This is a genomic window from Cupriavidus oxalaticus, from assembly GCF_016894385.1.
Classification (GTDB): Bacteria; Pseudomonadota; Gammaproteobacteria; order Burkholderiales; family Burkholderiaceae; genus Cupriavidus; species Cupriavidus oxalaticus.
Window position 1 is genome coordinate 1,576,867 of record NZ_CP069812.1, and the last position, 55,443, is coordinate 1,632,309.

A 55,443-nucleotide genomic window follows, 5' to 3' on the forward strand; every position below is an offset into this window, starting at 1 on the left:
CACCGCCTTCATCAGGCCAATGTTGCCTTCCTGGATCAGGTCCAGGAACAGCAGGCCGCGGTTGGTGTACTTCTTGGCGATCGAGATCACCAGGCGCAGGTTGGCCTGCGTCATCTCGTGCTTGGCCTGGCGCATCTGGCGCTCGGCGGCCAGCATCTTGCGGTTGACCGACTTCAGCTCGGCCAGCGACAGCGTGGCGCGGGCCTGGATGTCGATCAGCTTCTGCTGGTGCGATTCCAGGTCGGGCAGGGCGCGCGCCACGGCGGCGCTGTACGGGCGGTTTTCCGCCACCAGTTCCTGGCCCCAGGCGAGGTTGGTTTCATTGCCCGGGAAGCGGGCCACGACGTCCTCGCGCGGCATGCCGCAGCGCTCGACCAGCAGCTGCAGCACCTGGCGCTCGACGGCGCGCACGGCATCGACCATCGACTGCACGTCGGCGCACAGGCGCTCGATGGTCTTCGCGGTGAAGCGGATCGCGCGCAGTTCTTCGCGCACGGTATCGCGGGCGGCCAGGAAGGCTTGCGACTGGGTGCCGTCGGTCGTCTCTTCGCTGCGCATGATCTCGAACTGCGCGGCCACGCGTGCGAACCGCTTCAGGCATTCGTCGCGCAGCTGGGCCAGGTCGGTATCGGCGCCGCCGGCCTGCTGGGTCGAGCCTTCTTCGGCATCGTCCTCGCCGCCGTCTTCGTCGTCGGCGCTGACGCTGGTGTCTTCGACCTCGTCGTCGGCGGCGGGGGCGGCGGCCTCGGCAATGCTTTCGTCGCTCAGGCCGTCGACCAGGTCGTCGATCGCCATGTCATTGGCGGACACCCGCTCGGACAGTTCCAGGATTGTCGCGATCGTCGACGGGCACGCCGAGACCGCATGGATCATGTTGTTCAGGCCGTCTTCGATGCGCTTGGCCAGCTCGACTTCCTGCTTGCGCGTGAGCAGCGTGGCCGAGCTCATCTCGCGCATGTACATGCGCACCGGGTCGGTGGTGCGGCCGAATTCGGAGTCGACCGTGGACAGCGCCACCTCGGCCTCTTCTTCGGCCTGGTCGTCGGAGGCGACCGCCGGGCCGTCGCTCAGCAGCAGCGTTTCGGCATCCGGCGTCTGCTCGTAGATCTTCACACCCATTTCGGCGAACGTGTTGACGATGCTTTCCATCGCCGCCGTGTCGGTGAAGTTTTCCGGCAGGTGGTCGCTGATGTCGGCGTGGGTCAGGTACCCGCGCTGCTTGCCCAGCTGGATCAGGGCGCGCAATTGCTGGCTACGCGCGGCAGCCTCGGCCGAGGGATCGAGCTGCGCCGCAGGCCCGCCGGGGGTCTGGCCCAGGCCCTTGATCGCTCCTGCATCTCGTGATTTGGCTGCCGTACGTTGTGCGCCGCTTGTCATTGACTGCTTTTTCCTTCGTGAATGGCAATTCGACGGCAGCGCGCACGCTTCGCGTGCATCGGGTCCTGCTGCCGAGGCTAAAGAGGGGGTTCGCTATGGCGAGGGGCCGCAACTAGGGGCGCGCCATGGCCTTCGAATCGGGGTCCGACATTGTACAGCCATTGCTGCGTCGCAGCACCTTGCAGTCGCAAGGAAGAGACTGTCGACTTGCCGGAACGGCGCATTCGGTGTACGCACCGGCCCGTTTTTCGGGTGCTCAGAAGGCCATGAGAGGGCAACATGCGACACATCGATGTCGGCTCCGGAGGCGGATCGCGATTATAGCTTAGGCGACCCGGCTAAAATCAGGCACGCGGCGCAATGGATTGCCGCGTCGAAAAAGGCCCCCGAATGCCCATGAACCCCAGAACGATCACAATGATGCTGCTGCTGGCCGCATGCAGCGTCCCGGCCTACGCGAGCCTGGCGTCCGACGCGCGCGCGTTCAAGCACAACGTCAAGGCCGCCGGCAAGCAAGGCGGACACGCCGTGCGCGATGCGGCGCATGCCGTCGGCCGCGGCGCCAAGGAGGCCGGCCATGCCGTCGGCGGTGCCGCGAAGCAGGGCTGGCATGCGACGAAAAAGGCAGTAAAGGGCAGCGACTAGCCAGTGCAGCCCGCTCACCAACGCCCCGACATGAATGCCGGCCTTGCCCAGGACTGGCTGGTCTTCAGTGCGCCAGTGGCCGCCGCGCGGGCCGCGGGCCGCCCCGTGGTCGCGCTTGAATCGACCATCATCGCGCACGGCATGCCTTATCCCGAGAACGTGCGCACCGCCCGCGAAGTGGAGGCGCTGATCCGCGGCCTCGGCGCCGAGCCGGCGACGATCGCGGTGATCGGCGGGCGCATCCGCATCGGCCTGTCCGACGACGAGCTGGAACTGCTGGGGCGCTCCGGGCGGGCGCACAAGGTCAGCCGGCGCGACCTGCCGGCGGTGCTGGCCAGCGGCGAACTGGGCGCCACCACCGTGGCGGGGACGATGATCTGCGCGGCGCTGGCGGGCATCGAGGTCTTTGTCACCGGCGGCATCGGCGGCGTGCACCGCGGTGCGCAGGAAACCTTCGACATCTCGGCCGACCTGCAGGAACTGGCCAGGACCTCGCTGGCGGTGGTCTGCGCCGGGGCGAAATCGGTGCTGGATATCGGCCTGACGCTGGAATACCTGGAGACGCATGGCGTGCCGGTGCTCAGCTGCGGGCAGGACAACGTGGCGGCGTTCTACAAGCGCGACAGCGGCTTCCGCGCGGACTACCGGCTGGATGACCCGGCGCAGCAGGCGCGCTTTATCCGCGCCAAGTGGGACCTGGGCCTGGCAGGCGGCGTGGTGCTGAGCACGCCGGTGCCCGAAGCGGCGGCCATGGGCTCGGCGGAGATCGATGGCCTGACCGCGCAGGCGCTGGCCGAAGCCGCGGCGCAAGGCATCACCGGCAAGGCGGTGACGCCGTTCCTGCTGGCCCGCATCAAGGCGCTGACCGGCGGCCGCAGCCTGGCGACCAATATCGCGCTCGTGAAGCACAACGCCGAGGTCGGGGCGCGGCTGGCGCTGGCGTTGGCCGCCACCGGATCGCTGGCCAACGCGGGCACGCCATGAACGCCAATGCCCCCGCACCGCTGAATTCCGAAGATCTGGGCCACGCTGCTGCCGTTCGCCGCGGTGGCGGACCGCGTGGCGCAGGGACGGCTGCGCTGCGCCCGGCTGGTTTGATCAGTGCTCCGGGTCGGCGTGTGAGGCGGTGCTCAGCGCGCCAGCCGCGATAGCGGCCCCGGCGAAGCGCCGCGGACCGACTGCACGCGCGCGGCGGCATCATCGAGCTGGGCCAGCGTGCCGCTGTCCACCGGGATGGCTTCGGCACGCTCGCGCCGGCGTTGCCGTTCGGGCTCGCCGGGCAGGGCGATGCCGGCGTGGCCGGATTGCTGCCGCGACGAGCGGATCCAGTCGGCAAAGGCCTGGACCTCGCCGCCAAAGCTGGTGCTGGTGCCGAGCCGCTGCGGGTCGAACACGATCGCCAGCATGTTGTTCCAGACGGCGTGGCGGTGCGTCAGCGTTTCGGGCCGGATGGTGTGGCCGCCGGTCACCGCGGCGCCCAGCAGTTCGCACATCACCGCCAGCACATGGCCCTTGTGCTCGCCGAACGCCTGCAGCGCGCCCTGCGCGGCGCCGTCGGCGGGGAACATCACCTCGGGGCGCGTGGTCGGCACCCCGTCTGCATCGATCAGGCAGCCGGCCGGCACCTCGATCCCCTTGTTGTGGGCCACGCGCACCTTGCCCAGCGCGATCGCGCTGGTGGCGAAGTCGAGCACCAGCGGCTGCGCGCCCGCCACCGGCAAGCCGATCGTGAAGGGATTGGTGCCGAAGCGCGCTTCGCTGCCACCGTGCGGGGCGACGATGGGCTTGGACAGCACGTTGACGAAGTGGATCGAGATCATGCCGGCCGCGCACGCCTGCTCGGCCCAGTGCCCGACACGTCCCAGATGGTGCGACTGGCGCAGTCCCATCACGCAGACGCCGTGCTCTTTGGCCCGGCCGATCGCCAGCGCCATGGCTTCCTCGGTCACCGCCTGGCCCATGCCGCGGTTGCCGTCCAGGCTCAGCATGCTGCCGCCGTCGTGCAGCAGGCTGACGTTGCGGTTGAGCTGCAGTTCGTCGGCCTGCCACGACAGCACGTACTTGGGGATCATGCCGACGCCGTGCGAGTCGTGCCCGCTCAGGTTGGCGCCGACCAGGTGGTCCGCGGTCAGGCGCGCCTCGCGCGTGTCGGAGCCGGCGGCAAGCCAGAGATCGGTGACCCATTGGTGCAGGGCAGGCGTGGAAATGTAGTGTTCGCTCATGTCTGTCTCGATTTGTTCTTGGATGGCGCGCCTTCGGGGTGGCGAGGCGCGGGCCCGGCGAGCGGACATTCTGGCAGCAATCTACCTGCCGGCGGTTGCCCGGGCCTTGCATTTTCTGCATAGGCACGCCGACGGGTTTGCCGATGCCTTCGAACGCGCGCGCGCCGCCGGCACGCCGGCCGTGATCGAACTGATGACCGATCCGCGCCAGCTCACGCCGGCCATGTGGGTGCAGGAGTGAGGCGCCGAGCAAGAGCGCCGCCGTCAGCGGAAATAGTCGGTGAAGCGCCCGCGGATCTCGTCGATATTGGCCAGCGTGCCGGACAGGTGCGCACGTAGCGCGCTCTCGGCGCGCGCCGGGTCGCCGGCCGCGATCGCATCGACGATGGCGTCATGGTCGCGCAGCACCGCCGTCGCCTTGCCCGGAATCGGCAGGTGCAGGCGGCGCAGCCGGTCGAGGTGGCCGCTCTGCCGGCGCACCAGCGTCCACAGGTCGGGCACCCGGGCCGCTTCGTAGAGTTCGCGATGGAAGGCCTGGTCGTTGACGTTGAATTCATCGAAGTCCTGCAGCTCAAGCATCAGGCGCTGCCGCGCGATCGTGGCGCGCAGGCGCTCGACCAGCACGGGGTCGGCCTGCAGCGCCAGCGTGCGCACGATCTCCAGCTCGACCGAGCGGCGCAGGAAGTGCGCCTGCGTCACCAGGGCGACGTCGATCGGGCTGACCACGGTGGCGTGCTGCGGAAAGATGTCGACCAGGCCTTCTTCGCCCAGCCGGATCAGGGCGTCGCGCACCGGGGTCTGGCTGATGCCGTACTGGTCGGCCAGCTCGGGGCGCGACAGCACGGTGCCCGGCGGCAGGGCCATCGAGATGATCTGGTCGCGCATGTGCTCGAACACCTGCGGCGCCGCGTGGCGCGTGCGGTCGAACTGGAACTTGGCGGCGGTAGGAATGGTTGCGGATGGCATGGGAAGGCTTGGCGCATGCCCGGATCGCCACACCGGTGGCGCCGAGGCGTTGCTGATGCGCTGGATTCTAAGGGATTTCACCCGCCTTCTCTCGCGTTGACGTACTAATATATTAGTGCTTTAATGTTTTCAAACGAGGCCAGGCAGCGCGGTTAGCCCGGCACCAGACAACAAGGTGGAAGAGACACATGACGGCTCGCAAGAAAACGCCGGACGCGCTGCGCAGCGCGCGCTGGTTCGCACCCGATGACCTGCGTTCGTCGGGCCATCGGTCCCGGATCATGCAGATGGGCTACTCGCCGGGCGAGTGGCTGGGCAAGCCGATCATCGCCATCATCAATACGTGGTCGGACATCAATCCCTGCCACGCCCACTTCAAGCAGCGCGTCGACGACGTCAAGCGCGGCATCCTCCAGGCCGGCGGCTTCCCGATCGAACTGCCGGCGATCTCGCTGTCGGAAAGCTCGGTCAAGCCGACCACCATGCTCTATCGCAATTTCCTCGCGATGGAGGCGGAAGAGCTGATCCGCTCGCACCCGATCGACGGCGCCGTGCTGATGGGCGGCTGCGACAAGACCACGCCGGGCCTGCTGATGGGCGCCACCAGCGCCGGCGTGCCGGCCATCTTCGTTCCCGCCGGGCCGATGCTGCGCGGCAACTACAAGGGCAACGTGCTGGGCTCCGGCTCGGACGCCTGGAAATACTGGGACGAGCGCCGCGCCGGCAACATCACCGACGCGCAGTGGACCGGCATCGAGGCCGGCATCGCGCGCAGCCACGGCACCTGCATGACCATGGGCACGGCCAGCACGATGACGGCGATTGCCGAAGCCATCGGCATGACGCTGCCCGGCGCCTCGTCGATCCCGGCGGCCGACGCCAACCATATCCGCATGTGCTCCGAGGCCGGCCGCCGCATCGTCGGCATGGTGTGGGAAGACCTGACGCCGCAGCGCATCCAGACCCGCCAGGCGTATGAAAACGCGATCGCCGTGGCGATGGCGATGGGCTGCTCGACCAACGCGATCATCCACCTCATCGCCATGGCCCGGCGCGCCGGCCATGACATCGGCCTGGAAGACTTCGATGCGGCCAGCCGGCGCGTGCCGGTGATCGCCAATATCCGGCCCAGCGGCGACAAGTACCTGATGGAGGATTTCTTCTACGCGGGCGGGCTGCCTGCGCTGATGCAGCGCATCAGCGACCGCCTGCACCTGGACGCGCTCACCATCACCGGGCGTCCGCTGGGCGAAACCATCGCCGATGCCGAGGTCTACAACGACGACGTGATCCGCACGCCGGAGAACGCGCTGTACCAGGAAGGCGCGCTGGCGGTGCTGAAGGGCAACATCGCGCCGGACGGCTGCGTGATCAAGCCCAGCGCGTGCGAGAAACGGTTCTTCCGGCATACCGGCCCGGCGCTGGTGTTCGACGACTATCCGTCGATGAAGGAAGCGGTGGAGCGCGACGACCTGGATGTCACCGCCGACCACGTGCTGATCCTGCGCAACGCCGGCCCGCAGGGCGGTCCCGGCATGCCGGAGTGGGGCATGCTGCCGATCCCGAAGAAGCTGGTGAAGCAGGGCGTGCGTGACATGCTGCGCATGTCCGACGCGCGCATGAGCGGCACCAGCTACGGCGCCTGCATCCTCCATGTCTCGCCCGAATCGTATGTGGGCGGACCGTTCGCGCTGGTGCGCACCGGCGACCTGATCTCGGTCGACATCGAACGGCGCAGCATCCACCTCGAAGTCTCCGATGAAGAGCTGGCGCGCCGCCGGGCGGAGTGGGCACCCCCGCCCGCGCGTTTCGGGCGCGGCTATGGCTGGATGTTCTCCCGGCATATCCGCCAGGCCAACGAAGGCTGCGATTTCGATTTCCTGCAAACCGACTTCGGCGCGCCGACCGGCGAGCCGAGCATCTACTGACGCCACCACACCGGCAAGGATCACCATGACCCGACTCAGCCCCGCGGTACGGGACCAGCTCAAGACCGTCAGCACCGCCACGCTGTGCACCGCGCTGTTCAAGCGCGGCCTGCGCAACCAGTTCATTCAGGACGTACGCCCGCTCAACCCGGAGGGCGGCACCATGGTGGGCGAGGCCTTCACGCTGCGCTATATCCCGGCGCGCGAAGACCTCAACCCCATCACCGTGTTCCAGGATCCCGCGCATCCGCAGCGGCAGGCGATCGAGCAGTGCCCGCCCGGCGCGGTGCTGGTGATCGACAGCCGCAAGGACGCGCGCGCGGCCTCGGCCGGCTCGATCCTGGTCTCGCGGCTGATGCAGCGCGGCGGCGCCGGCATCGTCACCGACGGCGGCTTTCGGGATTCGCCCGAGATCGCCCGCCTGGCGATTCCGGCGTACCACCAACGGCCTTCGGCGCCGACCAACCTGACGCTGCACCAGGCCCTGGAATTCAACGTGCCGATCGGCTGTGGCGATGTGGCGGTCTTTCCCGGCGACGTGATGGCTGGCGATGGCGAGGGCGTGATCGTGATCCCGGCGCACCTGGCCGAAGAAATCGCCGCCGAGGCCGTGGAGATGACCGCGTTCGAGGACTTCGTCACCGAGGAAGTGAACAAGGGCCGCTCGATCATCGGGCTTTACCCGCCGACCAGCGAGCAGGCGCGCGAGGACTTCGCGGCATGGCGCAAGACCAACGGGCGCTAGCCGAAGTCGGGGGCGAAGGCGGAGCGAAAGAGCAGGAAGTCACCCCGCAAACCTCACGAGCGGTAGCAAAGCCGCAGGTTTCCGATTTACCGATTGGGTGCTCCCTCTCCCGCAAGCGGGAGACGGGAGCAACCCGGCAGTTCCACAAATAAATCCAGGCAGGAGACACCATGAACACCAAGCTCCGTTCCCCCCGAATCGCCACCGCGCTCGCCGTGGCAGCGCTCTGCATCACCTTGGCTCCGACCGCCGGCATCGAACCCGCCGGCGGCAGCTCCGCGCAGTTCTCGGGCTTTATCCAGACCGAGATGGCCAAGTGGGCCAAGGTGGCCAGGAACGCCGGCATCCAGCCGGAATGACAAGACGCACACGACGACGCTCATCCCGACAACGCCAATCGAACGAGACAGCCATGCCAGACCGCATTCCCTCCACCGGCCGGCGCCGCGCGCTGCTGGCCCTGTGCCTCTGCGCCGCACCGCTCCTTGCACCTGCCGCCCACGCGCAAGCCAATCCCAACTGGCCAGCACGGCCGGTCACGATCATCCTGCCGTTCACACCCGGCGGCGGCACCGACATTGCCACGCGCCTGGTAGCGCAGCGCCTGTCGCAGCTGTGGGGCCAGCCGGTGCTGGTGGACAACCGGCCCGGCGCGGCCGGCAACGTTGGCCTGGAGCTGGCGTCACGCGCCAGGCCGGACGGCTATACGCTGGTGGCCGGCAACGTCGGCACCCAGTCGATCAATCCCACGCTGTACACCAAGCTGTCCTACGATCCCAACCGCCTGATCCCGATCACCGAGATGGCGGAGCTGCCGTTCGTGCTGGTGGTGACGCCAAAGCTGCCCGCCAGGACCCCGCAGGAGCTGGTGACGCTGGCCAGGGCGCAGCCGGGCAAGCTGTCGTTTGCCAGTTCGGGCACGGGCGGGTCGCCGCACCTGTCGGGCGAGATCTTCAAGGCCGCGACCGGCACCGACATGCTGCACGTGCCCTACAAGGGCGGCGGCGCCGCCATGAGCGACCTGATGGCGGGCAATGTCGACATGCTGTTCGCGTCGGTGCTGGAAACCGCCGGGCACGTCAAGGCGGGCAAGCTGCGCGCGCTTGCCGTCACCGGCACGGTGCGCTCGCCGGCGCTGCCGGACGTGCCCACGCTGGCGCAGGCCGGCATCAGCGGCGCCGAGTCCGGCTCATGGGTCGGCTTGCTGGCGCCGGCCGGCACGCCCAAGGACATCGTCGACAAGATCGCCGCGGGCGTGAAGCAGGTGGTGGCGCTGCCCGAAGTGCGCCAGCAGCTGGTGGACCAGGGCGCGATTCCCGTCGGCAGCACGCCGCAGCAGTTCACCGAGCTGATTTCCACCGACCGCAAGCGCTACGCCAAGGTCATCGTCGACAACAAACTGCGCGCCGACTGACGCGCGCGTCTCTCCTCAAAGGATCCCTTGCGCATGAAACCCCGCCTGTTGCAGCACGGCCGCCTGCCCGACGCCACCGAAGCGCGCCTGGCCGAGCACTATGACGTTCATCCGTTCTGGACCGAAGCCGATCCCGCCGGCTTCCTGGCCCGCCGCGGCAGCGAGTTCGTCGCGCTGACGACGCGCGCCGCGCTCGGCGCCGATGCCGCGCTGCTGGCCGCGCTGCCGTCGCTGCGCGTGATCTCCAGCTTTGGCGTCGGCCTGGACAAGCTAGATCTCGACACCGCGCGTCGGCGCGGCATCGCCGTGGGCTATACGCCGGACGTGCTCAACGACTGCGTGGCCGATACCGCGTTCGCGCTGCTGCTGGATGTCTCGCGCAAGGTCAGCGCCGCGGACCGCTTCGTGCGCCGCGGCGAATGGCCCAAGGGGCAGCCGTTCCCGCTGGCGACGCGCGTCAGCGGCAAGCGGCTCGGCATGATCGGCATGGGCCGCATCGGCCGCGTCATCGCGCACCGCTCGGTGGGGTTCGACATGGAAGTGCGTTATCACAGCCGCAACCCGGCCGAGGACGCGCCTTATCCCTATGAACCGTCGCTGGAAGCGCTGGCGCGATGGGCTGACTACCTTGTTGTCGCCACCGCCGGCGGTCCTGCCACGCGTCACCTGGTGTCCGCCGCTGTCCTCGATGCACTGGGCCCGCGCGGCTTCCTGATCAATATCGCCCGCGGCACGGTGGTAGACGAGGCGGCGCTCATCGATGCGCTGTCACAGCAGCGCATCGCCGGAGCGGGCCTTGACGTGTTCGAGGACGAACCGAACGTGCCCGAGGCGCTGTTCGGACTGGACAACGTCGTCTTGCTTCCGCATATCGCCAGCGCCACGCATGAAACACGGCAAGCGATGGCGGAGCTGGTATTCGAGAACCTGCAGCAGTTCTTTGCAACCGGCGCGGTGAAAAAGTCGGCAATCTGATGCAAGACTGCCGACTTGAAGTAGAAGCGTAAAAGGTTTGCCACCGCTGCTGCCTTTGGTCCGGGCCCGAGGCATGGCCTGGCGCACCTCGTTGCAAGCCTTGCGCCGGCAAGGCTGAAATCCTTACCTGAGAGCACATCGGAGGGCGGTGCTAAGGAAAGATGTTCTCCTTGGCTCAGAGCCGGGATGATGGCAAAGCGTCCGGCACACCGCTTGCTTGAGACAGTCTGGGCGGAGCAAGGTCCGCAGTCATCTTTCGGGGGCATGGGATGGACGCGCCGGCAAGCGACTTCAGGAAATACAAGGGGCTCAAGGGACGCATGCTCATCGTCGGCTTCGGCAGCATCGCACGATCCGCGGTGCCGCTGCTGCTGCGCCATTTCGACATCACGCCTGACCGGATCACTGTCGTCTGTCCGGCCGGCAACGATACCTCGGTCGCGGCCTCGTTCGGCATCCCGGTGCTGGAAAAAACGCTGACCGAGGCCAACTACAAGGACGTCCTGCAACCGCTGCTGGGCGAGGGCGACTTCCTGCTGAACCTGTCGGTCAACGTTTCCAGCGAGGCATTGGTGCGGTATTGCTGGGAGCACGGCGTGCGCTACCTGGATACGTCGATCGAGCCCTGGGCGGGCGCTTGCGCCGATCCCGATGCCTCGCTATCGCGGCGCAGCAACTATGCATTGCGGGAAGGCGTGCTTGCCTTCCGCCTGGACAAGCGCGACGGTCCTACCGCGGTCCTGACGCAGGGCGCGAACCCGGGGCTGGTGTCAGCCTTCGTCAAGCAGGCGCTGGTCAACATGGCCGCGGACAACGACCTCGAATACGATCCGCCGGCGTGCTTCGAAGACTGGGCGGCACTGGCACGGCAACTGGATATCCGCGCGATCCACGTGTCCGAACAGGACACGCAGGTCGGCGAGCAGCGCAAGGCTCCGGACGAGTTCGTCAATACCTGGTCGGTCGACGGCTTTATCGAGGAAGGCATGCAGCCCGCGGAACTCGGCTGGGGCACGCATGAGCGGCACTGGCCCGATGAAGCGAGGCGCCATGGCTTCGGCTCGGATGCGGCGGTCTACCTGACGCGCCCCGGTTTCGCGACGCGCGTGCGCAGCTGGACACCGCTGGGCGGGCCTTACCAGGGTTTCCTGATCACGCACGGCGAATCGATCTCCATTGCCGACCACCTGACGCTGCGCGAGAACGGCGAAGTCGCCTACCGGCCGACCGTCCACTACGTCTACCGTCCCTGCGACGACGCGCTGCTGTCGATCGACGAACTGGCCGGCAACGGATGGCGCAGGCAGGCGCACCAGCGCATCCTGCGCGACGATATCGTTGGCGGGATGGATGAACTCGGCGTGCTGCTGATGGGCAATGCGCGCGGCGTGTACTGGTATGGCTCGCGGCTTGCCAGCGAAGACGCGCGGCGGCTGGCGGAACACAATACCGCGACCAGCCTGCAGGTCGTGGCGGGAATCCTGGGGGGCATCGTCTGGGCGCTGGAGCATCCGCGCGCGGGCGTGGTCGAGCCCGAGGACCTGGATTTCGAGATGGTGCTGCGGGTGGCCCGGCCTTACCTGGGCGAAGTGGTTGGCGTCTATGGCGAATGGACGCCGCTGGCGCAGCAGTCCGGCCTCTACCCCGAACCGAGCGATGAAGACCCCTGGCAGTTCATAAACGTGCGCGTACCTTAGGGGTCCCGCTCAACCGAGCCTGGCGGGCCGAACGGAGCCGAGACGATGGCGGGGCTGCTGCAGAAAGAACTGGGTGTCATCGAGAACTCGTACTATGAGGCGAGCGTGGTCCGCCCTCCGCCCAGCCCGCCGCTGCAGGGGCGCCTGCGTACGCAGGTGTGCGTAGTGGGCGGCGGCTATGCCGGCTTGTCCTGTGCGCTGGAACTGGCGGCGCTGGGCTTCGATGTCGCGCTGCTGGAAGCGCACCGGATCGGATGGGGGGCCTCGGGGCGCAATGGCGGACAGGCGATCGTCGGGTTCGGATCGGAAGGCGAGGGCGCCATCGAACGCCAATGCCCGGAAGAGCTGGCACGCGCGGCCTGGAATGCCTCGGTCGAAGGCATGCGCCTGCTGGAGCGGCGCATCGACACTTTCGCCATTGCCTGCGACCATGTGCGCGGCTACATGACGCTGGCGCCGCGGCAGCGCAAGGTCGACGGCCTGCGCCGATGGGTGCGCCACATGCGCGAACACTATGGCTATCCGCTTGAATGGGTCGAGCGCGCGCAGCTTTCGCGCTATGTCTGCAGCGACCGCTTTGTCGCAGGCGCCTTCGATCCGCACTCGGGCCACCTGCATCCGCTCAAGTATTGCCTCGGCCTCGGCGATGCGGCGCGCCGGCAGGGCGTCAAGGTCTTCGAGAATTCGCCGGCCTATCGCGTGGAGCGCGACATGGCGCCCGTGGTGAAAACGGCGGAAGGCGAGATCCACTGCGAGCAGGTCGTGCTGGCGGGCAATGTCTACCTTGGCGAATTCGGCGACCACCTGGCGCCGGAAATCGCCGCGCGCATCATGCCGGTGGGGACCTACATGATTGCCACGGAGCCCATGGAGGCCGGCCGTGCCAACGCGCTGATACCGGGCAGGGTGGCGGCCTCGGACAACAACCTGATCGTGGATTATTTCCGCCTGAGCGCGGACAACCGCTTGCTGTTCGGCGCTGGCGAGACCTTCAATGCGCGCCCGCCGCAGAACCTGGTGCAGCGCATCCGCGCGCGCATGGTGCAAACGTTCCCGCAGACCGCGGACCTCAATATCGACTATGCCTGGGGCGGTTTTGTCGATGTCACGATGAACCGCGCCCCAGACCTCGGGCGCATTGGTTCATGCCTTTACTACGCGCAGGGATTTTCGGGCCATGGGCTGCTGTTCGCCGGCATGGCAGGCAAGCTGATCGCGGAAGCGATGAGCGGCGATGCGTCGCGATTCGACGTCTTCACGCGCATCCGGCATCACCAGTTCCCGGGCGGTGCGTGGTTCCGCACGCCGGCGCTGGTATTGGGGATGTGGTACTACAGGCTGCGCGACCTGCTCTGAGGGCGGCAGCGGAGCAGGTCAGACCGGGGTGTTCCTGGCTTTTTCCGCCGTCGCCGGCTGTTCCGCCGGCACCGGCGGCAGGGTGATGCATTCCGGCTGCGTCATGGAGTCCGCCGGCGGCATGGCGTGGGAGCAATCAATACGCTGGGTGATATCGCCGTTCTTGTCATGCACATAGAGCATCGCTTGCCGCTCCACCGCGAGCGACGTGGCAAGGGCAATGGCGCTGGTCAGATCGAGGCCGACCTGAATGCGCCCTTCACCCTCTGCTGCGATTGCCCAGTGTCCATCGAAAACAACATGCACATTGCAGTTCTGAACAGGCATCGGCTGCTTCCTCAATGGATGGCCCAACGGGCCCTTCAAATATTGTAGACACAAGCTGGCATGAGACCGCCCCGAACGGGGGCGCCCGGAAGTCGCGCAATCCGTACAGCATGGCAGGGCTGTCTTTCCTCGCAAGAAATGATCCTGCAAGGGCCATACCCGCGCGCACAGCGGTTGCCCGTCACGCGCCCAGACCCCGGAACTCCGGGAATAAGGCCAGGAACTCCGTATCCGCTGGCGCGGGCGCGCTTTGCAGAATTTGCATTTGTCGCCCTGGCGCGGGTAGTAATTTTACATGGGCTGAGGGGCCCTGTTCACGTCCGATGGCAGCTGTGCCGCAAGCGGCATTTGCCAGTGGCGACCGGTCCGGCCCCAGCGCTGCGCGCAGGCGGCACTTTGCCGTTCCGCCGTTGCCGTCCTACAACTGGAGAGTGGGCCGGAAAGGCACCGGGCCGCACTTGTGAGGAGACCCATCATGTGCCGCTGGCTGGCGTACTCGGGCAGGTCCGTTCCTCTGGAAGCGGTGCTGTTCCAGCCGGAACATTCATTGATCGACCAGAGCCTGAATTCCAGGCTCGGCCATACCACCACCAATGGCGATGGCTTCGGCGTCGGCTGGTACGGCAGGCATTCCGAGGTGCCATTCCGCTACCGCTGCCTGCATCCGGCATGGAGCGACACCAACCTGCGCGAGACCGCGCGCGCGGTGCGGGCGCCGCTGTTTCTGGCCCATGTGCGCGCGGCCACCGGCACGCCCACGCAGGAGACCAACTGCCATCCGTTCCGCTTCGGCCGCTGGCTGTTCGTGCATAACGGGCTGATCCGCGAATATCCGCAGCTGCGGCGCGACCTGATGATGGCCGTGGCGCCGCACCTGTTCCGCTGGATCGAGGGATCGACCGACTCGGAGGTCATGTTCTTCCTGGCGCTGACCTTCGGCCTGGAGCGCGACCCGAGTGGCGCACTGGAGCAGATGGCGGGGCTGATCGAGGACGTCGGCCATCGCTATGACGTGCAGTTCCCGCTCAACATGACGGTGTGCGTCACGGATGGCCAGCAGGTCGTGGCGGTGCGCTATTCGAGCGAGACGGCGTCGCGCTCGCTGTTCCACAGCACCTCGTTCCGGCAGCTGCGCGAGCTGTATCCCCAGGATCCGCGCATCATCGCCGCCGGCGACGATGCGTTCCTGGTGTTGTCGGAGCCGCTGATCGATGTGCAGGGGGTTTGGGAGGAGATCCCGGAAGCGACTATCCTGGTGGCCCGGAATGGCCAGATCGAGCACAAGCGCTTTGTGCCGAGAATGCCTGAGCCGTCCGCGTAGCCACCGGGGAAGGGTGCCTTGCCAGAAGGCGCCGGGATAGTCAGGCGGGCTTGTCGGCCTGTGACGGTTCGGTCGCCTGTGCTGGCTGTTCCGGCTGCGTTTGCTGGGCCTGCTGGGCCTGCCGGGCTTGCTCGGCTTGCTGCGCTGGTTGCTTCGGTAGCGGCCGGGCAGTGCGGCTGCGCTGCAATTGCCGCGCGCGCCGGGCATCGGCCTCGGTGACCTGTCCGGCGGGCTCGCCGGCAAGGTCCACGCGCGCCGCGCCTTCCACCATGCCGTTCCAGTAGCGTGCGCCGCGGCACCAGGTCCGGATCGCGTCGCGCAGCTCGGCCTCGGTCAGCTTCAGTTCCTGTGCGTGCTGCACCAGGTCCTGGAAGATGCCGACCTTGAGCGGCACTTTCGGCGCCGGGTTCTTCGGGAAGACGGCAGGGAAACGCTTTTGCAGCCTGGAGATGGCGAGGACCACCGGATCGACCGGCTTTTCCGGCACAGCCGGGGCGGCATCGCGTGCGCGCGCGGGCTTGTTGCCCTTGGGACCCTTGGCGCCCTTGCCGCCGTTAGTTCCCTTGCCGTCGGTTGTTCCCTTGTTGCCGTTGGTGCCCTTGGTTCGCTTTGCAGACTCGGCCGCCTTTTCGGCCTTTGCCTGTTCCACGAGTTTTGCCTTCAGCGCCGCCAGTTGTTCGAAGCCCATTGTGTCAAGACATGTAAACGTGGCGGCATTGTATCAGGGTGCCGTCTGACTCACCGATCAGCGCTCGCGCGACAGGTTTTCAAGCCACAGGCTCATCAACCCGGCACGGCCCCTGACGCCGAATTTGCGGAAGATCGTGGTGACGTAGGAATGGGTGGTGGAGACGGCGAGGCCGAGGCGCTGGGCGATCTGCTTCTCCGAAGCGTCGGTCAGCAGCAGCTGCAGGACCTTCTGCTCATGGGGCGCGAGCGGCACCGGGGAAAACGCCAGGCCCAGTTCGACCACGCTTTTCTTCCTCAATGCCGTGACATCGCGCGCGACCCCGACGCGCATCCGTTCCGATTGCAGCCATCCGGCCGACCACATGATATGGACCGCGTTGCCGTCCTTGTGCCGGTAGCGGTTCTCGAAGCCGATCCGCTTCTTGCCGGCCATGACTTCCCTGGCCTCGACGAGGGTGCGGTCGCGGTCGTCCTGCACCACCAGGTCGATGATGGACTGGCCGGTGATTTCCTTTGGCGTGTAGCCGAGGATGCCCTCGCAGGCCGCGCTGACATACTGGATGCGGCCGCTGGTATCGACCAGGAACATGGCATCCAGCATATGGTCCGCGAATTCGGCGCGGTCCTTCCCGATCTCGTTCCCCATGGCAGTCTGGAATAAATACCGCAGCTGCTGCGCTGCGCCGACCCGCGTGCCGCCGGGTTCCCATGGAAGTGAAGACTAGACGACGCTCCCGCACCTGTAAATAACGCCAAGGGAGGTACGCCAGATCCGTTCACATCACTTCACCTCGCTTCAGCGCCCCTTGAACACCGGGTGCCGCGCGCACACCGACAGCACGATGCGCTCGGATTGCGTCAGGTAATCGTTCAGCGCCACCGCGCATTCGGCCAGCTTGCCCGCCTCGAACAGTTCCAGGATGTGCTGGTTCATCTCGACGTAAGGGCCATGCAGGAATTCCGGGTCATGCAGCATGCCGAATGCCAGGCGCAGTTCCGCGAGCAGATGGGAGAACATCACGTTCAGGCGCTCGCTGTCGGCCAGCTCCACGATCGCCATGTGGAATTCCATATTGGCGGTGCCCGCGCCCTGCCAATCGCCGCTGTCGCGGCAACGCAGGCCCGTCTCCACCGCCGCGCGCAGGTGCTTGCGGGCCGGATGGCTGGGGTAGGCCTGGGCAATGGCCTGGCATTCGATCAGCCGTCGCACCCGATAGATGTCGATGATCGACGCAATGCTCGGAATCGCCACCGACACGCCGCGGTTGGGCTCATGCTTGAGCAGGCCTTCCTTGGTCAGCACGCGGAAGGTCTCGCGCAGGGTGTTGCGGGAAATCTGCAGGCTTTCGCTCAGCGCCGCTTCCGACAGGCGCTGCCCCGGCTCGAACTCGCCATGCACGATGCGCTGGCGGATCTGTTCGGTGACCCGCTCGGCCAGGTTCTTGACGTCAGGTGTGGAGGACATGTTGGCTGGATCGGGCACCGGCTCATTCCGGTGGGGCCCGTGACTGGATGTTAACGCACTTTGTTCAACAATTTGCACTGGATTGGTGCGGGCACTGGCCCGGAAGGTGCCTTAGGTGTATACCATGATCGATCAACGCCAAAGATTGTTCAACAATACTAGTGCGGTGGTTGAGTGATACGTGCCGATAGGTCAACATGGCATGCGATTTGCTAAACAACGCCGATGAAAACGAACATCGTCGTCAGTCAATGCGGCGAGCTTTTTCCCACGCTTTGTCCTTGTCCTAGTGAGCGCAACCATGTGGCTTAAAGAAACTACCGGAGAAGAGCGCAAGACGCTCTTTGCCGCCTTCGTCGGCTATGGCGTCGATGCCTTCGACTACATGATCTACACCTTCATGATCCCCACGTTCATTCTCGTGTGGGGCATGACCAAGGCCGAAGCCGGCTATATCGCGACCGGCGCGCTGATCAGCTCGGCAGTCGGCGGCTGGCTGGCCGGCATCCTGGCCGACAAGTACGGCCGCGTGCGGATCCTGCAGCTGACCGTGCTCTGGTTCAGCTTCTTCACTTTCCTGAGCGGCTTCACCAATTCTCCCGAGCAGCTGTTCGTCACGCGCATGCTGCAAGGCCTGGGCTTCGGCGGCGAATGGTCGGTCGGCTCGGTGCTGATCGCCGAGATGATCCGCGCGCGTCACCGCGGCAAGGCCGTGGGCCTGGTGCAGAGCAGCTGGGCGGTCGGCTGGGGGCTTTCGGCGGTCGCATTCTGGGCGGTGTATGCCCTGGTCGAGCAGCAATACGCCTGGCGCGTGCTGTTCTGGATCGGCGTGCTGCCGGCGGTCTTCATCCTCTACATCCGCCGCAATATCAGCGAGCCCAAGGTGTACCGCGAAACCCAGGCCAAGCTGGCGCGCACCGGCGAGAGCAACAACTTCATGCTGATCTTCAAGCCCGGCGTGCTGCGCGTGACCGTGCTGGCCAGCCTGCTGGCAACCGGCATGCAGGGTGCCTACTATTCGGTGACCACGTGGCTGCCCACCTACCTGAAGATGGAGCGCAACCTGTCCGTGCTCAACACCAGCGGCTACCTGATGGTGCTGATCGCGGGCTCCTTCGCCGGCTACCTGACCAGCGCCTGGCTGTCCGACCACCTGGGCCGCCGCCGCTGCTTCATGCTGTTCGCCGTGAGCGCGGCCATCCTCGTGGTCTGCTACACGCAGCTGCCCATCACCGACGCGGCGATGCTGGTGCTGGGCTTCCCGTTCGGCTTCTTCCTGTCGGGCATCTTCTCGGGCATGGGGGCTTACCTGACCGAGCTCTACCCCAGCCATATCCGCGGTTCGGGGCAGGGCTTCTGCTACAACTTCGGCCGCGCGGTCGGTTCGATCTGCCCGGCCATGATCGGGCACATGAGCGCAAAGATGTCGCTGGGCGTGGCGATCGGCTACATGGCCGCCGGGGCCTATGCACTGGTGGTGATCGCCTGCCTGATGTTGCCGGAAACCCGTGGTCGCGAACTGCTTGGCGAAGCCGAGGCAGCGCACTGAAGCACCGCAGCCCTGAAGCCCTGAAGCCCTGAAGCACCGGACCACACTATGCATATCGATCTGAACAGCGACCTCGGCGAGAGCTTCGGCGCCTGGAGCATGGGCAACGACGCCGCCATGCTGGATATCGTCAGCAGCGCCAACGTGGCCTGCGGCTTCCATGCCGGCGATCCGGCAGGCATCCTGCAGACGCTGAAGGCCGCGGCGGAGCGCGGCGTCGCGGTGGGCGCGCATGTGTCCTACCCCGACCTGCAGGGCTTCGGCCGCCGCAACATGGACTTGGCCAGCGCCGACCTGGTGGCCGACGTGATCTACCAGGTCAGCGCGCTGTCGGGCATGGCCGCCACCGTCGGCACCACGGTGCGCTATGTCAAGCCGCACGGCGCGCTCTACAACACCATTGCCAGCGACGAACGCCAGGCGCGCGACGTGATCGCCGCCATCCGCGCGGTGAACCCGGAACTGGCGCTGGTGGCGCTGGCCGGCTCGCCGCTGGTGGGCTGGGCGCGCGGGGCCGGCCTGCGTGTGATCGCCGAAGCGTTCGCCGACCGCGCCTACACGGCGCAGGGCACGCTGGTGTCCCGCCGCGAGAAGGGCGCGGTGCTGCACGATGCCGCCGACGTGGCGCAGCGCATGCTGCGCCTGGTGCGCGAAGGCACGGTGCTCGCCATCGACGGCAGCGTGGCGCGCGTGGAGGCGCAATCGATCTGCGTGCATGGCGACAGCGACGGCGCGCTCGAGATGGCGCGCGCCGTGCGCGCCGCGCTGGAGCGCGACGGCATCGCGATTCGCACGTTCGCCGCCTGAACACACTGGAGAAACCCATGCAAGCATCCGCACTGGAACGCGCCCGCATCGCCGCGGTGAATGCCGCCCGCGAAGCGCGCGCGAGCTATCGCGCCGGCACCGTGCAGCCGACCGCGGGCATCGCGCCGGGCATGACGCAGGCCAACATGATCGCCTTGCCGCGCGACTGGGCCTGGGATTTCCTGCTGTACGCGCAGCGCAATCCCAAGGCCTGTCCCGTGCTCGACGTGATCGAGGCGGGCGCGCACCAGACCCAGCTGGCCGAAGGCGCGGACGTTCGCACCGACATCCCGCTGTACCGCGTCTGGCGCGACGGCAAGCTGGTGGAAGAGGTGGCCGATGCCACGCCGCTGTGGGCGGAGCATCCCGACCTGGTCACCTTCCTGATCGGCTGCAGCTTCACCTTCGAGACGCCGCTGCAGGAAGCCGGCATCGAGGTGCGCCATATCGCCGACGGCTCCAACGTGCCGATGTACCGCACCAGCCGCCAGTGCCGTCCCGCTGGCCGCCTGCATGGCGAGCTGGTGGTGTCGATGCGGCCGATTCCCGCGCACCGCGTTGCCGATGCGGTCTCCATCAGCGGGCGTTTTCCCTCGGTGCATGGTGCGCCGGTCCACGTGGGCGACCCGGCCGCACTGGGCATCGCCGATATCGCCAAGCCCGACTTCGGCGACGCCGTGCGCATCGAGCCGGGCGAGATCCCCGTGTTCTGGGCCTGCGGCGTGACGCCCCAGGCGGCCGTGATGGCGTCCGGCGTGCCATTCGCCGTGACCCACGCGCCGGGCCATATGTTCATCACCGACGTGCCGGACAGCACGTACCACGTCTGAGACCGCCGGGTCTTCTACTGAGCTATACGGAGCTAGTCTTGCGTTTCCTGCCCGTCACCTCGAATGCCCTGCTGGTAGAGCTGGCCGACCTCGACCAGACGCTGGCCCTGCTGGCCTCGCTGCAGCGCGACCCGCTGCCTGGCGTGGCCGAGCTGGTGCCCGCCGCGCGCACCATCCTCGTTCACTTCCGCCCGTCGGCGACCAGCGCCGCCGCGCTGGTACGGGCCATCGCCGCGCGCGACCTGTCGCAGCGCGTCGAGCGCAGCGACATCCTGGTCGAGATCCCGGTGCGCTATGACGGCGAGGACCTGGCCGAAGTCGCCGGGCTGCTGGGCATCACGCCGGAGGAAGTGGTGCGCCGCCACACCGGCAGCGAATACACCGTGGCCTTTACCGGCTTTGCCCCCGGGTTTGCCTATCTGAGCGGCGGCCATCCCAGCTTCGACGTGCCGCGCCGCAGTACGCCGCGCACGCGCATTCCCGCCGGCGCCGTCGGCCTGGCGGGCACCTTCAGCGGCGTGTATCCGCAGGCCAGTCCCGGCGGCTGGCAGATCCTCGGCGTGACGCCGGTGGCGATGTGGGACCTGGATCGCGATCAGCCCGCGCTGCTGCAGCCCGGCTATCGCGTGCGTTTTGTCGATATGGCGAGGCGCAATGGCGTGGCGCATCCGGCCGGCAGCGTTGCCGCGGCGCCGGCGCGCCAGCCCGAGCAGTCTGATGTTGCGCCTGCGGCCGCCGCGCTGAAGGTGAAGGGTACCGGCCTGCAGACCGTGTTCCAGGACCTGGGCCGGCACGGCCAGGCGGGGCAGGGCGTCTCGGCCTCGGGCGCGATGGATCAGGCGGCGCTCAAGGCCGCCAACCGGCTGGTGGGCAACCGCAGCGATGCCGCGGCGCTCGAGACCATCGGCGCGGGCCTGCAGCTGCAGAGCGTGGGCGAGAGCGTGCTGGCCGTCACCGGCGCCGACGCGCCGCTGACGGTGCGCACCGCCGATGGCCGCCAATGGGACGTCCCGAACCACCAGGCCGTGGCACTCGCCGATGGCGACACACTGGCCATCGGCCAGCCGCTGGCCGGCGCGCGCTGCTACGTGGCCGCGCGCGGCGGCTTTGCGGTGGCGCCGGTGCTGGGCAGCTGCGCCACCGACACGCTGGCCAGGGTCGGACCCGCGCCGCTGGCGGTGGGCGATGTGATCGGCCTGCGCCAGGCTCCGGCCGGCGCCATCGTGGGCGCACCAGAAATGCCTGCCGAGAACCTGCCCACGGTGGAGCAGGAAGTCGTGCTGGACGTGGTGCTTGGCCCCCGCACCGACTGGTTCACCACCGAATCCGTACAACGGTTGGCCGCGCAGCGCTGGCAGGTCACGCCGCAATCCAACCGCGTGGGCCTGCGCCTGGCCGGCGAGGTGCCGCTGGAACGTGCCATCGGCGGCGAGCTGCCCAGCGAAGGCACCGCGCTCGGGGCGCTGCAGGTGCCGCCGAGTGGCCAGCCCGTCCTGTTCCTGGCCGACCATCCACTGACCGGCGGCTATCCCGTGATCGGTGCGGTGGCGCCTTATCACCTCGACCGCGCCGGACAAATCCCGGTCGGTGCCTGGCTGCGCTTCCATCCCGTCGGCGCCTTCGAAGAACTGCAACCGTAATTGCCATGAAGAAAGTCCTGATTGCCAACCGTGGCGAGATCGCCGTTCGCATCATCCGCGCCTGCGCCGACTATGGCGTGGCCTCCGTCGCCGTCTATGCCAACGCCGATATCGACGCCATCCACGCGCGCCTGGCCGACGAAGCCTACGGCCTCGGCGGCGACCGCCCGGCGGACACCTACCTGAATATCCCCAAGCTGCTCGAGATCGCGCGGCGCAGCGGCGCCGACGCCGTGCACCCGGGCTACGGCTTCCTGTCGGAAAGCGAAGCCTTCGCCCGCGCGGTGATCGATGCCGGCCTGACCTGGATCGGCCCGTCGCCGGAAACCATCGCCCGGCTGGGCGACAAGGTGGAAGCCCGCAAGATCGCGCTGCAGGTGGGCGCGCCGCTGGTGGCCGGCACGCCCGATCCGGTGACCGACGCCAACGAAGTGCTGGCCTTTGCCGAGCGCCACGGCCTGCCCATCATCATCAAGGCAGCGTTCGGCGGCGGCGGCCGCGGCATGAAGATCGCCTGGCGCATGGATGAAGTCGAAGAGCTGTACGCGTCGGCCGTGCGCGAGGCGGTCACTGCCTTCGGCCGCGGCGAATGCTTCGTGGAGCAGTTCCTCGACAAGCCGCGCCATATCGAAGCCCAGGTGTTGGCCGACCAGCACGGCAACGTGGTGGTGCTCGGCACGCGCGACTGCTCGCTGCAGCGGCGCAACCAGAAGCTGGTGGAAGAGGCCCCGGCGCCGTTCCTGAGCGACGAACAGCGCGCCCGCATCCACGCCGCCGCGCGCGATATCTGCGCCGCCGCCGGCTACACCAGCGCCGGCACGGTCGAGTTCCTGCTCAGCACCGGCGGCGCGATCTCGTTCCTGGAGGTCAACACCCGCCTGCAGGTCGAGCACCCCGTGACCGAGCAGACCACCGGCGTCGACCTGGTGGTCGAGCAGCTGCGCGTGGCCGACGGCCTGCCGCTGTCGATCACCGAAACGCCGGCGCCGCTGGGCCATTCGATCGAGTTCCGCATCAACGCCGAAGACGTCGGCCGCGGCTTCCTGCCCACGCCCGGCCCGGTGCAGCGTTTCGAGGCGCCGTCGGGGCCGGGCGTGCGCGTCGATTCGGGCGTGCAGACCGGTTCGGTGGTGCCCGGCACCTTCGACTCGCTGATGGCCAAGCTGATCGTGACCGGCGCCACGCGCGAGCAGGCGCTGGCGCGTGCGCGCCGCGCGCTGCGCGAGTTCCGCATCGAGGGCGTGGCCTCGGTGCTGCCGTTCCATCGCGCCGTGATCGACCATGCCGATTTCCTTGGCGCCGACGGCTTCAAGGTCCATACGCGCTGGATCGAATCCGACTTCACCGAGCCGCTGGCCGCCGCCGTGCGCGCCGAGCCGCAGCCGGATGGCAGCCTGCTGCGCACAGCGATCGAGATCGACGGCCGCCGCATGGTGCTGGGCCTGCCGGCGCAGCTGCTGCGCGGCCTGGCCGACGCGCCGGTGCAGGGCGGTGCGCCCGCCACCGCGCCGGCTGCCACCACCAATGCCGCCGACCTGCCTTCGCCGATCGCCGGCACGGTGCAGGCCTGGAAAGTCAACGCGGGCGACGAGGTCAAGGAGGGCGACCTGATCGCCGTGATGGAAGCGATGAAGATGGAGATGCAGGTCCACGCCCATCGCAGCGGCCGCGTCACGTGGCAGGCTGAAACGGGCGTGTTCCTGGCCGCGGGCGCGCGGCTGGCCAGCGTGGAGTGAGTGCGGAAGGGCGCCGGCCTATTCGTCGGCGCCGCCCATCTTGCGCAGGCCCTTGAACACAAAAGGTGCGACCAGCGCCGCGGCGGCCAATACCAGCAGCGCTGCCGAGCCGGGGTGCGACACGAACACAAGCGGGTCGCCCAAGCTCATCTGCATCGCGCGGCGGAACTGGCTTTCGGCCATCGGCCCCAGGATCAGCCCGACGATCATCGGCGCGACCGGGTAGTCGTGGCAGCGCATGGCAAAGCCGACCAGCCCGAACACGACCAGCATGGCCAGCTCGACGATGGAGGGGTTGGCCGCCAGCGTGCCCATCGCCGCGAACACCAGGATGCCGGCGTACAGCCACGGCTGCGGCAGCTTGAGCAGGCGCACCCAGATGCCGATCAGCGGCAGGTTCAGCACCAGCAGCATTACGTTGCCGATAAACAGGCTGGCTACCAGCCCCCACACCAGGTCGGGCTTGTCGGCGAACAGCAGCGGTCCCGGTACCAGCCCGTACTGCTGGAAGCCGGCCAGCATCATCGCGGCGGTGGCGGAGGTGGGCAGGCCCAGCGTCAGCAGCGGCACCAGCGTGCCGGTGGCGGCGGCGTTGTTGGCCGCCTCGGGGCCTGCCACGCCTTCGATCGCGCCGCGGCCGAACTCGTCCTGGTGGTCGGTCAGCTTGCGCTCGACGGTGTAAGACAGCAGCGTCGGCACCTCGGCGCCTCCGGCCGGCAGCGCGCCGATCGGGAAGCCCAGCGCGGTGCCGCGCAGCCACGCCTTCCACGAGCGCTTCCAGTCCGTGGCGGTCATGCGCAGGCCGCCTTTGACGGCTTCGATGGTGTCGTGCACGCCCGTGAACTTCGCCGCGGAAAAGAACGTCTCGCCCATCGCGAACAGGCCCACCGCCAGCGTGGTGACCTGGATGCCGTCGAGCATCTCCGGCACGCCAAAGGTCAGCCGCGCCTGCCCGGTCAGCTTGTCGATGCCGATCAGCCCAAGGCCGATGCCGAGCGCCAGGCTGGTCAGCCCGCGCAGCGTGGAATCGCCGAAGGTGGCCGACACCGTGACAAAGGCGAGCACCATCAGCGCAAAGTAATCCCACGGCCCGAACTGCACCGCCAGGTCGACCAGCACCGGCGCCAGCAGCGCCAGGCCCACGGTGGCCAGCGTGCCGGCCACGAAGGAGCCGATTGCCGCGGTTGCCAGTGCCTGCCCGGCACGGCCGGCGCGGGCCATGCGGTGGCCTTCGATCGCGGTCGCGATCGAGGCCGCTTCGCCCGGCGTGTTGATCAGGATCGCCGTGGTCGAACTGCCGTACATGCCACCGAAGTAGATCCCGGCGAACATGATCAGCGAGCCGGTCGGGTCGAGCTTGAACGTGACTGGCAGCAGCAGCGCCACGGTCAGCGACGGGCTGATGCCCGGCAGGATCCCGACCAGCGTGCCGAGCAGCACGCCGATGCCGGCAAAGAGCAGGTTGCCCGGCTGCGCCGCGACGGCGAGGCCCTGGGCCAGGTAGGTAAAGACATCCATGTAAAACTCCTTCTTTGCCGCTTAACCGAATACCAGGCGTTCCAGCGGCCCGGCTGGCAGCGCCAGCGACAGGGCCTTGGCAAAGAACGCGTACACCAGCAGGTTCAGCACCACGCCGATCGCGGCCGAGCGCAACACGCGGCGCTCGCCGAAGCCGAGCGCGGTGGCGATGAACAGCAGCGTGGCGCCGGCGATAAAGCCGAGCTGCAGCTGCAGCACCGCCATCAGCGCCAGCAGCCCGGCCAGCACGCAGCCGACCGCCTTCCAGTTCATCGTCTCGTGCGCAGTGGCTTCCGTTGTGCCGCCGCGTCGCGCCGCGGTGACCAGGTGCGCGGCGCCGAGCACGCCGAGCAGCCCGGCCACGAACCGCATGCCAACGGCGGGGCCGATGCCCGCGGCGGGTGCCGGCGGCAGCTGGCTGGCATCGGCAAACACCACCAGCGCCAGCAGCAACAGCCCGGCGCCAACGATGGCCTTGGGTTTATCGAAGCGCGCCGCGGCGCCAGCGCTGGGTTGGGCTTGTGTGGTCATCGCTTTCATTTCGCCAGGCCGATCGATGCCAGGATGTCGCGCACGCGCGCCTGTTCAGACTTCAGGTAGGCGCCGAACTTGTCGGCAGGCAGGTAGGCATCGTCCCAGCCGCGGGCCTTGAGGATCTTCTGCCATTCCGGCGACTTGACCGCCTTGTCGACCGCCGCGGCCAGCGCCGCGGCCTGCTGCGGCGACACGTTCGGCGGCGCCACGATGCCGCGCCAGTTCAGCAGCTCGACATCCATGCCTTGCTCCTTCAGCGTGGGCACGGCGATGCCGGGCATGCGCTGCGCCGAGGAGACCGCCAGCGCGCGCAGCTTGCCGGTCTTGATCTGGCTCTCGAACTCGTTGTAGCCCGAGATGCCCGCGGTGACGCGGCCGCCCAGCATTTCGGCCAGCGCCTCGCCGCCGCCGGAGAACGGCACGTAGTTCAGCCGTGCGGTATTGCCGCCCGCGGCCTTGACCACCAGCGCCGCCAGCATGTGGTCGGCACCGCCGGCGGAACCGCCCGCCCACACCACCTTGCCGGCATCGGCCTTGATCGCCGCGGACAGGTCCTGGATGGTCTTGTGCGGCGAATTGGCCGGCACCACCACGACCAGCGCATCGGCGGTCAGGCGCGCGATCGGCGTGACCTTGTCGAGGCTGACCGGTGCCTTGTTGGTGACCACCGCGCCGAGCATGGTGATGCCCATGGTCATCAGCTGGTTGCCGTCGCCCTTGGCGTTGTTGACGAACTGCGCCAGGCCCACGGTACCGCCGGCGCCGGGGATGTTGTTGACCTGCACGCTCCTTGCCGCGCCGCTGGCGACCATGGCCTGCTGCAGCGAGCGCGAAGCGCCGTCCCAGCCGCCGCCGGGTGCGGCAGGGGCGGTGATCTTCAGTTCAAGGGGCGTGGCCTGTGCGTGGGCGTGGTGCAGCGGCACGCTGGCGCCGAGCAGCGCCAGTGCGGTGGTGGCGGCGAGCCGGTTCAGTCTGGCAAGCATGGTGTCTCCTGTTGTCATGCGCTGGCGGCCTGCGCGGTGATTGCGATGGCGCGGGCGCAGGCGGGGGTTGAACGTAGGGATTGTGGAAATCAGGCGGCAGCCCCGGCGGGCGCGACCGACGCGCCAGCGATCTGGTGCCGTGCCAGCGACTGCGCGACCAGGCCGCCCGCCTTCATCTCCTCGACAAAGGCATGCAGGTACGCGGCGGCGGCGCTGCCGCGGCTTTGGGGCAGGCCCATGGCCTGGCGGATGACCATGAAGCGCTCGTCCAGCAAGCGCAGGCCGGGGTGCTTCGCGGCGTCCGCTTCCAGTTGCTGGCGCACGCCGGCGGCCACTTCCAGCCCTTGCTCCAGGAAGGTCCGGACGACCGTGGGCGAAGTCGGCGCGCGCACGATCTGCGCCGCTTTCAGTTCGCGCGTCAGGAACAGGTCATAGGCGCTGCCCTGGCCGACCGCGACGCGGTTGCCGGCGACGTCGACCTCGGTATTGGCGCGGAGCGGCGAATCGTCGCGCACCAGGTACCAGCCTTCGATCAGCACATAGGGCGCGGTGAAATGGATGGTCGCGGCACGCTTCGGATCGATGGCGAAGAAGCCGACGTCGGCCTCCTCGCTGGAAACCACTTCGACCGACTTGCGGGCGGCGTCGACCACCACCAGCTGCAGCGGCAGGTCCAGGCGTTGTGCCAGCGCATTGGCCAGGTCGACGGACACACCGAAAGGCTGGCCGTCCTTGCCCCGGTTGGCGAGGATCGGGTTGCCGAGGTTGATCGAGGCACGCAGCACGCCGGTGGGGGCGAAGGCTGCAATCAGTTCCGGGTCAGGGCGCATGGTGAAGTCAGGGCTTGGGGCTGGCCCGGCAAGAGCCGGGCCGCAAGTTGGAGATGGCGACTGCTGCGGGACAGGCGTATCAGCCGGCCGGCTGCGACAGCGTCTTGTGCAGGATCAGCGGGATGACACCGCCACGCCGCAGCAACTCGACTTCGAGCTGCGTTTCCACGGCGGCCGTGGCGTCGATCGCATCGACGGCACCGCCGGCGCGCACGATGCGGATTGGGATGCGGCAGCGCGGCGCGATGGCATCCGCGGGTGCCTCCACGTGGATCTTGTCTCCTGGCCTGATGCCGAGGGTGTGCGGGCCGGCGCCGCGCGGCAGCCGGACCGGCAGGATGCCCATGCCGATCAGGTTGGAGCGGTGGATGCGCTCGAAGCTCGGCGCGATCACCGCGCGGATGCCGAGCAGCCGCTGGCCCTTGGCCGCCCAGTCGCGCGACGAGCCGGTGCCATAGCGTTCGCCGGCAATCAGCACGACCGGATCGCCGGCTGCACGGTAGCGCTCGGCGACTTCGAAGATCGGTTGGACTTCGTTGCTGGGCACGTGCAGCGTGTGGCCCACCGGGGCGGCGGGATGCAGCAGGTTGCCCAGCGTCTTGTTGTAGAACGCGGCGCGCATCATCACTTCCCAGTTGCCGCGGCGCGAGGCGAACACGTTCAGGTCGTTGCGGTCCTCGCCGCGCGCGACCAGGAAGTCGGCAATGAAGCTGTCCTTCGGGATCGCGCTGGCCGGCGAGATATGGTCGGTGGTGATGTCGTCGCCCAGCACCAGCAGCGGGTAGGCCGTATAGCTGCCCAGCTGGCTACCCTGGTCGGCGGAAGCAAACGGCGGGCGGCGCAGCGCGGTCGAGGCCGGGTTCCACGGGTAGCGCGGTGTATCGGCCGAGGGCAGGGCATGCCACAGCGGATTGGCGGCGGCGGCGCGGAAGGCCTCGCGGTAATCGGCGGGCGCGGTGCCGCGCGCCACCAGTGCATCGATTTCCTCACGCGTGGGCCACAGGTCTTTCAGGTAAACCTGCGTGCCGTCCGCGGCGGTCTGCACCGGGTCGCGGCTCAGGTCGGCCTCGGCATTGCCCGCCAGCGCGAACGCCACCACCAGCGGCGGTGACATGATGAAGCCCAGGCTCAGGTCCGGGTGGACGCGTCCCGGGAAATTGCGGTTGCCCGACAGGATTGCCACCGGTTGCGCGCTGCCGTCGGCGATGGCTTCGGCGATCGGCGGGGTCAGCGGGCCGGGATTGCCGATGCAGGTAGTGCAGCCGTAGCCGACGATATCGAAACCGACCGCGGCGAGGTCGTCGATCAGCCCCGCGCGCTTCAGGTAGCGCGCTGCCGCCGGCGATCCCGGCGCCAGCGAGGTCTTGATCCACGCCGGCACGCGCAGGCCGAACGCGCGCGCCTTGCGCGCGACCAGCGCGGCAGCGACCAGCAGCGCCGGGTCGGTGGTATTGGTGCAGCTGGTGATCGCGGCCAGCGCGACCGGATGCCTGGGCATGACGGGATGCGCATGCGACGGCGTGAAGCCGAACCTTTCCAGCGCGCGCGCCGTGTCGGCATAGCCGAGCAGGTCCTGCGGACGGCGCGGGCCGGCCACGTGCATGCCCACGGTATCGAGATCCAGTTCCAGCACGGTGGTGTAGCGCGGCTGCGCGGCACCGTCGAACCACAGGCCGACGCGGCGTGTATACGCCTCGACCAGCGCGATCGCGGCCTCGTCGCGGCCGGTGCTGCGCAGGTATTGCAGGGTCTTTTCATCCACCGGGAAAAAGCCGGTGGTAGCGCCATACTCGGGCGCCATGTTGGCGACCACGGCACGGTCGCCGGCCGACAGCGTCGACACGCCCGGCCCGAAAAATTCAACGAATTCGCCGGAAACGCCGAGATCGCGCAACCGCCTGGTTACCGTCAGCGCGAGGTCCGTCGCCAGCACGCCCGCGCGCAGCGCGCCGCCCAGCCGCACGCCGATCACATCGGGGATGCGCTGCATCACCGGCATGCCGAACATCACCGTCTGCGCCTCCAGCCCGCCCACGCCCCAGCCCAGCACGCCGATGCCGTTGACCATGGGCGTATGGCTGTCGGTGCCGATCATCATGTCGGGAACGGCCCAGGCTTCGCCGCCACGCTGCTCGCAAGTGACCACGGTGGCGAACTGCTCGAGGTTGATGGTGTGCATGATGCCGGTGCCCGGCGGATGGATGCGCACGCCGTGCAGCGCCTTGGAGGCCCAGCGCAGGAAGCCGTAGCGCTCGGCATTGCGGCGCGTCTCGGTTTCGAGGTTGAGCGGCACGGCGTCGGCGCGGGCGTAGTACTCGACCGCCAGCGAGTGGTCCACCGACGAATCCACCGGCAGCACCGGATTGAGCAGGCCGGGGTCGCGGCCGGCCTCGGCCACGGCATCGCGCATCGCGGCCACGTCGACCAGCGCGGGCGTGCTGGTGGTGTCGTGCATCAGCACGCGGCCGGGCTGGTAGGCGATCTCGGCTTCGCTGGTGCCGTGCTCCAGCCAGGCCAGGATGCCGGCGACCGCATCGTCGCGCTCGACGCCTTCGGCATTGCGGACGACGTTCTCCAGCAGCAGGCGGAGAACGACGGGCAGGCGCCAGAGCTTGTCGCCGGCGACGGCAGGCAGATCGACGATGCGATAAGTGGCGTTATCGACGCTCAGCGCCGCAGTTGGGGCGGGACAGGTGTTTTCCATTCGTGCATTTTTGCATGTTTATGCGTAAAAATGCAATAAAGTGGAAGCCCCAACGATAGCCGGATGCAATTCCCGGAAGTCCCCGGATCCGTGCCCCGGGGCCAAACTCTTGGTGCGCCTTAATCAGCAGGTTCGTGCCACCGCAGTGTGCAAAGGGCGCCGGCCTAGCCAGCCGCGGCCCGCTGGACGCCCGGCCTCTGGTCCTCCACCACAAACGCCGCCTGCGTGCCGACCGGGCTGTCCGCGCGAGTCACGTCTTCCACGGCGCGCAGCGTGGTGGCCCAGCGTGCGGGCGTGGCCTCGACCACGGTGTAGCCGCGCTGGTCCGGCCGCGCATGCACGATATGCGGATTCCGGGCCACGATACTGGCAGCACTCTGCATGCTGCTGCCCGAGGCCGAGGCGATGGAGGTCGTGCAGAACTCGCTGGCGATCACGCGGGATGAAGGATCGCTGAAGTCCGCCAGCACATTGCAAGCGTAGTGCTGGTGGATATCGCCGCCGATGAACACGGTATTGCGCGGCGCCGCGGCCGCGATGCTGTCCAGCAGGCGCTGGCGCGCGGCGGGATAGCCGTCCCAGGTGTCGCTGTGGAAGGCTTCTTCCGGCGGCGCCTTGTAGTTGCGCCGCGAGAAGATGGTCTGCTGCGCGATCGCGCTCCAGCGCGTCTGGTCGCGCCGGTCCTGACCCAGCCCCTGTGCCAGCCATTGTTCCTGCGCGCTGCCCAGCATGGTGCGGCGCGGGTCGTAGAGTGCGCTGCATGCGCCGGGGGACACGGAGCCCTTGCGGGGCTGGCCGGGTTCGCGGCAGGGCTGGATATCGCGATACTGGCGGTCGTCCAGCACATGGAAATCGACCAGCCGGCCCCAGCGGTGGCGTGTCCGGATGCTCAGCGCATCCGGCGTGCCAAGGCCCGCGGTGCCGTGCACCAGCGTGCTCGCGCGGATCGGCATGTTCTCGTAGAACGCCTGGTAGCCGGCCGTGCGCCGGGCGAGAAAGGCTGCCGCGGGCTCGCTGCCCGCGCGTCCCGCGTAGTCGTTCTGGACTTCATGGTCGTCCCAGGTGACCAGCCACGGGCACGCGGCATGCATGGCCTGCAGCAGCGGGTCGCTCTTGTACAGCGCGTAGCGGTCGCGGAAGTCCTGCAGGCTGGCCGCGGTGGGCAGGCTGTGCGTGCGCGGCAGGTGCGCCCGCGCCTGGGCGGGCACCGCGGTCTCGTAGATGTAGTCACCCAGGAACACCACCAGGTCCAGGTCTTCCTGCCGCATCTGCCGGTACGCGGCGTAGTGGCCTTGTTCCCAGCGCTGGCAGGAGGCAAAGGCAAAGCGCACGCGCGGGGCCAGCGTGTCGGCCGCCGGCGCGGTGCGGGTGCGGGCAGGGGCGGTGACTGCGTCGCCGTGCATGAACCGGTAGAAGTACCAGCGATCGGGGCGCAGCCCGTCGACTTCCACATGAACGGAATGGCCCAGTTCGGGCAGCGCCTGCGCATGGCCGCGGCGAACGATGCGGCGGAATGCCTCATCCTCGGCGACTTCCCACTGGACAGTCAACGGTCCCGGCAACGGCGTGGTGCCATCGGCATCGGCCTGCGCTGTGCCCGGGATGGCGCCCTCGAGCAGGCGCGTCCACAGCACGAATCCGTCCGGCGTCGGGGCACCGCTTGCCACGCCCAGCGCGAACAGGTCGCGCTGGCGCAGCGTGGCGGAGATGGCCCAGCGGGGCAATTGTGTGGCAAGTGCGGCAGAGGCTGCCAGCGTGAGGAAAGTTCTTCGTTGCATGCCGGCTCCGGACAGTCGGGAGGAATGGAAATCGCCTCGCACCTTCTCCAGTTGCGGGATCGGGCTATTGCTTGCGGGGCCCTGCCGATGGCTGGCCGGCATCAACGGCCGGCACGATCACCGCGATCGCGTCGCGGACCAGCGCATCGATCTCCGCCTCGGCCGGACGCATGCCGGTGGCCAGCGTACGGTGCAGCACGCTGGCCAGCACCATGCCATGGAATAGCCGGGCGCTGACCTCGGGGCTTGCGGAGAGCCGTGTGCCTCTCGCCTGCTGGCTGCCAAGGAAGGCCGCAACATAAGCGCAGGTCGCCGCCGGGCCGCGTGTATACCAGGCGTTCCCCAACGCGGGGAAGCGCCGCGATTCCGCGAAGATCAGCCGCAGGAACGCCAGGTGGCGTTCGTCCAGCAACGACTGCAGGAAGCTGTGCGCGATCTTGTCGAGTCCCTGTGCCGCATCGCAGCGCGACACATCCACGCCCTTTTCGGTCTTTTCCAGGAAGCGGTCGCACAGCCGCTCCACCACCGCCACGAACAAGCCGTCCTTGCCGCCGAAGTAGCTGTAGACGTTGGTCTTGGAGCCCCCGCATGCCTTGACGATGTCGTCCAGACTGACGCCGTCGTAGCCGTGCTCGAGAAACATGTCGGCGGCGGTGCTCAGGATCAGGGCGCGCTTCTCTTCGCCGCGGCGCGTCATGCGCTGGGGCGGGCGGTGAGGAGGGGTGTCGGTAACGCTCACGGGTGATGCCATCGGGTAGCCAGGAGTGACAAGGGACGGGCGCTGGCGCCCCGCGCAGTCTACCAAAAGCTTGTGCGACCCAAGTGGCCGCCAACGTTTCGCCCTTTTCTTCAAAAAATTTGAGCAAGACGTTCTGCTTTATGTGGTACCGTACGGTACGGTTTAATTATATTTGGATCGTGAGCGGCGCGGGGCGGGTGCCCCGGCCGACACAAGGTTCTTCTTGGAATTGGAAAGGAGCAAGTGATGAAAAAGGCATCGATTGGCGCAATCCTCATGGTGGTGATGGCGGCCGGGGCGCAAGCTGCCGTGCGCACCCCGGACGTGTACACAAACGGGGGGCATGTCGCCGAGGCCCTGCAGCGTTCGCAATCCGGCCGCCTGGCCGACGAGCAGTTCCGCCGGATTGCCGTGCGCAAGGCGGATCCGTTCACCGATGGCGCGCTGCGGCAGGTAGACCTGTTCACCGATGGCGCCCTGCGGCAGGTGGATCTGTTCACCGATGGCGCACTCGCCAGTGTTGGCCGCGCCGACCCGTTCACGGCTGGCGCCTGAACGGCAAGCCGGTCCTGCGCGACGTGCAGTGCCGGCCGCACGTGACGAGGGCGGGTGCGGGTTTACCGTTCTTGCGGGCGCTTGCACCCCCACCTAAAATAATTCGCATATCGCATTAGATTGCGCATAGCGCAAAAAATGGAGACAACGTGACGGACGCGAAACACCCCCGGGCAGCCGGGCAGACCAGCATCGCGCATGTGGATATCCACGGCGTGTCGGTGCATGGCAAAGACCTGAGCGAGGCCTTGATCGGCAAGACCGGCTTCACCGCCTACTTCCTGTTCCTGCTGACCGGCCGCGAGCCCGACGCAAAGCTGGTGGCGATCACCGATGCCTGCCTCGTGGCGATCGCGGAGCATGGCCTGGTTCCCTCGGTGCAGGCAGCCCGCATGACGCTGGCCGCCGCGCCGGACGCGTTGCAAGGCGCCGTGGCGGCTGGCGTGCTGGGTTGCGGCTCGGTGATCCTGGGCGCATCGGAAACCGCGGGCCAGCTGCTGGCGGAAGTGCTCGCTGGGCGGGAACACGGCACGCTGGCCGAGAGCGCGAACTCCGTGGTCCGGGCCGTGCGGCAGGCGCGCAAGCCGCTGCCCGGCTTTGGCCATCCGACGCACAAGCTGGGGGATCCGCGCGCGCACCGGTTGCTGGCCATCGCGCGGGAGCTGGGCGTCGCCGGCGACCACGTGGCCGCGCTGGAAGCGGTAGCCGCCGCGGTGCCCGAGCACTACAGCAAGCCCCTGCCGCTGAACGTTTCGGGCGCAATCCCCGCCGTGCTGCTCGATGCTGGCTATCCCGCCACCGCGCTCAAGGGGGTGCCGCTGCTGGCGCGCGTGGCGAGCCTGATCGCCCACCTGCAGGAGGAACGCCGCCAGCCGATTGGCTTCATCCTGGCCGATGCCGCCGAACAGGCCATCGCCTACAGCGCCGCGCCGGCGCAAGCATCATGAACGCCCCCGCCAACCATATCGGCACGATGGCGCCGCTCGACGTGCTCAGGCAGTACCCGGCGCATGACTTCACGCTGACCGGCTTCCTGGCGGCCCGCGTGGCGGCGCATCCGGACAAGCCGGCATTGCTCTTCGACGGCGAGACCTGGAGCTATCGCGAGCTCGAGGCGCGGATCGCGCAAGCCGCGCAATGGCTGGCACAGGCCATGCACGTGCGCCGCGGCGACCGCGTCGGCGTGCTGTCCCCGAACCATCCGTCCACGGTCGTGCTGATGTTTGCGCTGGCGCGCATCGGCGCGACCATGGTGCCGGCCAACCCGGAATACCGCCTGGACGAGGCGCTGTACGTGTTCCAGCATGCGCAGGTCTGCGGGCTGGTGTGTGCGCCGGCTACGCTGGAAACCGGTGCGGCCATCGCCCGGGCGCTGGGCGGTGGGGTCTGGCTGCGCGCCAACGAACCTGGCGACCACGGCGTGCCGACGCTGGAGCAGTCGATGGCGGCCGCGACCGGCGAAGCTGCCGGCGAATATGGGGCCGAACCTGCCGACGATGGCGGCGACCGGGATACCGCACTGATCATCTACACGTCCGGCACCACGGGCTTCCCCAAGGGTGCGATGCACAGCCATCGCGGCTACGTGCTGACCGCCGAAGCCTTCGTCGGCCGGCTGCAACTGCAGCCCGACGAGCGCGTGATGTGCGTGATGCCGCTGTTCCATATCAATGCGCTGATGTATTCGGTGGGCGGGGCCCTGGCGTGCGGCGGCTGCCTGGTGCTGGTGCGCAGGTTCTCGGCGTCGTCGTTCTGGCGTTTCGCCGCCGAGACCGGTGCCACGGAGGTGAACCTGGTGGCGGCGGCCGGCAGCATCCTGGCCCGGCGCCCGCGTGCCGAGTTCGTGCCTGGCCACCGCATCACCAAGATGTTCATCGCGCCCCAGACCCAGGAAATGGTGCGTGTGATGAAGCAGGAGTTCCACGTGCCGCGGCTGATCGAATGCTATGGCATGACGGAAATCCCGGGCGTGATCGCCAACCCGTTCGACGGCCCGCACAAGCTTGGCACCATGGGCCTGATCTCGCCCCATCCTGATCCGGCGGTGCCGGTGCCGCAGGCCCGCATCGTCGACGACGAAGGCAGCGACGTGGCCCCCGGCGGCGAGGGCGAACTGCTGATCCGCACGCCTACGCTGATGCAAGGCTACTACCGTGACCCGGCCCAGACCGAGGCGGCGTTCCGCGACGGCTGGTTCGCCACCGGCGACCTGGTGCGCCAGGACGTGGACGGCTACTACGTCTTTGTCGCGCGCAAGAAGGATGTGATCCGGCGCAAGGGCGAAAACGTGTCGGGCGCCGAGCTCGACCGCATCTTCGGCGAACACCCGGCGGTGGAAGAAGCGGCGGCCATCGGCGTGCCCGCGGACCTTGGCGAGGAAGAAATCCTGCTGGCGGTGCAGTTCCGCCCGGGCCAGTCGGCCGATGCGGCCGAGCTACTCGCCTGGGCGCGCGGCCGCCTGGCCGTGCACAAGCTGCCGCGCTATATCGCCACCGTTGACGCTATCCCGCACACACCGACGCACAAGCCCGCCAAGCACAAGCTGAAGGCTGACCGGACCTTGCTGGCGCGCGCGGTCGACCTGTCGGCCGCCAGCCAATAAGCCAGAACAAAAGGAGACAACCATGAGCACCCAGGACAACTACACCCTCCAGCGCGCGCTGGACGCCATGTGCGCCGGCGCACCCGGCTCCGACGAGACCCTGCAGGCGCAATTCGGCGTGGCGCTGCGGCATTTCCACGCCATGCTGGACGAGCTGCAGCTGACCGATGCCCAGCTCTATCGCATTGCCGCCTGGCTGGGCCGGGTGTCCGCGCAGGATGAGCTGATCATGCTGTGCGACATGATGGGCCTGACCATGCGCGCGCTCGACCTGGCCCGCACCGACGACCAGGCCACGCCGCAGAACGTGACCGGCCCGTTCCCCAAGGACCAGGTGGCCGAAGGCAGCAATCCCTGCCATCTGGCGACGGCAGAGGAACCGGGGCAGCGGCTCGAAGTGCGCGGCCGCGTGCGGGATGCGCGCACGGGCCAGCCGGTGCCGGGCGCAATGCTGGTCGTGTGGCAGCCGAACCAGTTCGGCCGCTACGAGAACGAAGATGACTCCCAGTCCGAAGACAACCTGCGCGGCAAGCTGCGCTGCGATGCGGAGGGCGGTTTCCAGATCTTCACGGTGCGTCCGGGCGGCTACATCATCGGGCGCGAGGACACTGAGGTGGGCGTGCTGATGCGGCGCCTGGGCCGCAACCGCCAGCGCGCGCCGCATATCCACTACCGCGTGGTGCAGCCGGGATACCGCACGCTGACCTCGCAGATCTATTTCAAGGGCGACCCCGCCAACCCGGTCGACTGCATCTTCTCGACCATCGATGACCACATCGTCGAGGTGGGGCCCCATCCGCAGCGTGACGGCTACCAGCTGCTGACGCTGGACGTGGTGATCGAGCCCGAGGCGGAGCCGGTGACGGCCTGAGCCCTGCGTCGCTCAGGAGGCCGCCAGGATCGAATGCGCCAGCGTGGGCGCCCGCCGGATGGCAGCTTCGATCATCGCGGCCGCCTCGCGCAGTGCCGGCAGCCGTGTGGCGACCAGTTCTTCGGGGCTGGTGCGCTCGGTCTCGGTGGAGCAGTTGATGGCGGCGATCACGCGCTGCTGGGGGTCGCGCACGGGCACGGCGATCGACAGGACGTTGAGCTCGAGCTGGCCGTACTGGACCGCATAGCCCTGTTCAAGCGTGCGTGCCAGCGCGGCGCGCAGCGCATCCGCATCGCTGAGCGTCATCGGCGTGAATTTCTGGAACGGCGCCTTGTCCAGGACCTTGTTCTGCAGGGCCTTGGGCGCATGCGCCAGCAAGGCGAGGCCGAGCGAGGTGCAATGCACCGGCAGCCGGTAGCCGACCGAGGCGCGGAACGCGATGCGCCGCTGGCTGGGCACATGCGCCAGGTAGACCACGCTGTCGCCGTCGAGGATGGCGAGCGAGACCGAATCGCGGAAGCGCTCGGCCACTTCCTGCAGGAAGGGCTGGACGATGTCGCGCAGGTTCATCGAGCTGAGGAAGGCGGCGCCCAGCGACAGCACCTTGGGCAGCAGCACGAAGCGCCGCCCGTTGGCGCCGATGTAGCCCAGCGCCTGCAGCGTCAGCAACGCACGGCGCGCGGTGGCAGGCGTCATGCCGGTGGCCTGGGCGACTTCGCTCAGCGTCATTTCCGGCGTGGCGTCGGTGAACGCCTGGATCACCGCCAGTCCGCGCGCCAGCGCCGCGACGTAGTCGCGGTGGCCTTCTTCGAGCTTGGGCGGGGTGTCCTGGTCGACAGGGGCGGTGGGTTTGGCAGCGGAGGTCATGCACGCATTCTATCCGCAACGCCCAGGCTGGAACAAAAGGGGCGCGTCGTGGCCGGCGCCCGGGAGACATAGCAACATGAGACTCGATCCTACCTCGCTGCGGCTCTTTGTCTGCGTGGCGGAAGAGGGTTCCATCGCGGCCGCCGCCGAGCGTGCGCACCTGGCCGCCGCCGCGGTCAGCAAGCGCATCAGCGAGCTGGAGCACGGCCTCGGCACGGCCCTGCTCCGGCGCAGCAACAAGGGCGTGGAGCCGACTACGGCCGGCATCGAGCTGGTGCACCTGGCGCGCGGCGTGCTGCACGACCTCGACGACATCGTGATGCGCATGCGCGACTTCGGCGGTGGCCTGCGCGGCCAGGTCAGGGTGGTCGCCAACATCTCCGCCATCACGCAGTTCCTGCCGGCGCAGCTCAAGTCGTTCCTGGCGGACTATCCGCGTGTCGACGTGCACCTCGATGAGCGCGTTTCCACTGCCATCGTGCGCGCCGTGGCCGAGAACGCCGCGGACATCGGCATCTTCACCGCGTGCGCCGTGGACGCCGAACTGGAGACCTTTCCCTACCGGTGCGACGAACTGGTGGTGGTGGTGCCCGGCGGCCACCCGCTGGCGGCGCGGCAGTCGGTGTCGATCCGCGAGGCGCTCGACTTCGACCTGATCAGCCTGCAGGCCGGCAGCCAGATCCATCTGCAACTGGTGAAGGCGGCCAGCGAGGCCGGCCGCGTGTTCAAGCCGCGCATCCATGTGCCGGGCTATGACGCACTGTGCCTGATGGTGCAGGCGGGGCTGGGGCTGGGCATCCTGCCCAGGTCCAGCGCGGCGCCTTACCAGGACACCCTTGGCATCCGGCCCGTCAGGCTGGACGAGCCCTGGGCCGCGCGGCAACTGGTGATCGGCGTGCGCGCCTATGACAGCCTTTCTGCGGTGGCGAGGCTGCTGGTCGAGCGCTTGCGCGAGGACGCGTAGCACAGACGCGCCTGCCATCGCGCTACGCGATGGCAGGCTCGCCAATCACTGCTTTACCACGCGCGCCGGTTCTTCCAATCTTGCATGGCAGTCACCGTATTTCGACAGGAGCAGCAAACCGTCATGGTCAACGAAGCGAACAAGGAAAAGATGCCGCTGCAAGGCGTGCGCGTGTTGGAGCTGGGATCGCTGATCGCCGGCCCGTATGCCGGCGGCCTGCTCGCCCAGTTCGGCGCCGAGGTGCTGAAGATCGAAGCGCCGGGCGAAGGCGATCCGCTGCGCAAATGGCGCAAGCTGTACGAGGGCACCTCGCTGTGGTGGTACAGCCAGAGCCGCAACAAGAAGTCGCTGACGCTGGACCTGCGCAGCGCGCAAGGCCAGGACATCGTGCGCAAGCTGGTGGCCGGCGCCGATATCGTGATCGAGAACTTCCGCCCCGGCACGCTGGAGAAATGGGGCCTGGGCTGGGAAGACCTGCGCAAGGTGAATCCGGCCCTGGTCATGGTGCGCATTTCCGGCTATGGCCAGACCGGCCCCTACAAGGACCGCCCGGGGTTTGCCGCGATCGCGGAATCGATGGGCGGGCTGCGCTATGTCAGCGGCTACCCCGACCGGCCGCCGGTGCGGTCCGGCGTCAGCATCGGCGACACGCTGGCGTCGCTGTACGGCGTGATCGGCGCGCTGCTGGCCATGCACCATCTGCGCAACAACGATGGCGAAGGGCAGTTTGTGGACGTGGCCCTGTACGAGTCGGTCTTTGCCGTGATGGAAAGCCTGGTGCCGGAGTTCGACAAGTTCGGCCATGTGCGCGAGCGTTCCGGCGCCAGCCTCCCCGGCATTTCGCCGTCGAACACATATCCCTGCCAGGATGGACAGTACGTGATCATCGCGGGCAATGGCGACGCCATCTTCCGGCGCTTCATGACGGCGATCGGCCGCGACGACCTCGGCCAGGATCCGCGCCTGGCTCACAACGATGGCCGCGTGCAGCACAACGCCATGCTCGACGACGCCATCGCCGCATGGACCGCCGCGCACGACCTCGACACCGTGCTGGCGACGCTGGAAGCCGCGGCGGTGCCTTGCGGGCGCATCTACACCGCGCAGGACATCTGCAGCGACCCCCACTACAGTGCGCGCGGCATGATCGAGCCGCACCAGCTTCCGGACGGCTCGCCGCTGGCCCTGTCGGGCATCGTGCCCAGGCTCAGTGAAACCCCCGGGCGTACCAACTGGATCGGCCCGGCGCTGGGCGAGCACACCGAAGAGATCCTGGCGGGCATCGGCATTGCCGGCGCCGAATTCCGCGCGCTGCGCGAGGCCGGCGTGGTCTGAGCCCGCGGCGCCAAACCGAAGGACAGCAAATGACCATGACCATGTGGCTTCCCCATGCCCCGCGGCGCGTCCGCATCAATGAAGTGTCGGTGCGCGACGGCTTCCAGATCGAGCCGGAGTTCGTCCCCACCGAAGAGAAGATCGCGCTGATTGACCGGCTGTGCGAAACGGGGCTGGCGCGGATCGAGATCACCTCGTTCGTGTCGCCCAAGGCGATTCCGAACCTGCGCGACGCCGAGACCGTGGCCAGGCAGATCCGCCGCCATCCCGAGGTCATCTACACGGCCCTGGTGCCGAACGTGCGCGGGTGCGAGCGCGCGCTCGAGTGCGACCTGGATGAGATCAACCTCGTCATGTCCGCCAGCGAGACCCACAACCTGGCAAACATGCGCATGACGTGCGAACAGTCGCTGGCGCAGTTCCGCGATGTGACGGCGCTGGCCCGCTCCGGCGACCTGGCCGTCAGCGGCTGTGTGGCGACCGCGTTCGGCTGCCCGTTCGAAGGCGCGGTGGCCCCGGAGCGCGTGCAGTGGGCCGCGGGGCGATACCTGGAGCTGGGCATGGACAGCATCACGCTGGCCGACACCACCGGCATGGCGGACCCGCGCCAGGTGAGCGAGCTGGTCGAGGCCTTCCATCGCTGGTTCCCCGGCGTGCCGCTGACGCTGCATTTCCACAACACGCGCGGCATGGGCCTGGCCAACGTGCTGGCTGCGCTGGCCGCGGGCGTGGACAGCTTCGATGCCTCGCTGGGCGGGCTCGGCGGCTGCCCGTTCGCGCCAGGCGCCACCGGCAACATCTGCACGGAGGACCTGGTGCACATGCTCGAGTCGGCCGGCATCGACACCGGCGTCGACCTGGACCGGCTGCTGGGCGCCGCGCGCGACCTGCCGGCACTGGTCGGCCACGATATTTCCGGGCAGGTCGTCAAGGCGGGCAAGCGCACCGAACTGTATCCGGTGCCGGAATGGGTGGGCGCGCGTCAGCACTGAAGCAAAGCATAAGCAAGGAGACACCATCATGACCGAGCCTGACCGCCCCGCGAGCCTGCTCGACAAGCTCTGGGCCAGCCACGTGATCCACCAGGAGACGGGCGGCCCCGCGCTGATCTATATCGACCGCCACCTCGTCAACGAAGTCACCAGCCCGCAGGCCTTCGAAGGGCTGCGGCTGAACGGGCGCAAGGTGTGGCGCGCCGCCTCGGTGCTGGCCACTGCCGACCACAACGTGCCCACCACCGCGCGCAGCCAGGGCATCGCCGATCCGGTGAGCCGCGCGCAGGTTGACGCGCTCGACCGCAACTGCGAAGAGAACGGCATCGTCAATTTCGGCATGGACGATCCGCGCCAGGGCATCCTGCACGTGGTGGGGCCGGAGCGCGGCGCGACCTTGCCCGGCATGACCATTGCCTGCGGGGATTCGCATACCTCCACGCATGGCGCGTTCGCGGCGTTCGCGTTCGGCATCGGCACCTCGGAGGTGGAGCAGGTGCTGGCCGCGCAATGCCTGTGGATGAAGAAGCCCAAATCGATGCTGGTGCGCGTGGAGGGCGAGTTGGGCAGGGGCGTTGCCGCCAAGGACATTGCGCTCGCGCTGATCGGGCGCATCGGCACGGCGGGCGCGACCGGCCACGTGATCGAGTTCGCCGGCAGCACCATCCGCGGCCTGAGCATGGAAGCGCGCATGACCGTGTGCAACATGGCGATCGAGGCCGGCGCGCGCACCGGCATGGTGGCCGTGGACGAGACCACGCTGGAGTACCTGCGCGGACGGCCGCAGGCCCCCCAGGGCCGGATGTGGGACGAGGCCGTCGAATACTGGCGCACGCTGCACAGCGACCCGGGCGCGGCCTTCGACGCCGTGGTGGACCTCGACGCCGCCACCATCCGCCCGCACGTGACCTGGGGGACGTCGCCCGAAATGGTGGTGCCCGTCGGCGAGCGCATTCCCGATCCGCGCGACGAGCGCGACCCGGTGCGGCGCAAGAGCATCGAGGCGGCGCTGCGCTACATGGGCCTGCTGCCGAACACGCCCATCGAGGCGGTCGCGGTCGACAAGGTCTTTATCGGGTCGTGCACCAACGCGCGCATCGAAGACCTGCGCGCCGCGGCGGAGGTTGTAAGGGGCCGGCATGTCTCGCCGCGCATCCGGCAGGCACTGGTGGTGCCGGGCTCGGGGCTGGTCAAGTCCCAGGCCGAGGCCGAGGGGCTTGACCAGGTCTTTATCGCGGCCGGCTTCGAATGGCGCGAGCCGGGCTGCTCGATGTGCCTGGGCATGAACGACGACCGCCTTGCGGCGGGCGAACGCTGCGCATCCACGTCCAACCGCAATTTCGAAGGCAGGCAGGGACCGGGCGGGCGCACCCACCTGGTGAGCCCGCAGATGGCAGCCGCGGCCGCCGTGGCGGGGCACTTCGTCGATGTCCGCGCGTTGTAACACCAGAGGAAGCCGAGCAATGAAAGCCTTTACCACCCTGGATGGCCTGGTCGCGCCGCTGGACCGCGCCAATGTCGACACCGATGCCATCCTGCCCAAGCAGTTCCTGAAATCCATCCGTCGCAGCGGATTCGGCCCCTACCTGTTCGACGAATGGCGCTACCTTGACCATGGCGAGCCCGGGCAGGACTGCAGCACGCGGCCGCTGAACCCGGACTTCGTGCTGAACCAGCCGCGCTACCGCGGCGCGTCGATCCTGCTGGCGCGCGAGAACTTCGGCTGCGGCTCCTCGCGCGAGCATGCGCCGTGGGCGCTGGAAGACTTCGGCCTGCGCGCGCTGATCGCGCCAGGTTTTGCCGACATCTTCTACAACAACTGCCTGAAGAACGGCCTGCTGCCGATCGTGGCGGCGCCGGAGGTGGTCGACCGCCTGTTTGCCGAGGTGGCTGCCACGCCGGGCTACCGGCTGCAGGTGGACCTGGCCGCGCAGCAGGTGGTCACGCCGGCCGGGGAGGTGATCCCTTTCACGCTGGATCCGTTCAAGCAGCATTGCCTGCTCAACGGGCTGGACGATATCGCTCTCGCGCTGCGTCACGCCGCGCAGATAGATGCCTACGAGCAAGTGCGGCGGCAGCGCGAACCCTGGTTATTCAACTGACTGGACATCCGGCCGCACGAGCCGGAAAGCCGCGACAACGATAGATGGAGACATGATGAACTGGAACACTCACACCCCTCGCGCACTGTGCGCCGCCGTGCTCGGCTTGGCCTGCTTCGCCGGGGCAGGTACCGCCCTGGCACAAGCCTATCCCGCACAACCGATCCGCATGGTCGTGCCGTACGCACCCGGCGGCACGACCGACATCATCGCCCGGCAACTGGCCCAGCGCATGTCCGAGAAGCTGCGCCAGCCGGTGGTGGTGGAGAACAAGAGCGGCGCCAACACCGTGATCGGGGCCGACGCGGTTGCCAAGGCGCAGCCCGACGGCTACACGCTGCTGCTGACCAACGACGCCACGTTCGTGCTCAATCCGGTGGTGTTGCCATCGGTGTCCTACAACGTGGCGCGCGATTTCGCGCCGGTGGCGGCGATCGGCTATGTGCCGCTGGTCATGGCGGTATCGGGCAGCCTGCCGGTGGACAGCGTCAAGGACCTGGCGGCCTATGCGAAAGCCCGCCCGCAGGCGCTCAGCTACGGTTCGTTCGGTGCCGGCAGCCAGCCGCACCTGATGGGCGCGCTGTTCAACAAGCTGTCCGGTACCGACCTCGTCCACGTTCCGTACAAGGGCTCGGCGCCTGCCGTGGCCGATGTCGTGGGCGGGCAAATCCTGTTGACATTCCCGGCGCTGCCGACGATCCAGAGCTTTGTCGCGGCGAAGAAACTCAAGGTGCTGGCGGTCAGCGGCGACAAGCGCACGCGCGCATTGCCGCAGGTGCCCACCTTCGAGGAGGCCGGCTACAAGGAGATGAATATCTCCGCGGTCTATGGCGTGCTGGCGCCGGCCAAGGTGCCGCGCGCGGTGGTCGACAAGCTCAACGCCACGATCCGCGAAATCCTCGACGAACAGGACTTTGTCAAGAAGCACTTTGCGGCGCAGGGCATGGTGCCGATGAAGCTGACGCCGGAACAGTTCGCGCGCTATATCGAGACGCAGACGCAGCAGACACGCAAGGTTGTGGCGCTGTCGGGCGTCAAGGTCGAGTAGACGGGGCCTCGCTCCCTGGCCCGGCGGCTTCTTTTGCCCCGCCGGTTGGCTCCCCTCTCCCGCTCGCGGGAGAGGGGCCGGGGGAGAGGGCCGGCGCGCCAACGAAGTCACGCGGGTTATTCATATCGCATACGCATTGATCGACCATGGAAGACGTGAAACAAACAAGCACCAACGCATCACCGCGCATCGGCTGGATCGGTATCGGCGCCATGGGCAGGCCGATGTGCCTGAACCTGCTGAAGGCCGGCCACGCGCTGACGGTGTTCGACAAGGTGCCCACCCAGTGCGAGCCGGTCGTTGCAGCGGGTGCCCACGCCGTGCCGTCCGCGCGGGATGTGGTAGCCCAATCCGATGTGGTGTTCTCCACCATCTTCGACGACAGCAGCTTGCGCGCGCTGTTCCTGTGCGACGGCGGCATTGCCGCCGCGGCGGCCGCGGGCCAGGTCTTTGTCGACATGAGCACGGTATCGCCGGAAGCCTCGGCTGAGGTGGCCGAGGCACTGTCGCAGCGCGGCGCCAGCTGGCTGCGCGCGCCGGTGTCCGGCACGGTGTCGCTGGCCGCGAGCGCGCAGCTGAGCTGCTTTGTGTCCGGGCCACGCGAGGCGTTCGCTACGGTGCAGCCGCTGCTGGCCTGCCTGACCGCGCGCCAGTCATATGTCGGCGGCGCCGATGAGGCGCGCGTGATCAAGCTGATGATCAACATGATGGTGTTCATGAGCACGGCGGTGATCGGCGAAGGGCTGGCCTTCGGCGAGCGCGCCGGGCTGGACCGCGCGCTGATGGTCGATGCGATCAATGACAGCATCGTCGGCAGCCCGCACTACCGCACCAAGGCCGACAAGCTCAAGCAGCGCGAGTACGGCGCCGCGGGGCCGATCTCGCTGGTGGTGAAGGACCTGGACCTGGCGCTGGCCGTGGCGCGCGAGAACGCCGTGGCGCTGCCGATCTCGTCGCTGGTGCGGCAGTACCTGGCGATGATGCAGCAGCGCGACCTGGGCCACCTCGACATCGCCGCGCTGGCCGATGTGCCGGCCTGGAGCAGTGCGCCGGACGGGGGGCCGTGATAGTCGTCGTTAACTGAGGCGCGCCACGAGAGCACGCCCAATTCCCATGAATCATGACAAAAAGGATGGAGACATGAACCTCAAGCAAATCATCCGGACGCCGCGCGGCGCCCTGTGCGCCGCGGTGGCCGGGTTGGCTCTCGGGCTGGCACAGCAGCCGGCGCTGGCCCAGGCCAGGCCCGGCGCGGAGCCGGTGCGCATCGGCGGCCTGTTTTCAACCACCGGCGGCCTCGCCGCCGTGGGGCTGGCCGAGCGCGAAGGCGCGCTGCTGGCGCAGAAGGTCATCAATGCCCGCGGCGGCATCGGCGGGCGGCCGCTGGAGCTGGTCGTCGAGGACGACGGCTCCAGCCCGGATTCCGCAGTGGCCAAGGCCAATGCGCTGCTGCACACGCACAAGGTGCGCGCCATCGTCGGCCCGTCCGGTATTGCGCAGACGGTGGCCATCGGCGGCATCACACAGGCGCAGAAGGTGCCGCTGTTTTCGTTCTCCGGACTCGGGCCGGCGGTGGAGCGCGAGCGTACCTGTGTCTTCCACCTGACGCCCTCGCAGGAACTGAATGCGCGCGCCGTACTGTCCTATGCGCGCGACAACGGCCTCAAGCGCATCGGCGTGCTGCACGACTCGGGCTACGGGCAGGTGGTGTGGAGCAGCATGAAGACGCTGGACCGCCAATACGGCGTCACCTTCGTGCAGGTCGAGAAATTCGAGATCGCCGCCACCGACGTTACCACGCAGGCCGCCAAGCTCAAGGCCGCCACGCCGGACGCGATCGTGGTCATCTCCACCTCGCCCGCGCCGTTCCGCAACGTGCGCCAGTTGAAGATCGGCGCGCCGATCATCTCCGTGCACGGCACCGCCACCTACGAGACCGTCAAGGGCATGGGCGAGGCCGCCGACAACATCATCCATCCGGAGTTCATCGTCTCGGAAGATCCGCTGCCGGGGCAGAAGGAGTTTGTCGAGGCTTACCGCAAGGAGTACGGCAAGCTGCCCAAGCATTTCGCCGCCGTGGGCTGGGATGCGGTGATGGCGCTGGCCAACGGCCTGAAGGCCGCGGGCGCCGATGCGGCCGGCGACAAGCTCTGCAGCGCGCTGCGCCGGCCTTACCAGGGCGTCACGATGGGCTATGACTTTTCTGCGCTCGACATGGGCGGCATGACGCTGGCCGGCTTTACCTACTCGAAGCTGCAGAAGGGCCAGTTCGTGCGGCTGGACTACAAGGCCCGGCCCTAGCCGGCGGCAGTGGCAATAGGCATCGGCAAAAGGATCGGCAATGTCTGACATCCTAGTTATCCAGGCGGTCCTGTCCGGGATCACCAATGGCTTCGTCTACGCACTGATCGGCGTGGGCATATCCATCATCTTCAAGGGCACGCGCATCGTCAATGCGATGCAGGGAGAGTTCGCGGTCATTGGCGCGCTGGTTGCGGTGTTCGCGCTGAAGACGCTGGGCTTGCCATATCCGGTGGCGATTGCAGGCGGCATTGCCGCCGGCGCCGCCAGCGGCCTGGCCATCGACACGCTGTTCGTGCGCCCGATGATGCGCCGGGGCGCCGGCGAGGAGAGCTTCCTGCTGCTGACCATCGGCCTGGCGTTCGCGCTGTCGGCCGCGGCGCTGTACTTCGGCGGGCGCGATTCGCACCTGCTGCCGGCCATCGGCGGCGAGGGCGTGGTGGAGTTGCTGGGCGCGACCGCGCCGGTGCATGCGCTGATGCTGGTGGGCATTGCGGTGCTGCTGGTGGCGGCGTTGCGGCTGTTCTACACCAGGACCCTGGTCGGCCTGGCCATGACGGCGGCGTCGCTGGACCCCGACGGGGCCACCACCACCGGCATCAACGTGCGCCGCATGCGCACGCTGACCTTCCTGCTCGGCGGCGGCTTCGGCGCGGTCGCGGGGGTGCTGGTGACGCCGCTGCTGTCGATGAACTACCAGATGGGCATCGGCCTGACGCTGAAGGGCTTTGCCGCGGCCATCCTCGGCGGGCTGGGCAATCCGCTGGGCGCGGTGGTGGGCGGGTTGCTGCTGGGCCTGACCGAATCGCTGGCGGTAGTGGGCTTTCCGTCCGGCTATCGCGACGTGGTCGCGCTGTCGATCCTGGTCGTCATCATGATTCTGCTCCCCAATGGCGTGCTGGGCCGCGCGGGGCGCAAGGGAGGATAAGCATGAACGCATCATCCAATGCCACGCGCTGGCTGGTGGTGGCCGCGCTGGTGGTGTGGGCGCTCGCCGGGCAACTGCTGTCGCGCCACTACATCGACCTGCTCAATTTCGCCGCCATCCTGGCCGTGGGCGGCCTGGGCGTCGGCCTGCTGCTGGGACAATGCGGCATCGTCAACCTCGCACAGGCCTCGTTCTACGGCATCGGTGCCTATGCCTCGGCCTACTGCACGACCGTGCTGGCATGGCCGGCGCCGGGCGGCGCCGCGGCAGGCCTGCTGATCAGCGCAGCGCTGGCGGCGGCGATCGGCCTGCCGGTGCTGCGCCTGGGGGGCTTCTTCCTGGCCCTGGCAACGCTGGCCGTCGGCAGCATCGCCAGTGTGCTGTTCTTCGAATGGGACTGGCTGACCGGCGGCACGCTGGGCATCGGCGGCATCCCCAAGCTGTCGCTGTTCGGTTTCCTGCTGGATACGCCTGAGCGCTATTACTACTTTGCCTGGCCGCTGGTGGCGCTGCTGCTCTGGCTGGTGGACAACCTGGTCAAGGGCCGTCCCGGCCTGGCCATGCGGGCCATGCGCGACGCGGCGCCGGCCGCGCAGGTGCTCGGCGTCGACATGCACCGGCTGAAGACCGCGATGTTCGTGCTGTCGGCCATGCTTGGCTCGCTGGCGGGAAGCCTGTTTGCCCACTATGTGTCGTTCGTCAGCGTGCAGAGCTTCACGGTGGAGCGCTCGATCGTGTTCCTGCTGGTGCCGGTGGTGGCGGGCGCACGCTCCACCTACGGTGTGGTGCTCGGCGCATTGTTTGTGTCGCTGGTGCCGGAGCTGCTGAGCGGGTTGGGGGACTTCCACCAGGTGCTGTTTGGCGCGGTGCTGGTGCTGGTGGTCACGCTGATGCCGGGCGGGATCATGGGTGGGCTTGCCGGCCTGGTTACCCGCATGCATCGCCGCACCCTGGGCCGCACGCAGAACCCCGCATTGAAGGAGGTCCGATGAAATCCGCTGTTGCTGAATTCGGCGCCAGTGCCGCGGCGGCGGCAGGCGCGCAGGCCCTGCTGCGGGTCGAAGCGGTCGCGCACAGCTTTGGCGGCCTCGACGTGCTGCGCAATGTTGCGTTCGATGTGCCGGCCGGCAGCATCGTCGGCCTGATCGGCCCCAACGGCAGTGGCAAGACCACCTGCTTCAACATCATCTCCGGCTTTCTGCGGCCCAAGGGCGGCAAGGTGCTGCTGGCGGGGCGCGACATCACCGCCGACAGCGTGCAGCGGCGCAGCCGCGCCGGGCTGGTGCGCACGTTTCAGACACCGCAGGTGTTCGAGCACATGACGGTGCTGGAAAACCTGATGGCCGGCTGCCACAAGGCCACGCGCTCGGGCGTGGTGCATGCGATGCTGCGCTCGCCGCTGTCGCGGCGCGAGCTGCAGTCGATGCACGAAGCCGCGCAGGGATGCGCCCGCAAGTTCGGGCTGGAAGGCCTGCTGCAGCACCGCGCCGGCGCGCTGCCCGCGGGCCAGCGGCGCATCGTGGAGCTGGCGCGCGCCTGTATCGGCGAGCCCAGCCTGCTGTTGCTGGATGAGCCGTCCTCGGGGCTGAACAGCGAGGAAATCGAACTGCTGCGCGCGTGGATCCTGCGCCTGAACGACGAGGGCATGACCATCCTGCTGGTGTCGCACGACATGGGGCTGATGACGGTCTGCAGCACCGCCCACGTGCTGTATTACGGGGAAATCATCGCCAGCGGCACGCTGCAGGCCGTGCAGGCGGATCCGCGCGTGCGCGAAGCCTATATGGGAGTCTGACCATGCTGAAAGTAAAAGGACTGTATGCCGGCTACAGCCCGGTGCCCGTGCTGCATGGCATCGACATGGAGGTCGGGCCGGGCGAGGCGGTGGCCGTGGTCGGTGCCAACGGGGCGGGCAAGACCGCGCTAGTGCGCACACTGTCGGGGCTGGTGCGGCCCATGGCGGGCAGCATCGTCAAGGATGGGGTCGAGATCGGCCATGTGCCGGGGCATCGCCGCTTCGAGCATGGCATTGCCGTGGTGCTGGAGAACCGCAACCTGTTCGGCGAGCTGTCGGTGCGCGACAACCTGCGGCTTGCCGAGCAAGCCGGCAGGCGTGCGCGCGGCGGCGCCATGCGCTTCACGCACGACGAAGTCTGCGAACTGTTCCCGTTGCTGCGCGAGCGCGGCGAGGGCCAGGTCAGCCTGCTCTCGGGCGGGCAGCAGCAGATGGTGGCGATCGCCCGCGCGCTGCTGCTGCAGCCCGACCTGCTGATCATGGACGAGCTGACCACGGGCCTGGCGCCGCGCATCGTCAAGGAAATCCTGGCCGTGCTCAACCGGCTGCGCGAGCGCGGGCTGAGCATCGTGCTGGTGGAACAGAGCGTGGCGATTGCCGCGGAGATGACCGACCGCGCCTATGTCCTTTCAGTGGGACGGGTGATCCACGAAGTGCGGCGCGGGGAGTGGCAGGCGCTGCTGAACGACAAGACGCTGGTGAAGGCGTATCTGCATGGCTGAGGACAGCGACATGGGCAAACCGGACACGAAGACCGGAGGATATATGGAGGATCTCGCTGCGCTCAGGCAGGCGGATGCCGCGCGATACCGCGCGATGCTCGCCGGCGATATCGCGGGGCTGGAAGCACTGCTTGCGGATGAACTCAGCTACACGCACTCGTCGGCGTTGCGCGAAGACAAGCAGGCATACCTGGCATCGCTGCGCAGCGGGCGGGTGCGCTACCTGCGGGCCTCGGTACAGGAGGTGGGGCAGGAAATCTACAGCGACATCGCCGTGATGCAGGGCAAGGCGCTGCTGGTTGCCATGGTCGACGGCGTGGAGCGCACGCTGGACAACCGCTTTCTCAGCGTGTGGAAGCGGCGGGAGGGCGCGTGGCAGATGCTGGCGTGGGCCTCGACGCCGATCCCCGCGCCGGCTGCTGCGGCGCCAGGCCAGGCATTTCAATAGACATACTGGATATGGACTTCATCATTCATTGCCTGGACCACGCCGATGCGCTGCAGCGCCGGCTCGACAGCTACGACGCGCATCGCGCCTACCTGGCCGCCGCGGCGGTCCGGTGCGTCATGTGCGGGCCGTTGATGTCCGATGACGGCGCGCGCATGATCGGCAGCCTGTTCCTCGTGCGTGCGCAGGACAAGCAGCAGGTCATCGATTTCAACCGGGGCGATCCCTTCCACCACGCAGGCGTGTGGAGGGAGGTGCATATCCATCCGTTCCTGCTGCGGGTGGACAACCGCGATCCCGCCTGAACGGACAAAGGCCCGGCGGCTTCCGGCAATCCCCACTTCCTCCATGAGCAGTGTTTCAAAGCCGAATCAGCCTGTATTCCCTCGTTTGAAGGATGGGAGCAGGTGTTCTCGTGCACTACGCTTGCGTGAAATATCACACCACTGAAACCGGGGGGAATCATGGGTGAGTGGAGCCCATGCGGGCGGTACGAGCCTGCTGATCTTTCATTGTGCGAGGTGCCTGAGCCAGGCCTGGCTGGATCACCGAGGTCAAGGCCGACGGAAGCGCGGCCCAAACCGCCACTGGTCGCACCACGGAAGATGACTCCCATGGTGCAGCCCGGAACTTCCGGCCTGGGCGCCAGGGTTGAGCACCCGGAGCCGCATGCCGGCATGCGCGGTTTGACGGGCGCGGAGGATCCGCTGCTGGGCTGCCTGTTGTTGCTTAACCGAGCGCGGCAGCGGGCAATGCCGTCTGCCGTCCTGCTGAAAGGGCTGCCACTGGCAGGGCAGCGCCTCACATTGCCGCTCCTGAGCGACGCAGTGGAGCGCGCCGGCTGGTCGGCCCGACTCGTGGAGTCGGATCTTGACGAAATCCCGGACAGCGTACTTCCGGTGATCCTGCTGCTGGGCAGGGGCAGACCGTGCGTATTGCTGGAACGCCGCGAGTACGGCGGTCTTCTGGTCGCGCTCCCGGGATGGGGCGGCGGAGCCCAGGAGGTCAGTCGGGAAGCGTTGCTGGCCGAGTACAGCCGGTGCGCCATCTTCGTGCAGCCGGTGTCTCAGGCGGAAACGCAGGCAGACATGGGACCGGTGCAGCCTGGCCCGTCGTCCGGTGTCGCGATGCGACCATTCTGGTGGCGCTATTGGGACCGGCTGGTTGCCTCTACGTACAAGGCGATTGGGTCGCCGGGCGGGCAGCGTGCTGACGAGGCTGCCCGCGTTTGAATCTTGCGGTGCCGGAAGGCGGTTGTTGTGTGGCGGACGGCCGGAACAAGCCCGGCGCCTGCCGCACGGTTGTCGTGCGCGCTTCAAGACGTTCGTCGCGGCTCTCGCCTGATTCTTGCGATACAAGCATCGGCCGGAAGTGTTCTGCTCGTTCCGCGTTATCCCGCTATCCCATTCCTTCTGCTTCCCTGCCATCCCGGCACGCCAGTGCCGATGCCGAGCGCCGTGGTTTTCGGCCGCAGCCTGCCTTTCGATCGCGGCGTTTCATTTTCAAAACATGCTTTTGGTGGAGATTTTCCGACGCCTTTTCATTCGCTGTATCGCCGCAATATTTCCCCCGCTTTCGTGGGATATCGGATATCGGTGTGTGCGCGCACCGCGCTGTATGAAAACCCCATGGGCCGTCTGCATGGCCTTGTCCGGCAAGGCTTTTCGGGAAGCCGCACCATTCGTGTCCCTGCGAGCCGGCTTGATTGATTCGCCGCACAGCCCGCTTATCTGATCGCTGCCGAGGGCCTCATCGCGCGTACCTGCCACTCGTCCATAGGACCGATTTTCCATTCCGATTCCGCCAACTAGATTGATTTCGCTGGCGCTTGAAAAAGCTACGGAACCAACTGCTTGAACATCGGGAAACGGGGGACATCCATGAAACGCATCCACATGAAGCTGGCGGCCGTGCCGCTCGCCTGTCTATTCGTCACGGTCGCGGCGTGCGGGGGAGGCGGGGGCGATTCGACGCCTGCCAGCACCGCCGCTACGGCACCAGATACGGGAGCGTCTACGCCGAAGCCAGCTTCGACAGGCAGCGCAATGCTGTCGGGTACCACCGACCCGGGGCCGGATGTCGGCCAGGACGGTGACTTCTACCTCAATACCGCGACCTGGATGCTGTTCGGGCCCAAGGCAAACGGCGTGTGGCCCGCCGGGGTTTCGATAGCCGGGCCTGCGGGCGGAACCGGCGCGCAGGGCAACACCGGGTCTGGCGGCAACACGGGCCTGGCCGGTAACACCATCCTGTCCGGCTCGGTCGACCCGACCGATGGCGTCGGCAACAATGGCGACTACTACATCAACACCTCGACCTCGACGCTGTTCGGGCCCAAAGCGGATGGCACCTGGCCGCCGGGCGTGCCGCTGGGCGGGGGGACCGGATCGTCGGGCGCAGGCGGCGGCATCGTGCTGGCCGGCGCAGGCGCTCCAGACAACAGCGTCGGCAACAACGGCGACTACTATCTCGATACCAACACCTGGACGCTGTACGGGCCCAAGGCCAATGACCAGTGGCCCGCGGGTGTCTCGCTGGTTGGCCAGCCGGGCGGCGGCACAGGTGGCACAGGTGGCACTGACGGTACCGGTGGTGGCACGGTCGGCAACGGCGGCCACGTCCTGTACGGCAGCGGCGCGCCGGGCGACAGCATTGGCGTCGATGGCGACTTCTATTTCGATACCTCGACGTCGACGCTTTACGGACCCAAGCAGGACGGCAAGTGGCCGGCCACGGGTGTGGCCATGACCACAGCCACGGTCTACAACGGCAACTTCAACGTGCCGGACACGCTCAGCCGCGGCCACTATGCGATGACTGGCGCGGGCGGCGCCGTGCCCCTGCCGTCGGACTTCGGCGTCGTGATTCCCTACGACTGCAGCCGCGTCACGCTCACTGCCGGCACGCTCGGCAAGGTGCAGGGTGTGCTGGACATCGGGCTGTACAAGGTCACCGGGTCCGGCACCTCGGTGATCCTGGCGCCGGTCGGTGAACTGAGCTGCAAGATCACCAACGGGCAGCAGAACTGCAGCCGGACGGTGCCGTCCGGAACCATCAACCACAACGACAAGCTGCAGGTCCAGGTGGATAACAACCAGTCCACGAAGTGGGGCGGCCTTGCCGTGAACCTCGCCTGCGTCAAGTAAGGCGGGTGGACGGGGCACGCCGTGCCAAAGGGAGGAAGGCGTGCGCTTGGACAGCGGCCGGGACATAGCGTCCCGCCGCTGTTTTTTTCGTCCGTGCGTTGAAATCGAAGGCGTGCGGCGCTTGGTCCCTGTCACCCATCCGGTGCCGCTCCCGTTCCCCTTTGCTACGATAGGCGCTCGTCTTGGCGAAGCATGCCCCAAAGCGTGCCGGACCTGGGGCCGCACGAAGCCGGCGTCCGGCCCTGCGGCGAGGCCCCGAGCGCGTCGGTCCTTTGACCACCGCCATCACTGGAGAGGAGGGTGCCACCATGAAGCCCACGCGCATTGCCCTGATAGCCGCTGCCATGCTGGCGCTGGCGGGCTGCACCTACTATGGCTATCCACCCACGGCGGGCGCGCCGGCCAGCTACGACCGTTCCTTCTATGCGGCCGCGGATGCCATGCGCGACCAGGGCCTGGCGATCACCAGCCAGGATGCGATGGCCGGCACGGTCGTCGGCAGGAAAGATGGCGATACCGTCACAGCCAGTGTCCGCCAGCAAGGCGACGGCAGCGTGCGCGTGGAGTTCAATGCCACCGGCGCGCGCGATTCCGGCCTGATCGAGCGGGTTTCCCGCAGCTATGACCGCCGCATGGGACGCTGAAAGGCGCCGCCGCAGGCCGTAGCGGAGCACCCGGGCCGGTGCCTGCGCCGGGTTCCTCCCGGCGTTGTGAGTTCACGCGCCCGGCGCACAGGTCCACGTCAGGACCATAGCCCACCTTCGTCTGTTATCCCGTTGCCGTGCCAATGGAGCCATGGCGCATGGCCAATGGCTGGCTGCAACCGTCGATGACCGGTGCGCCAGCGTTTGCCGGCATCTGTCGCCAACGGGCAAGTTCGAGGCACGCAGGGTAAAGCGGGAAGTGGCGCCACGGCAGAACATGCAAGCGTCGCGAGGACAATACAAGACAGGACAGGAGGCAACATGGCGAAAGTCGTCAGATTTTACGAAACAGGCGGACCCGAGGTCCTTCGCTTCGAGGACACCAGCGTGGGGGAACCGGGCCCCGGAGAAGTCCGCGTGCGTCACGTGGCCGTGGGCCTGAATTTTGCCGACACGTATTTCCGCGGTGGCACTTACGAGGTGCCGCTGCCCAGCGGCCTCGGCAACGAGGCGGCCGGCGTCATCGAGGCCGTTGGTGCCGGCGTGACCCATCTGGCGGTCGGCGATCGCGTGACCTACACGGGCTTTATCAACACGCTGGGTGCCTACAGCACCGAGCGGCTGATTGCCGCGGCACCGCTGATCAAGCTGCCCGAAGCAATCAGCTGCGAAGCCGCGGCGGCAATGACCATGCGGGGCTTGTCTGCCGCCTATCTGGTACGCCGGATCTATCCCTTCAAGGCGGGCGATACCGTGCTGCTGCATGCCGCGGCGGGTGGCGTCGGCCTGATCGTTTCCCAATGGGCGAAGTTGCTGGGCCTGAACGTGATCGGCACGGTTTCAACCGATGCCAAGGCAGAAGTCGCGCGCGCGCACGGCTGCGACCACACGATCAACTACAGCCACGAGGATGTCGCCAAACGCGTGCGGGAACTGACGGACGGAGCAGGCGTGTCGGTGGTCTTCGACAGCGTGGGCAAGGCCACCTTCATGTCCTCGCTGGACTCGCTCAAGCGCCGTGGCCTGCTGGTCTGCGTCGGTACCGCTTCCGGCAAGATCCCGCCGTTCGATCCGCAAATCCTGGCCCGCAAGGGTTCGCTGTACCTGACTCGCCCGGGCCTGGCCGACTACATTGCCGATCCCGCCGAAAAGGCGGAACTGGTCGATGAACTGTTCGGCCACGTTGCGGCGGGCCGCATCCGCATCGAGATCAACCAGCGGTATGCCCTGGAGGATGCGGTGCAGGCACATCGGGACCTGGAGGCGCGAAAGACCACCGGCTCGTCCATTTTCGTGATCTGAGTGTCGGGATGGACATGAAGAAGCAGAGACATCACTTCTTTCGGT

55 protein-coding genes (2 of these 55 cut by a window edge) are annotated in these 55,443 nt (G+C 67.9%); 40 read left to right on the top strand and 15 right to left on the bottom strand.

The window, feature by feature from the left end; translation table 11 throughout:
- Window positions 1–1,377, bottom strand: the 5' portion of a protein-coding gene (gene rpoD, locus JTE92_RS19660) for an RNA polymerase sigma factor RpoD (RefSeq protein ID WP_063239031.1). The gene continues 597 nt to the left of window position 1, outside the view; the window shows 1,377 of its 1,974 coding nt (coding positions 1–1,377); it begins with the start codon at window positions 1,375–1,377; its stop codon lies off the left edge, out of view.
- Between the two features lie 417 nt (window positions 1,378–1,794).
- On the opposite strand from rpoD, the gene JTE92_RS19665 reads away from it, so the two are divergent.
- Together JTE92_RS19665 and JTE92_RS19670 are read left to right on the top strand one after the other, a co-directional pair.
- Window positions 1,795–2,022 carry a hypothetical protein gene (locus JTE92_RS19665; protein ID WP_174544860.1) on the top strand — a complete coding sequence of 76 codons (228 nt, stop codon included), beginning with the start codon at window positions 1,795–1,797 and terminating at the stop codon, window positions 2,020–2,022.
- A gap of 30 nt (window positions 2,023–2,052) precedes the next feature.
- Window positions 2,053–3,006, top strand: coding sequence for a pseudouridine-5'-phosphate glycosidase (locus tag JTE92_RS19670; protein ID WP_063239029.1), 954 nt, complete (start codon window positions 2,053–2,055; stop codon window positions 3,004–3,006).
- Window positions 3,007–3,152: 146 nt separating this feature from the next.
- On the opposite strand, the gene JTE92_RS19675 is transcribed toward JTE92_RS19670, so the two are convergent.
- Entirely contained in the window at window positions 3,153–4,244 is a 1,092-nt protein-coding gene (locus JTE92_RS19675; RefSeq protein ID WP_063239028.1) for a malate/lactate/ureidoglycolate dehydrogenase, read from the bottom strand.
- Between the two features lie 106 nt (window positions 4,245–4,350).
- Here JTE92_RS19675 and JTE92_RS30650 point away from each other — a divergent pair, with 106 nt between their 5' ends.
- Window positions 4,351–4,485, top strand: coding sequence for a hypothetical protein (locus JTE92_RS30650; protein ID WP_255286407.1), 135 nt, complete (start codon window positions 4,351–4,353; stop codon window positions 4,483–4,485).
- 23 nt (window positions 4,486–4,508) lie between these two features.
- Here JTE92_RS30650 and JTE92_RS19680 read toward each other — a convergent pair whose 3' ends face one another.
- A complete protein-coding gene (locus JTE92_RS19680; protein ID WP_063239027.1) occupies window positions 4,509–5,210 on the bottom strand; it encodes a GntR family transcriptional regulator in 702 nt (233 codons plus the stop codon).
- Window positions 5,211–5,398: 188 nt separating this feature from the next.
- Here JTE92_RS19680 and araD point away from each other — a divergent pair, with 188 nt between their 5' ends.
- From araD to JTE92_RS19715, 7 genes are all read left to right on the top strand, one after another.
- A complete protein-coding gene (araD, locus tag JTE92_RS19685; protein ID WP_063239026.1) occupies window positions 5,399–7,138 on the top strand; it encodes an L-arabinonate dehydratase in 1,740 nt (579 codons plus the stop codon).
- Window positions 7,139–7,163: 25 nt separating this feature from the next.
- Window positions 7,164–7,883 carry a ribonuclease activity regulator RraA gene (locus JTE92_RS19690; protein WP_063239025.1) on the top strand — a complete coding sequence of 240 codons (720 nt, stop codon included), beginning with the start codon at window positions 7,164–7,166 and terminating at the stop codon, window positions 7,881–7,883.
- 170 nt (window positions 7,884–8,053) lie between these two features.
- The gene (locus JTE92_RS19695; protein ID WP_063239024.1) at window positions 8,054–8,242 is read left to right on the top strand and encodes a hypothetical protein; all 189 of its coding nucleotides are present in this window, start codon (window positions 8,054–8,056) and stop codon (window positions 8,240–8,242) included.
- A gap of 53 nt (window positions 8,243–8,295) precedes the next feature.
- On the top strand, window positions 8,296–9,297 hold the full coding sequence (locus JTE92_RS19700) for a Bug family tripartite tricarboxylate transporter substrate binding protein (protein ID WP_063239023.1): 1,002 nt from the start codon (window positions 8,296–8,298) through the stop codon (window positions 9,295–9,297).
- A 33-nt stretch (window positions 9,298–9,330) separates the two neighbouring features.
- Window positions 9,331–10,272 (top strand): 2-hydroxyacid dehydrogenase, encoded by a 942-nt coding sequence (locus JTE92_RS19705; protein ID WP_063239022.1) that lies wholly within the window; start codon window positions 9,331–9,333, stop codon window positions 10,270–10,272.
- 269 nt (window positions 10,273–10,541) lie between these two features.
- Window positions 10,542–11,969 carry a homospermidine synthase gene (locus tag JTE92_RS19710; RefSeq protein ID WP_063239021.1) on the top strand — a complete coding sequence of 476 codons (1,428 nt, stop codon included), beginning with the start codon at window positions 10,542–10,544 and terminating at the stop codon, window positions 11,967–11,969.
- Window positions 11,970–12,014: 45 nt separating this feature from the next.
- Window positions 12,015–13,325 carry an NAD(P)/FAD-dependent oxidoreductase gene (locus tag JTE92_RS19715; RefSeq protein WP_063239020.1) on the top strand — a complete coding sequence of 437 codons (1,311 nt, stop codon included), beginning with the start codon at window positions 12,015–12,017 and terminating at the stop codon, window positions 13,323–13,325.
- Window positions 13,326–13,343: 18 nt separating this feature from the next.
- On the opposite strand, the gene JTE92_RS19720 is transcribed toward JTE92_RS19715, so the two are convergent.
- Window positions 13,344–13,652, bottom strand: coding sequence for a DUF2188 domain-containing protein (locus tag JTE92_RS19720; RefSeq protein WP_063239019.1), 309 nt, complete (start codon window positions 13,650–13,652; stop codon window positions 13,344–13,346).
- Window positions 13,653–14,127: 475 nt separating this feature from the next.
- Between JTE92_RS19720 and JTE92_RS19725 the strand changes: the two genes are divergently transcribed.
- On the top strand, window positions 14,128–14,973 hold the full coding sequence (locus tag JTE92_RS19725; protein ID WP_063239018.1) for a class II glutamine amidotransferase: 846 nt from the start codon (window positions 14,128–14,130) through the stop codon (window positions 14,971–14,973).
- A gap of 40 nt (window positions 14,974–15,013) precedes the next feature.
- On the opposite strand, the gene JTE92_RS19730 is transcribed toward JTE92_RS19725, so the two are convergent.
- The 3 genes from JTE92_RS19730 to JTE92_RS19740 all read right to left on the bottom strand — a co-directional run bounded on the left by JTE92_RS19730 (window position 15,014) and on the right by JTE92_RS19740 (window position 17,128).
- On the bottom strand, window positions 15,014–15,622 hold the full coding sequence (locus tag JTE92_RS19730; protein WP_232353262.1) for a ProQ/FinO family protein: 609 nt from the start codon (window positions 15,620–15,622) through the stop codon (window positions 15,014–15,016).
- A gap of 96 nt (window positions 15,623–15,718) precedes the next feature.
- Window positions 15,719–16,309, bottom strand: coding sequence for a helix-turn-helix transcriptional regulator (locus JTE92_RS19735; RefSeq protein ID WP_063239016.1), 591 nt, complete (start codon window positions 16,307–16,309; stop codon window positions 15,719–15,721).
- A gap of 150 nt (window positions 16,310–16,459) precedes the next feature.
- Window positions 16,460–17,128, bottom strand: coding sequence for a GntR family transcriptional regulator (locus JTE92_RS19740; protein ID WP_063239015.1), 669 nt, complete (start codon window positions 17,126–17,128; stop codon window positions 16,460–16,462).
- A 301-nt stretch (window positions 17,129–17,429) separates the two neighbouring features.
- On the opposite strand from JTE92_RS19740, the gene JTE92_RS19745 reads away from it, so the two are divergent.
- The 5 genes from JTE92_RS19745 to JTE92_RS19765 are packed head-to-tail and all read left to right on the top strand — an operon-like array spanning window position 17,430 to window position 23,690.
- The gene (locus JTE92_RS19745) at window positions 17,430–18,677 is read left to right on the top strand and encodes an MFS transporter (RefSeq protein WP_063239014.1); all 1,248 of its coding nucleotides are present in this window, start codon (window positions 17,430–17,432) and stop codon (window positions 18,675–18,677) included.
- 48 nt (window positions 18,678–18,725) lie between these two features.
- Window positions 18,726–19,484 carry a LamB/YcsF family protein gene (locus JTE92_RS19750; RefSeq protein WP_063239013.1) on the top strand — a complete coding sequence of 253 codons (759 nt, stop codon included), beginning with the start codon at window positions 18,726–18,728 and terminating at the stop codon, window positions 19,482–19,484.
- Window positions 19,485–19,501: 17 nt separating this feature from the next.
- Window positions 19,502–20,314, top strand: a complete 813-nt coding sequence (locus tag JTE92_RS19755) for a putative hydro-lyase (RefSeq protein ID WP_063239012.1) — start codon at window positions 19,502–19,504, stop codon at window positions 20,312–20,314.
- A 38-nt stretch (window positions 20,315–20,352) separates the two neighbouring features.
- A complete protein-coding gene (gene pxpB / locus JTE92_RS19760) occupies window positions 20,353–21,954 on the top strand; it encodes a 5-oxoprolinase subunit PxpB (RefSeq protein WP_063239011.1) in 1,602 nt (533 codons plus the stop codon).
- A 5-nt stretch (window positions 21,955–21,959) separates the two neighbouring features.
- Window positions 21,960–23,690, top strand: a complete 1,731-nt coding sequence (locus tag JTE92_RS19765; RefSeq protein WP_063239010.1) for an acetyl/propionyl/methylcrotonyl-CoA carboxylase subunit alpha — start codon at window positions 21,960–21,962, stop codon at window positions 23,688–23,690.
- Between the two features lie 18 nt (window positions 23,691–23,708).
- Here the strand turns inward: JTE92_RS19765 and JTE92_RS19770 are convergent, their stop codons facing one another.
- The 7 genes from JTE92_RS19770 to JTE92_RS19800 form a co-directional block, all read right to left on the bottom strand.
- Entirely contained in the window at window positions 23,709–25,208 is a 1,500-nt protein-coding gene (locus JTE92_RS19770; RefSeq protein WP_063239009.1) for a tripartite tricarboxylate transporter permease, read from the bottom strand.
- A gap of 21 nt (window positions 25,209–25,229) precedes the next feature.
- A complete protein-coding gene (locus JTE92_RS19775; RefSeq protein WP_063239008.1) occupies window positions 25,230–25,739 on the bottom strand; it encodes a tripartite tricarboxylate transporter TctB family protein in 510 nt (169 codons plus the stop codon).
- A gap of 5 nt (window positions 25,740–25,744) precedes the next feature.
- On the bottom strand, window positions 25,745–26,725 hold the full coding sequence (locus tag JTE92_RS19780; protein ID WP_063239007.1) for a Bug family tripartite tricarboxylate transporter substrate binding protein: 981 nt from the start codon (window positions 26,723–26,725) through the stop codon (window positions 25,745–25,747).
- A gap of 89 nt (window positions 26,726–26,814) precedes the next feature.
- Complete coding sequence (locus JTE92_RS19785) at window positions 26,815–27,555, bottom strand: ABC transporter substrate-binding protein (protein WP_063239006.1); 741 nt, start codon at window positions 27,553–27,555, stop codon at window positions 26,815–26,817.
- A 79-nt stretch (window positions 27,556–27,634) separates the two neighbouring features.
- Entirely contained in the window at window positions 27,635–30,259 is a 2,625-nt protein-coding gene (gene acnA / locus JTE92_RS19790; protein WP_063239005.1) for an aconitate hydratase AcnA, read from the bottom strand.
- 164 nt (window positions 30,260–30,423) lie between these two features.
- A complete protein-coding gene (locus JTE92_RS19795) occupies window positions 30,424–32,037 on the bottom strand; it encodes an alkaline phosphatase D family protein (protein WP_063239004.1) in 1,614 nt (537 codons plus the stop codon).
- Between the two features lie 64 nt (window positions 32,038–32,101).
- The gene (locus JTE92_RS19800) at window positions 32,102–32,776 is read right to left on the bottom strand and encodes a TetR/AcrR family transcriptional regulator (RefSeq protein ID WP_232353264.1); all 675 of its coding nucleotides are present in this window, start codon (window positions 32,774–32,776) and stop codon (window positions 32,102–32,104) included.
- Window positions 32,777–33,022: 246 nt separating this feature from the next.
- Between JTE92_RS19800 and JTE92_RS19805 the strand changes: the two genes are divergently transcribed.
- The 4 genes from JTE92_RS19805 to JTE92_RS19820 all read left to right on the top strand — a co-directional run bounded on the left by JTE92_RS19805 (window position 33,023) and on the right by JTE92_RS19820 (window position 36,804).
- The gene (locus tag JTE92_RS19805) at window positions 33,023–33,331 is read left to right on the top strand and encodes a hypothetical protein (RefSeq protein ID WP_063239002.1); all 309 of its coding nucleotides are present in this window, start codon (window positions 33,023–33,025) and stop codon (window positions 33,329–33,331) included.
- A gap of 149 nt (window positions 33,332–33,480) precedes the next feature.
- A complete protein-coding gene (locus JTE92_RS19810) occupies window positions 33,481–34,278 on the top strand; it encodes a citryl-CoA lyase (RefSeq protein ID WP_063239001.1) in 798 nt (265 codons plus the stop codon).
- Window positions 34,275–35,933 (top strand): class I adenylate-forming enzyme family protein, encoded by a 1,659-nt coding sequence (locus JTE92_RS19815; RefSeq protein WP_063239000.1) that lies wholly within the window; start codon window positions 34,275–34,277, stop codon window positions 35,931–35,933. Before JTE92_RS19810 ends, JTE92_RS19815 begins: the two co-directional genes overlap by 4 nt.
- A 22-nt stretch (window positions 35,934–35,955) precedes the next feature.
- Complete coding sequence (locus JTE92_RS19820; RefSeq protein WP_063238999.1) at window positions 35,956–36,804, top strand: dioxygenase family protein; 849 nt, start codon at window positions 35,956–35,958, stop codon at window positions 36,802–36,804.
- Between the two features lie 12 nt (window positions 36,805–36,816).
- Here the strand turns inward: JTE92_RS19820 and JTE92_RS19825 are convergent, their stop codons facing one another.
- A complete protein-coding gene (locus JTE92_RS19825) occupies window positions 36,817–37,671 on the bottom strand; it encodes an IclR family transcriptional regulator domain-containing protein (RefSeq protein ID WP_063238998.1) in 855 nt (284 codons plus the stop codon).
- Window positions 37,672–37,747: 76 nt separating this feature from the next.
- Between JTE92_RS19825 and JTE92_RS19830 the strand changes: the two genes are divergently transcribed.
- The 20 genes from JTE92_RS19830 to JTE92_RS19925 all read left to right on the top strand — a co-directional run.
- On the top strand, window positions 37,748–38,635 hold the full coding sequence (locus JTE92_RS19830; RefSeq protein ID WP_063238997.1) for a LysR family transcriptional regulator: 888 nt from the start codon (window positions 37,748–37,750) through the stop codon (window positions 38,633–38,635).
- A 123-nt stretch (window positions 38,636–38,758) separates the two neighbouring features.
- Window positions 38,759–39,970, top strand: coding sequence for a CaiB/BaiF CoA transferase family protein (locus JTE92_RS19835; protein WP_063238996.1), 1,212 nt, complete (start codon window positions 38,759–38,761; stop codon window positions 39,968–39,970).
- Between the two features lie 41 nt (window positions 39,971–40,011).
- On the top strand, window positions 40,012–40,962 hold the full coding sequence (locus JTE92_RS19840) for a hydroxymethylglutaryl-CoA lyase (RefSeq protein WP_063239066.1): 951 nt from the start codon (window positions 40,012–40,014) through the stop codon (window positions 40,960–40,962).
- Window positions 40,963–40,990: 28 nt separating this feature from the next.
- Window positions 40,991–42,406: a 3-isopropylmalate dehydratase large subunit gene (leuC, locus tag JTE92_RS19845; protein ID WP_063238995.1), complete on the top strand. Its 1,416-nt coding sequence runs from the start codon at window positions 40,991–40,993 to the stop codon at window positions 42,404–42,406.
- A gap of 19 nt (window positions 42,407–42,425) precedes the next feature.
- The gene (gene leuD, locus JTE92_RS19850) at window positions 42,426–43,064 is read left to right on the top strand and encodes a 3-isopropylmalate dehydratase small subunit (protein ID WP_063238994.1); all 639 of its coding nucleotides are present in this window, start codon (window positions 42,426–42,428) and stop codon (window positions 43,062–43,064) included.
- 55 nt (window positions 43,065–43,119) lie between these two features.
- A complete protein-coding gene (locus JTE92_RS19855) occupies window positions 43,120–44,112 on the top strand; it encodes a Bug family tripartite tricarboxylate transporter substrate binding protein (RefSeq protein ID WP_063238993.1) in 993 nt (330 codons plus the stop codon).
- 155 nt (window positions 44,113–44,267) lie between these two features.
- Complete coding sequence (locus tag JTE92_RS19860; RefSeq protein WP_371136928.1) at window positions 44,268–45,179, top strand: NAD(P)-dependent oxidoreductase; 912 nt, start codon at window positions 44,268–44,270, stop codon at window positions 45,177–45,179.
- Between the two features lie 73 nt (window positions 45,180–45,252).
- The gene (locus tag JTE92_RS19865) at window positions 45,253–46,413 is read left to right on the top strand and encodes an ABC transporter substrate-binding protein (RefSeq protein WP_063238991.1); all 1,161 of its coding nucleotides are present in this window, start codon (window positions 45,253–45,255) and stop codon (window positions 46,411–46,413) included.
- A 40-nt stretch (window positions 46,414–46,453) separates the two neighbouring features.
- Entirely contained in the window at window positions 46,454–47,341 is an 888-nt protein-coding gene (locus JTE92_RS19870; protein ID WP_063238990.1) for a branched-chain amino acid ABC transporter permease, read from the top strand.
- Between the two features lie 2 nt (window positions 47,342–47,343).
- Window positions 47,344–48,333 carry a branched-chain amino acid ABC transporter permease gene (locus JTE92_RS19875; RefSeq protein WP_063238989.1) on the top strand — a complete coding sequence of 330 codons (990 nt, stop codon included), beginning with the start codon at window positions 47,344–47,346 and terminating at the stop codon, window positions 48,331–48,333.
- Complete coding sequence (locus JTE92_RS19880; protein ID WP_063238988.1) at window positions 48,330–49,136, top strand: ABC transporter ATP-binding protein; 807 nt, start codon at window positions 48,330–48,332, stop codon at window positions 49,134–49,136. The genes JTE92_RS19875 and JTE92_RS19880 overlap by 4 nt, the downstream gene beginning before the upstream one ends.
- Before the next feature lie 2 nt (window positions 49,137–49,138).
- The gene (locus JTE92_RS19885) at window positions 49,139–49,858 is read left to right on the top strand and encodes an ABC transporter ATP-binding protein (protein ID WP_063238987.1); all 720 of its coding nucleotides are present in this window, start codon (window positions 49,139–49,141) and stop codon (window positions 49,856–49,858) included.
- A 43-nt stretch (window positions 49,859–49,901) separates the two neighbouring features.
- Complete coding sequence (locus JTE92_RS19890; RefSeq protein WP_063239065.1) at window positions 49,902–50,306, top strand: nuclear transport factor 2 family protein; 405 nt, start codon at window positions 49,902–49,904, stop codon at window positions 50,304–50,306.
- Window positions 50,307–50,317: 11 nt separating this feature from the next.
- Window positions 50,318–50,611 (top strand): YciI family protein, encoded by a 294-nt coding sequence (locus JTE92_RS19895; protein ID WP_063238986.1) that lies wholly within the window; start codon window positions 50,318–50,320, stop codon window positions 50,609–50,611.
- 309 nt (window positions 50,612–50,920) lie between these two features.
- The gene (locus JTE92_RS19900) at window positions 50,921–51,538 is read left to right on the top strand and encodes a cysteine peptidase family C39 domain-containing protein (protein ID WP_232353267.1); all 618 of its coding nucleotides are present in this window, start codon (window positions 50,921–50,923) and stop codon (window positions 51,536–51,538) included.
- Between the two features lie 213 nt (window positions 51,539–51,751).
- Window positions 51,752–52,015: a hypothetical protein gene (locus tag JTE92_RS19905; protein ID WP_147318561.1), complete on the top strand. Its 264-nt coding sequence runs from the start codon at window positions 51,752–51,754 to the stop codon at window positions 52,013–52,015.
- A gap of 171 nt (window positions 52,016–52,186) precedes the next feature.
- The gene (locus JTE92_RS19910; protein ID WP_063238985.1) at window positions 52,187–53,452 is read left to right on the top strand and encodes a hypothetical protein; all 1,266 of its coding nucleotides are present in this window, start codon (window positions 52,187–52,189) and stop codon (window positions 53,450–53,452) included.
- Between the two features lie 308 nt (window positions 53,453–53,760).
- Window positions 53,761–54,096 (top strand): hypothetical protein, encoded by a 336-nt coding sequence (locus tag JTE92_RS19915; protein ID WP_063238984.1) that lies wholly within the window; start codon window positions 53,761–53,763, stop codon window positions 54,094–54,096.
- A 321-nt stretch (window positions 54,097–54,417) separates the two neighbouring features.
- On the top strand, window positions 54,418–55,398 hold the full coding sequence (locus tag JTE92_RS19920) for a quinone oxidoreductase family protein (protein WP_063238983.1): 981 nt from the start codon (window positions 54,418–54,420) through the stop codon (window positions 55,396–55,398).
- Between the two features lie 14 nt (window positions 55,399–55,412).
- Window positions 55,413–55,443 carry the beginning of a Bug family tripartite tricarboxylate transporter substrate binding protein gene (locus JTE92_RS19925; protein WP_063239063.1) on the top strand. Its footprint extends 965 nt past the window's final position, so the window shows 31 of its 996 coding nt (coding positions 1–31); its start codon is at window positions 55,413–55,415; the stop codon falls past the right edge of the window.

What these genes read in the sequence shown, in the direction of transcription:
- JTE92_RS19665 (WP_174544860.1), top strand. Translation starts at nt 1,795, where the DNA reads ATGATGCTGCTGCTGGCCGCATGCAGCGTCCCGGCCTACGCGAGCCTG.
- JTE92_RS19670 (WP_063239029.1), top strand. Translation starts at nt 2,053, where the DNA reads ATGAATGCCGGCCTTGCCCAGGACTGGCTGGTCTTCAGTGCGCCAGTG.
- JTE92_RS19675 (WP_063239028.1), bottom strand. Translation starts at nt 4,244, where the DNA reads ATGAGCGAACACTACATTTCCACGCCTGCCCTGCACCAATGGGTCACC.
- JTE92_RS19680 (WP_063239027.1), bottom strand. Translation starts at nt 5,210, where the DNA reads ATGCCATCCGCAACCATTCCTACCGCCGCCAAGTTCCAGTTCGACCGC.
- araD (WP_063239026.1), top strand. Translation starts at nt 5,399, where the DNA reads ATGACGGCTCGCAAGAAAACGCCGGACGCGCTGCGCAGCGCGCGCTGG.
- JTE92_RS19690 (WP_063239025.1), top strand. Translation starts at nt 7,164, where the DNA reads ATGACCCGACTCAGCCCCGCGGTACGGGACCAGCTCAAGACCGTCAGC.
- JTE92_RS19695 (WP_063239024.1), top strand. Translation starts at nt 8,054, where the DNA reads ATGAACACCAAGCTCCGTTCCCCCCGAATCGCCACCGCGCTCGCCGTG.
- JTE92_RS19700 (WP_063239023.1), top strand. Translation starts at nt 8,296, where the DNA reads ATGCCAGACCGCATTCCCTCCACCGGCCGGCGCCGCGCGCTGCTGGCC.
- JTE92_RS19705 (WP_063239022.1), top strand. Translation starts at nt 9,331, where the DNA reads ATGAAACCCCGCCTGTTGCAGCACGGCCGCCTGCCCGACGCCACCGAA.
- JTE92_RS19710 (WP_063239021.1), top strand. Translation starts at nt 10,542, where the DNA reads ATGGACGCGCCGGCAAGCGACTTCAGGAAATACAAGGGGCTCAAGGGA.
- JTE92_RS19715 (WP_063239020.1), top strand. Translation starts at nt 12,015, where the DNA reads ATGGCGGGGCTGCTGCAGAAAGAACTGGGTGTCATCGAGAACTCGTAC.
- JTE92_RS19720 (WP_063239019.1), bottom strand. Translation starts at nt 13,652, where the DNA reads ATGCCTGTTCAGAACTGCAATGTGCATGTTGTTTTCGATGGACACTGG.
- JTE92_RS19725 (WP_063239018.1), top strand. Translation starts at nt 14,128, where the DNA reads ATGTGCCGCTGGCTGGCGTACTCGGGCAGGTCCGTTCCTCTGGAAGCG.
- JTE92_RS19735 (WP_063239016.1), bottom strand. Translation starts at nt 16,309, where the DNA reads ATGGGGAACGAGATCGGGAAGGACCGCGCCGAATTCGCGGACCATATG.
- JTE92_RS19740 (WP_063239015.1), bottom strand. Translation starts at nt 17,128, where the DNA reads ATGTCCTCCACACCTGACGTCAAGAACCTGGCCGAGCGGGTCACCGAA.
- JTE92_RS19745 (WP_063239014.1), top strand. Translation starts at nt 17,430, where the DNA reads ATGTGGCTTAAAGAAACTACCGGAGAAGAGCGCAAGACGCTCTTTGCC.
- JTE92_RS19750 (WP_063239013.1), top strand. Translation starts at nt 18,726, where the DNA reads ATGCATATCGATCTGAACAGCGACCTCGGCGAGAGCTTCGGCGCCTGG.
- JTE92_RS19755 (WP_063239012.1), top strand. Translation starts at nt 19,502, where the DNA reads ATGCAAGCATCCGCACTGGAACGCGCCCGCATCGCCGCGGTGAATGCC.
- JTE92_RS19765 (WP_063239010.1), top strand. Translation starts at nt 21,960, where the DNA reads ATGAAGAAAGTCCTGATTGCCAACCGTGGCGAGATCGCCGTTCGCATC.
- JTE92_RS19770 (WP_063239009.1), bottom strand. Translation starts at nt 25,208, where the DNA reads ATGGATGTCTTTACCTACCTGGCCCAGGGCCTCGCCGTCGCGGCGCAG.
- JTE92_RS19775 (WP_063239008.1), bottom strand. Translation starts at nt 25,739, where the DNA reads ATGACCACACAAGCCCAACCCAGCGCTGGCGCCGCGGCGCGCTTCGAT.
- JTE92_RS19780 (WP_063239007.1), bottom strand. Translation starts at nt 26,725, where the DNA reads ATGCTTGCCAGACTGAACCGGCTCGCCGCCACCACCGCACTGGCGCTG.
- JTE92_RS19785 (WP_063239006.1), bottom strand. Translation starts at nt 27,555, where the DNA reads ATGCGCCCTGACCCGGAACTGATTGCAGCCTTCGCCCCCACCGGCGTG.
- acnA (WP_063239005.1), bottom strand. Translation starts at nt 30,259, where the DNA reads ATGGAAAACACCTGTCCCGCCCCAACTGCGGCGCTGAGCGTCGATAAC.
- JTE92_RS19795 (WP_063239004.1), bottom strand. Translation starts at nt 32,037, where the DNA reads ATGCAACGAAGAACTTTCCTCACGCTGGCAGCCTCTGCCGCACTTGCC.
- JTE92_RS19805 (WP_063239002.1), top strand. Translation starts at nt 33,023, where the DNA reads ATGAAAAAGGCATCGATTGGCGCAATCCTCATGGTGGTGATGGCGGCC.
- JTE92_RS19815 (WP_063239000.1), top strand. Translation starts at nt 34,275, where the DNA reads ATGAACGCCCCCGCCAACCATATCGGCACGATGGCGCCGCTCGACGTG.
- JTE92_RS19820 (WP_063238999.1), top strand. Translation starts at nt 35,956, where the DNA reads ATGAGCACCCAGGACAACTACACCCTCCAGCGCGCGCTGGACGCCATG.
- JTE92_RS19825 (WP_063238998.1), bottom strand. Translation starts at nt 37,671, where the DNA reads ATGACCTCCGCTGCCAAACCCACCGCCCCTGTCGACCAGGACACCCCG.
- JTE92_RS19830 (WP_063238997.1), top strand. Translation starts at nt 37,748, where the DNA reads ATGAGACTCGATCCTACCTCGCTGCGGCTCTTTGTCTGCGTGGCGGAA.
- JTE92_RS19835 (WP_063238996.1), top strand. Translation starts at nt 38,759, where the DNA reads ATGGTCAACGAAGCGAACAAGGAAAAGATGCCGCTGCAAGGCGTGCGC.
- JTE92_RS19840 (WP_063239066.1), top strand. Translation starts at nt 40,012, where the DNA reads ATGTGGCTTCCCCATGCCCCGCGGCGCGTCCGCATCAATGAAGTGTCG.
- leuC (WP_063238995.1), top strand. Translation starts at nt 40,991, where the DNA reads ATGACCGAGCCTGACCGCCCCGCGAGCCTGCTCGACAAGCTCTGGGCC.
- leuD (WP_063238994.1), top strand. Translation starts at nt 42,426, where the DNA reads ATGAAAGCCTTTACCACCCTGGATGGCCTGGTCGCGCCGCTGGACCGC.
- JTE92_RS19855 (WP_063238993.1), top strand. Translation starts at nt 43,120, where the DNA reads ATGAACTGGAACACTCACACCCCTCGCGCACTGTGCGCCGCCGTGCTC.
- JTE92_RS19865 (WP_063238991.1), top strand. Translation starts at nt 45,253, where the DNA reads ATGAACCTCAAGCAAATCATCCGGACGCCGCGCGGCGCCCTGTGCGCC.
- JTE92_RS19870 (WP_063238990.1), top strand. Translation starts at nt 46,454, where the DNA reads ATGTCTGACATCCTAGTTATCCAGGCGGTCCTGTCCGGGATCACCAAT.
- JTE92_RS19875 (WP_063238989.1), top strand. Translation starts at nt 47,344, where the DNA reads ATGAACGCATCATCCAATGCCACGCGCTGGCTGGTGGTGGCCGCGCTG.
- JTE92_RS19880 (WP_063238988.1), top strand. Translation starts at nt 48,330, where the DNA reads ATGAAATCCGCTGTTGCTGAATTCGGCGCCAGTGCCGCGGCGGCGGCA.
- JTE92_RS19885 (WP_063238987.1), top strand. Translation starts at nt 49,139, where the DNA reads ATGCTGAAAGTAAAAGGACTGTATGCCGGCTACAGCCCGGTGCCCGTG.
- JTE92_RS19890 (WP_063239065.1), top strand. Translation starts at nt 49,902, where the DNA reads ATGGAGGATCTCGCTGCGCTCAGGCAGGCGGATGCCGCGCGATACCGC.
- JTE92_RS19895 (WP_063238986.1), top strand. Translation starts at nt 50,318, where the DNA reads ATGGACTTCATCATTCATTGCCTGGACCACGCCGATGCGCTGCAGCGC.
- JTE92_RS19900 (WP_232353267.1), top strand. Translation starts at nt 50,921, where the DNA reads ATGGTGCAGCCCGGAACTTCCGGCCTGGGCGCCAGGGTTGAGCACCCG.
- JTE92_RS19905 (WP_147318561.1), top strand. Translation starts at nt 51,752, where the DNA reads ATGCCGAGCGCCGTGGTTTTCGGCCGCAGCCTGCCTTTCGATCGCGGC.
- JTE92_RS19910 (WP_063238985.1), top strand. Translation starts at nt 52,187, where the DNA reads ATGAAACGCATCCACATGAAGCTGGCGGCCGTGCCGCTCGCCTGTCTA.
- JTE92_RS19915 (WP_063238984.1), top strand. Translation starts at nt 53,761, where the DNA reads ATGAAGCCCACGCGCATTGCCCTGATAGCCGCTGCCATGCTGGCGCTG.
- JTE92_RS19920 (WP_063238983.1), top strand. Translation starts at nt 54,418, where the DNA reads ATGGCGAAAGTCGTCAGATTTTACGAAACAGGCGGACCCGAGGTCCTT.